This is a genomic window from uncultured Brachyspira sp. (assembly GCF_944393015.1).
Classification (GTDB): Bacteria; Spirochaetota; Brachyspiria; order Brachyspirales; family Brachyspiraceae; genus Brachyspira.
The window spans coordinates 1-52,911 of record NZ_CALXYQ010000019.1 but is presented as its reverse complement, the minus strand read 5'-3'; the positions used below and the strand labels follow the sequence as shown (position 1 = coordinate 52,911).

43 protein-coding genes, 1 tRNA gene and 1 other RNA gene are annotated in these 52,911 nt (G+C 26.0%); 25 read left to right on the top strand and 20 right to left on the bottom strand.

The window, feature by feature from the left end; all coding sequences use genetic code 11:
* Positions 1-873 (bottom strand): BspA family leucine-rich repeat surface protein (locus Q0K19_RS07980; RefSeq protein WP_297247022.1); only part of this gene is annotated, 873 nt, incomplete at its 3' end.
* A gap of 16 nt (positions 874-889) precedes the next feature.
* On the bottom strand, positions 890-2,287 hold the full coding sequence (locus tag Q0K19_RS07975; RefSeq protein ID WP_297247020.1) for an SMI1/KNR4 family protein: 1,398 nt from the start codon (positions 2,285-2,287) through the stop codon (positions 890-892).
* Positions 2,288-2,425: 138 nt separating this feature from the next.
* On the opposite strand from Q0K19_RS07975, the gene Q0K19_RS07970 reads away from it, so the two are divergent.
* Complete coding sequence (locus Q0K19_RS07970) at positions 2,426-3,349, top strand: Abi family protein (protein WP_297247018.1); 924 nt, start codon at positions 2,426-2,428, stop codon at positions 3,347-3,349.
* 5 nt (positions 3,350-3,354) lie between these two features.
* On the opposite strand, the gene mtaB is transcribed toward Q0K19_RS07970, so the two are convergent.
* Entirely contained in the window at positions 3,355-4,608 is a 1,254-nt protein-coding gene (mtaB, locus tag Q0K19_RS07965) for a tRNA (N(6)-L-threonylcarbamoyladenosine(37)-C(2))-methylthiotransferase MtaB (protein ID WP_297247016.1), read from the bottom strand.
* Between the two features lie 303 nt (positions 4,609-4,911).
* Here mtaB and ftsZ point away from each other — a divergent pair, with 303 nt between their 5' ends.
* From ftsZ to Q0K19_RS07945, 4 genes are read left to right on the top strand one after another with little or no spacing between them, the layout of a single operon-like run.
* Complete coding sequence (gene ftsZ / locus Q0K19_RS07960) at positions 4,912-6,915, top strand: cell division protein FtsZ (RefSeq protein ID WP_297247014.1); 2,004 nt, start codon at positions 4,912-4,914, stop codon at positions 6,913-6,915.
* 15 nt (positions 6,916-6,930) lie between these two features.
* A complete protein-coding gene (locus Q0K19_RS07955; protein ID WP_297247012.1) occupies positions 6,931-8,859 on the top strand; it encodes a hypothetical protein in 1,929 nt (642 codons plus the stop codon).
* Positions 8,860-8,878: 19 nt separating this feature from the next.
* On the top strand, positions 8,879-9,499 hold the full coding sequence (gene coaE / locus Q0K19_RS07950; RefSeq protein ID WP_297247010.1) for a dephospho-CoA kinase: 621 nt from the start codon (positions 8,879-8,881) through the stop codon (positions 9,497-9,499).
* A complete protein-coding gene (locus Q0K19_RS07945; RefSeq protein WP_297247008.1) occupies positions 9,450-10,268 on the top strand; it encodes an SPOR domain-containing protein in 819 nt (272 codons plus the stop codon). The genes coaE and Q0K19_RS07945 overlap by 50 nt, the downstream gene beginning before the upstream one ends.
* Before the next feature lie 66 nt (positions 10,269-10,334).
* Here the strand turns inward: Q0K19_RS07945 and Q0K19_RS07940 are convergent, their stop codons facing one another.
* Positions 10,335-11,405, bottom strand: a complete 1,071-nt coding sequence (locus tag Q0K19_RS07940) for a thiamine biosynthesis protein (protein ID WP_297247006.1) — start codon at positions 11,403-11,405, stop codon at positions 10,335-10,337.
* An 885-nt stretch (positions 11,406-12,290) separates the two neighbouring features.
* On the opposite strand from Q0K19_RS07940, the gene Q0K19_RS07935 reads away from it, so the two are divergent.
* Positions 12,291-13,586, top strand: a complete 1,296-nt coding sequence (locus Q0K19_RS07935; protein ID WP_297247004.1) for a hemolysin family protein — start codon at positions 12,291-12,293, stop codon at positions 13,584-13,586.
* A gap of 25 nt (positions 13,587-13,611) precedes the next feature.
* Here the strand turns inward: Q0K19_RS07935 and Q0K19_RS07930 are convergent.
* Positions 13,612-13,693, bottom strand: a tRNA-Leu gene (locus Q0K19_RS07930).
* A 134-nt stretch (positions 13,694-13,827) separates the two neighbouring features.
* Here Q0K19_RS07930 and Q0K19_RS07925 point away from each other — a divergent pair.
* The 3 genes from Q0K19_RS07925 (at position 13,828) to Q0K19_RS07915 (ending at position 16,930) form a co-directional block, all read left to right on the top strand.
* Complete coding sequence (locus tag Q0K19_RS07925) at positions 13,828-14,673, top strand: histidinol-phosphatase (protein WP_297247002.1); 846 nt, start codon at positions 13,828-13,830, stop codon at positions 14,671-14,673.
* A 173-nt stretch (positions 14,674-14,846) separates the two neighbouring features.
* On the top strand, positions 14,847-16,235 hold the full coding sequence (locus tag Q0K19_RS07920) for a sodium-dependent transporter (RefSeq protein ID WP_297247000.1): 1,389 nt from the start codon (positions 14,847-14,849) through the stop codon (positions 16,233-16,235).
* Positions 16,236-16,510: 275 nt separating this feature from the next.
* Positions 16,511-16,930: a PaaI family thioesterase gene (locus tag Q0K19_RS07915; protein ID WP_297246998.1), complete on the top strand. Its 420-nt coding sequence runs from the start codon at positions 16,511-16,513 to the stop codon at positions 16,928-16,930.
* A gap of 636 nt (positions 16,931-17,566) precedes the next feature.
* Here the strand turns inward: Q0K19_RS07915 and Q0K19_RS07910 are convergent.
* The 3 genes from Q0K19_RS07910 to Q0K19_RS07900 form a co-directional block, all read right to left on the bottom strand.
* Positions 17,567-18,607 (bottom strand): alpha/beta hydrolase, encoded by a 1,041-nt coding sequence (locus Q0K19_RS07910; protein ID WP_297246996.1) that lies wholly within the window; start codon positions 18,605-18,607, stop codon positions 17,567-17,569.
* An 847-nt stretch (positions 18,608-19,454) separates the two neighbouring features.
* The gene (locus tag Q0K19_RS07905; protein WP_297246994.1) at positions 19,455-22,883 is read right to left on the bottom strand and encodes a DUF4132 domain-containing protein; all 3,429 of its coding nucleotides are present in this window, start codon (positions 22,881-22,883) and stop codon (positions 19,455-19,457) included.
* A 1,535-nt stretch (positions 22,884-24,418) separates the two neighbouring features.
* Positions 24,419-25,504 (bottom strand): cell surface protein, encoded by a 1,086-nt coding sequence (locus tag Q0K19_RS07900; protein ID WP_297246991.1) that lies wholly within the window; start codon positions 25,502-25,504, stop codon positions 24,419-24,421.
* Between the two features lie 219 nt (positions 25,505-25,723).
* Between Q0K19_RS07900 and Q0K19_RS07895 the strand changes: the two genes are divergently transcribed.
* Positions 25,724-26,632, top strand: a complete 909-nt coding sequence (locus Q0K19_RS07895) for a hypothetical protein (RefSeq protein ID WP_297246989.1) — start codon at positions 25,724-25,726, stop codon at positions 26,630-26,632.
* A 100-nt stretch (positions 26,633-26,732) separates the two neighbouring features.
* Here the strand turns inward: Q0K19_RS07895 and csrA are convergent, their stop codons facing one another.
* From csrA to Q0K19_RS07880, 3 genes are all read right to left on the bottom strand, one after another.
* Positions 26,733-26,981, bottom strand: coding sequence for a carbon storage regulator CsrA (csrA, locus tag Q0K19_RS07890; RefSeq protein ID WP_008727916.1), 249 nt, complete (start codon positions 26,979-26,981; stop codon positions 26,733-26,735).
* A gap of 2 nt (positions 26,982-26,983) precedes the next feature.
* Positions 26,984-27,457: a flagellar assembly protein FliW gene (gene fliW, locus Q0K19_RS07885; protein WP_297246984.1), complete on the bottom strand. Its 474-nt coding sequence runs from the start codon at positions 27,455-27,457 to the stop codon at positions 26,984-26,986.
* A gap of 69 nt (positions 27,458-27,526) precedes the next feature.
* Positions 27,527-28,780, bottom strand: coding sequence for a flagellar hook-associated protein 3 (locus tag Q0K19_RS07880; RefSeq protein WP_297246982.1), 1,254 nt, complete (start codon positions 28,778-28,780; stop codon positions 27,527-27,529).
* Between the two features lie 429 nt (positions 28,781-29,209).
* Here Q0K19_RS07880 and Q0K19_RS07875 point away from each other — a divergent pair, with 429 nt between their 5' ends.
* Positions 29,210-29,551, top strand: a complete 342-nt coding sequence (locus Q0K19_RS07875; protein WP_297246981.1) for a DUF5674 family protein — start codon at positions 29,210-29,212, stop codon at positions 29,549-29,551.
* Positions 29,552-29,562: 11 nt separating this feature from the next.
* A complete protein-coding gene (locus Q0K19_RS07870; protein WP_297246979.1) occupies positions 29,563-29,898 on the top strand; it encodes a hypothetical protein in 336 nt (111 codons plus the stop codon).
* A 60-nt stretch (positions 29,899-29,958) separates the two neighbouring features.
* Here the strand turns inward: Q0K19_RS07870 and Q0K19_RS07865 are convergent, their stop codons facing one another.
* On the bottom strand, positions 29,959-30,795 hold the full coding sequence (locus tag Q0K19_RS07865) for a class I SAM-dependent methyltransferase (protein WP_297246976.1): 837 nt from the start codon (positions 30,793-30,795) through the stop codon (positions 29,959-29,961).
* Between the two features lie 252 nt (positions 30,796-31,047).
* Between Q0K19_RS07865 and Q0K19_RS07860 the strand changes: the two genes are divergently transcribed.
* The 3 genes from Q0K19_RS07860 (at position 31,048) to Q0K19_RS07850 (ending at position 34,136) form a co-directional block, all read left to right on the top strand.
* Positions 31,048-31,818: a hypothetical protein gene (locus tag Q0K19_RS07860; protein ID WP_297246974.1), complete on the top strand. Its 771-nt coding sequence runs from the start codon at positions 31,048-31,050 to the stop codon at positions 31,816-31,818.
* 103 nt (positions 31,819-31,921) lie between these two features.
* Positions 31,922-32,518, top strand: a complete 597-nt coding sequence (locus Q0K19_RS07855; RefSeq protein ID WP_297246972.1) for a phosphoglycerate mutase family protein — start codon at positions 31,922-31,924, stop codon at positions 32,516-32,518.
* Positions 32,519-32,585: 67 nt separating this feature from the next.
* On the top strand, positions 32,586-34,136 hold the full coding sequence (locus tag Q0K19_RS07850) for a hypothetical protein (protein ID WP_297246970.1): 1,551 nt from the start codon (positions 32,586-32,588) through the stop codon (positions 34,134-34,136).
* A 9-nt stretch (positions 34,137-34,145) separates the two neighbouring features.
* Here Q0K19_RS07850 and Q0K19_RS07845 read toward each other — a convergent pair whose 3' ends face one another.
* Positions 34,146-34,985, bottom strand: a complete 840-nt coding sequence (locus tag Q0K19_RS07845; RefSeq protein WP_297246968.1) for a glycosyltransferase — start codon at positions 34,983-34,985, stop codon at positions 34,146-34,148.
* Positions 34,986-35,056: 71 nt separating this feature from the next.
* Positions 35,057-35,397: RNase P RNA component class A (rnpB, locus tag Q0K19_RS07840), an RNA gene on the bottom strand.
* A 614-nt stretch (positions 35,398-36,011) separates the two neighbouring features.
* On the opposite strand from rnpB, the gene Q0K19_RS07835 reads away from it, so the two are divergent.
* A complete protein-coding gene (locus Q0K19_RS07835; protein ID WP_297246967.1) occupies positions 36,012-37,472 on the top strand; it encodes a PD-(D/E)XK nuclease family protein in 1,461 nt (486 codons plus the stop codon).
* 293 nt (positions 37,473-37,765) lie between these two features.
* Here Q0K19_RS07835 and Q0K19_RS07830 read toward each other — a convergent pair whose 3' ends face one another.
* Positions 37,766-38,533 carry a TSUP family transporter gene (locus Q0K19_RS07830; RefSeq protein ID WP_297246965.1) on the bottom strand — a complete coding sequence of 256 codons (768 nt, stop codon included), beginning with the start codon at positions 38,531-38,533 and terminating at the stop codon, positions 37,766-37,768.
* Positions 38,534-38,778: 245 nt separating this feature from the next.
* Between Q0K19_RS07830 and Q0K19_RS07825 the strand changes: the two genes are divergently transcribed.
* The 4 genes from Q0K19_RS07825 (at position 38,779) to Q0K19_RS07810 (ending at position 43,233) form a co-directional block, all read left to right on the top strand.
* On the top strand, positions 38,779-39,996 hold the full coding sequence (locus Q0K19_RS07825; RefSeq protein ID WP_297246963.1) for a DegT/DnrJ/EryC1/StrS aminotransferase family protein: 1,218 nt from the start codon (positions 38,779-38,781) through the stop codon (positions 39,994-39,996).
* A gap of 217 nt (positions 39,997-40,213) precedes the next feature.
* Positions 40,214-41,119, top strand: a complete 906-nt coding sequence (locus tag Q0K19_RS07820) for an Rpn family recombination-promoting nuclease/putative transposase (protein ID WP_297246961.1) — start codon at positions 40,214-40,216, stop codon at positions 41,117-41,119.
* A gap of 102 nt (positions 41,120-41,221) precedes the next feature.
* A complete protein-coding gene (locus Q0K19_RS07815) occupies positions 41,222-42,169 on the top strand; it encodes a glycoside hydrolase family 3 N-terminal domain-containing protein (protein ID WP_297246959.1) in 948 nt (315 codons plus the stop codon).
* Positions 42,133-43,233 carry a glycoside hydrolase family 3 N-terminal domain-containing protein gene (locus Q0K19_RS07810; RefSeq protein ID WP_297246958.1) on the top strand — a complete coding sequence of 367 codons (1,101 nt, stop codon included), beginning with the start codon at positions 42,133-42,135 and terminating at the stop codon, positions 43,231-43,233. Before Q0K19_RS07815 ends, Q0K19_RS07810 begins: the two co-directional genes overlap by 37 nt.
* 14 nt (positions 43,234-43,247) lie before the next feature.
* Here Q0K19_RS07810 and Q0K19_RS07805 read toward each other — a convergent pair whose 3' ends face one another.
* A complete protein-coding gene (locus Q0K19_RS07805) occupies positions 43,248-43,544 on the bottom strand; it encodes a helix-turn-helix domain-containing protein (RefSeq protein WP_297246955.1) in 297 nt (98 codons plus the stop codon).
* Positions 43,545-43,841: 297 nt separating this feature from the next.
* On the bottom strand, positions 43,842-44,486 hold the full coding sequence (locus Q0K19_RS07800; RefSeq protein ID WP_297246953.1) for a cyclodeaminase/cyclohydrolase family protein: 645 nt from the start codon (positions 44,484-44,486) through the stop codon (positions 43,842-43,844).
* Between the two features lie 145 nt (positions 44,487-44,631).
* Here Q0K19_RS07800 and Q0K19_RS07795 point away from each other — a divergent pair, with 145 nt between their 5' ends.
* The 5 genes from Q0K19_RS07795 (at position 44,632) to Q0K19_RS07775 (ending at position 48,825) form a co-directional block, all read left to right on the top strand.
* Positions 44,632-45,240 carry a hypothetical protein gene (locus tag Q0K19_RS07795; RefSeq protein WP_297246951.1) on the top strand — a complete coding sequence of 203 codons (609 nt, stop codon included), beginning with the start codon at positions 44,632-44,634 and terminating at the stop codon, positions 45,238-45,240.
* A 450-nt stretch (positions 45,241-45,690) separates the two neighbouring features.
* Positions 45,691-46,716, top strand: a complete 1,026-nt coding sequence (locus tag Q0K19_RS07790; protein ID WP_297246949.1) for a metal ABC transporter substrate-binding protein — start codon at positions 45,691-45,693, stop codon at positions 46,714-46,716.
* Complete coding sequence (locus Q0K19_RS07785; protein WP_297246947.1) at positions 46,716-47,408, top strand: metal ABC transporter ATP-binding protein; 693 nt, start codon at positions 46,716-46,718, stop codon at positions 47,406-47,408. Before Q0K19_RS07790 ends, Q0K19_RS07785 begins: the two co-directional genes overlap by 1 nt.
* Positions 47,405-48,232 (top strand): metal ABC transporter permease, encoded by an 828-nt coding sequence (locus Q0K19_RS07780; protein ID WP_297246946.1) that lies wholly within the window; start codon positions 47,405-47,407, stop codon positions 48,230-48,232. Before Q0K19_RS07785 ends, Q0K19_RS07780 begins: the two co-directional genes overlap by 4 nt.
* Before the next feature lie 17 nt (positions 48,233-48,249).
* A complete protein-coding gene (locus Q0K19_RS07775; protein ID WP_297246944.1) occupies positions 48,250-48,825 on the top strand; it encodes a hypothetical protein in 576 nt (191 codons plus the stop codon).
* A 96-nt stretch (positions 48,826-48,921) separates the two neighbouring features.
* Here Q0K19_RS07775 and Q0K19_RS07770 read toward each other — a convergent pair whose 3' ends face one another.
* The 3 genes from Q0K19_RS07770 to pyrB all read right to left on the bottom strand — a co-directional run bounded on the left by Q0K19_RS07770 (position 48,922) and on the right by pyrB (position 52,577).
* Positions 48,922-49,965, bottom strand: a complete 1,044-nt coding sequence (locus Q0K19_RS07770) for a DUF3089 domain-containing protein (RefSeq protein WP_297246942.1) — start codon at positions 49,963-49,965, stop codon at positions 48,922-48,924.
* A gap of 283 nt (positions 49,966-50,248) precedes the next feature.
* Positions 50,249-51,481 (bottom strand): dihydroorotase family protein, encoded by a 1,233-nt coding sequence (locus tag Q0K19_RS07765; protein ID WP_297246940.1) that lies wholly within the window; start codon positions 51,479-51,481, stop codon positions 50,249-50,251.
* Between the two features lie 16 nt (positions 51,482-51,497).
* Positions 51,498-52,577 (bottom strand): aspartate carbamoyltransferase, encoded by a 1,080-nt coding sequence (gene pyrB, locus Q0K19_RS07760; RefSeq protein ID WP_297246938.1) that lies wholly within the window; start codon positions 52,575-52,577, stop codon positions 51,498-51,500.
* Positions 52,578-52,911: the final 334 nt, after the last annotated feature.

The window sequence follows — 52,911 nt, the reverse complement described above, 5'->3', positions numbered from 1 at the left end:
ATTAAAACTTTCAATATAATTTGGTATTAATTCTTTTAATTCATTATAAAAATTATTTATTAAATATCTTTTAAGAAGATTGATTTTTTTATTTTTATTATTTTCTATAGTTTTGTATACTTCTTTGGCATTGTTTTTTATAAAATCATTTAAATTATTTTTTTCTTTTTTATCTAAAGTAAAAGCATATAAATAAGTTTTGAATTTAGGAGTTAATTCTAATGCGGAATCTTTATTAAAATTAGTCATATCCGAAAGATTATCAATATTCCAATCATCTAAATTTTGATTGAATGCATAAGCTAATGAAAACATGCCAGACATCCTTTTTACTTTTTTAGTATCCCAATTATTAAGAGGATGATTAAATTTATGAGCAGATGAAAACATATGATTCATACTTTCTACATTGCTTACATTCCAGTCATTTATATCTTGATTAAAGCTATTAGCATTATGAAACATATTGTCCATATTTTTAACTTTACTTACATTCCAATTATTGATAGGCTGATTAAAACTTTTAGCATTCATGAACATGCTATTCATATTTGTTACATTGCTTACATCCAAATCATTCAAAGGCTGATTAAATTTTTCAGCCGAGAAAAACATATTAGCCATATTTTTTACTTTAGATACATTCCATTTACTAATATCTTTATTGAAATTCCTATTAGCAGTAAACATACCAGACATATCTTCTACATTAGAAGTATCCCAATTTTCTATACCCTCATAATTATCTCTATTAAAAAACTCAAATAAGCCTGACATATCAGTTATTAGGCTGGTATCAATATTTCCCAAATAAATACTTTCATCTGTTACTAAATCTTTTAATTCTTTCCTGCTTGTAGGTTTATATTTCATATTTACTCCTATAATATTAATAATTAAATATTCTTTTTGAAGTGTTATTTATAAAATGTATTATAGATTCATCTTTTGGCTCATTGATTTTATAATATTCTAATAATTTTTGATATTCTGTTTTTATTGTGTTTGTTATTTCTTTTTTATATTTTTTATTATTTTTTAAAATATTTTCTAAATATGCAATTGTATTTCTTATTTGATGAGCATCTTTATTTGAACAGCTTTCTACAAATTCATTTATGTAAATATTGAATATATTATCATTTTCTAAAGTATTTATAGAGAGAATATATAATATAGTAGAGTTTCTATTATTAATAAATATATCAAATTCTTTAAAATCGATTAAATTATTTTTATAGAGATATAAAGCCATATCAATAAGAAGTCTGTAATTATTTGTTTTATTTTCTTCGTTAGTTAACTTTTTATAATATTCCAATGCTGATTTTATTTCATCTGTCCAATCAAAAATTTCTTTTTTAAAATTACCTACATACAAATCAGTGTCCGCATGAACTTTTAAATATAAAACTTTAACATAAGAATCTATAATATCTTTATTTTGAAATGCTTCTTTTATATTTTTTTCTATATTTTTATAATTATGATTTATTAATAAAACAGCAAATTTTAATTTATAATTTTCATCTTTTTCCAAATTGTATAAATCATATATTTCATTTAAATATTTTTCTTCTAATGATTTGTATTTATGCATCGTTGTTATAATACTTTGTTTATTTATAATATTATCTTCTTTTTTATTATTATTTAATATATCATAATAGTATTTAATTAAATCATCAATTTCAAATTTTAATCTTATCCCAAAAGAACCCATATTATAATCAAGAGAAGTTTCCAAAGCCCAATTTTCATAATAGTCAACAAAATTATCATAACAAGTTATAAAAGGCTCTTCATAGAACTCATCATCATAATAAACAACTTTTCCTCTATTTTCGCCTGTTACTATTAAACCTATAGATGAAGAACAGCCTAAAGTGCCAAATCTCAATATTCCGTAATATTCAAAGTCTATATCTTCTATATCGTTAGCATTTCCTTCATTTACCTTTTTTGAATATTCTATCATTAAATCAATTCTGTTATCATATTTCAAATAACCAAAATCCATATCTTCAAATTTATCCATACTGTAGCCATGACAAGCACCTCCATTTCCAACCTCTGTTATAAACCAAAAATAATCTTCAGGAAGTTTGAATTCATATTTATTTTCTAATTCTATAACTTTATTTTTATTTATAGGAGGATTTAATTTATATTTATGACTTTCTGATGCAAATTGTTTGAAGTTTTTATCTGTTTCTTTGCATTTATTTATGAGATTTAAAATATTTTGTTTTCTTTTATTATTAAGATCTTTATTTTTATTGCTCATTAATTAATTATACATTTTGAATACATAAAGTCAAATTATTAAATTACTTTATTTGACTTTATAATATATTTTGTTATAATGTATTTGATCGTACCGCAGGGCTTACCTTTGGTAGCTCACTCTGCGGGCTTTTTATTTATGAAAGATTATAATAAACCAGCTTTATCAATTAATGATCAAATAAAGTTACTTCAATCTAGAGGTTTAATAATAAAAGATATAAATTATGCTAAGACTGTTTTAGAAAAATTAAATTATTATAATTTTAGCGGATATACTTATATATTTGAAGATAAATCAAATAAAAGAACTCATAATTTTTCAAATAATACTACTTTTGAAGAGATATTTGAAGTTTTTAAATATGATGTACAAATAAGACAGCTTTTATTTTCTTGCATTTCTTATATAGAAATATTTATGAGAAATATTATATCTAGAAATTTTTTAGATGTATATAATAATGATCCATTTGCTAATTATAATTTAATGAAATATTATAATGTAAATAATGAAATAAATAAAGAAGTTGAACGTTCAAAAGAGATATTCATTAACCACTATAAAAATGAATATTTAAATTATCCTAAAATACCAATCTGGATAAGTGTAGAAATAATGAGTCTTGGTACATTATCAAAATTTTATTCTTCTTCTGAAAGAAAATTACAAACTTTAATAACTAATAATATGAATTTGTACCATTATAAATATTTAAAAAGTTGGTTATTTGCTATAACTGAAATAAGAAATAGATCTGTGCATCACTCAAGAATTCTATGCAGACAATTATTAAATCCTCCCATTATACCTAAAAATATTATACTTAATAGTAATTATGATTGGAAATTACTTTCAAATTCTCATTTATTCAATTTTATAGTAACATTGGAATACATTGTAAAAGTTTCTGATATTTATACAGAATTTACACTTCCTATTATACAAAGTATATATAATATGATTAATAATATATCAAATAATAAGATATTAAAGAATAAAGCATTAATAAGCGATATAGGTATAATAAATAATTGGAAAGGCAATTTATTTTTTTGTTAATATATTTACTCACAAAACATAATACCGCCTTCATATTTCAATGCCTTTGCTGATACAAGCTCCTTTTTGTTTAGGGCATTTTGACTATGAAGCTTGCATTTTAAATATTCAGCACTAGTTCCAATATAGTTGTTATCTTGTAAGGCTTTTTCTATTACCATTTTTAAATTTCTTCCTTCAGCATTTTTGTAATATGAATCTTTAAGTTTGTTATTTAAATCATTGAGTATTTTAGCTCTTTTTAATTTAGCTCTGTATCCCACTTGATTATCCATCTTTGATGAAGGAGTATTTTCTCTGTTAGAATATCTGAATATGTGAATCTTTATAAATTTTGACTTTTCGCATAAATCATAAGTATCATTAAAGTCATTATTATCTTCATGAGGAAAGCCAACCATTACATCACTGCTTATAGACATATTTGAATTAGTTTTATACAGTTTTTCTGTGATATTTAGATAATCTTCCCTTGTGTATCTTCTGTTCATAAGTTTTAATATTTTATTGCTTCCAGACTGTAAAGGTATATGAGCATGCGGACAAAGTATATCATCATTTTTAAATAGGCTTATAAGCTCATCATCAAAATAAATAGGCTCAATAGATGAAAGTCTTATTCTTATACCATATTTAGATGAATGTTCTAGTATATTTTGCAGTATTTTTCTGAAGTTTATTTCATTATTATAGTTGTATGAACCAAGATTTAAGCCTGTTAGAACAATTTCTTTATAGTTGTAATCATTAGCCATTTTTACAGCATCATATATTTTTGAAGGCTCAACACTTCTATGACTTCCGCGTACTCTTGATACTATACAATAAGTACAAAAAACATTGCATCCGTCCTGTATTTTTAAATAGGCTCTGCTCTGTTCCTGAGGAAAGAATATTGGATTGTCTATTTTATTGTTGGAATTATTATGTAAAGTATTGAATATTATTTCAGAGGCCTCTTCTTTCTTTTCATTTGGTATTAGTACAATATTATCTTTAAATATAGAAGAATCTTTATCTTTTTTTGAAACATAACATCCTATTAGAAATACTTTTTTATTTTCTATATCACCCAATTTTTCTAAATATGACATAAGTTTTTTATCACTGTCATTAGTAACAGTGCATGTATTTATAGCTATAGCCTCTGCATTGTCTAATTCAGTTATATTTGCACCTAAATTTTTTAATTCATAAGATATTTTCTCACTTTCATATTGATTGAGTCGGCATCCAAAAGTATGTATATGTATATTCATAAATATTCTCTTTGTATATTATTGTTGTTTTATTGTTATTATAAGTAATATTAGTTATCTATTAGTATATATTTAAAATAAGAATAATACAAACAATAAAAATCAATTAACATAATATTTTTTATAATTAAAAGTAAAAAAAATCCGATTAACATAATAACATATTTTTTTTATTTTTACTACTTGCAGAATTTGACAATTATGTTAATATAATTATGTTTATTGAAATATGTTTATTATAAATTTATTTTTAATTTAAAGAAATTTTTATTAAAAATTCTAAATATAGCAAGGGGAGCTGCAATGAATCCTAACTATCGCATACAATTGGCAGATAATATGAAAGGGAGCGAAAAAATGGCATTTAAGAATGATTCTTCATCATTGGATACAGTAATAAAAGTAATAGGAGTCGGAAACGGCGGATGTAATGCTGTAAACAGAATGATAGAAGAAGGTTTAAAAGATGTAGAGTTTATTGCCATGAATACAGATGCTCAGGCATTATCTCGTTCTAATGCTTCTACAAGAATAGTTTTGGGAGACAGAGTAACTCAAGGTTTGGGAGCAGGTACAGATCCAGATAAAGGTGCTGAAGCTGCTAGAGAAGATATTGCTAATATAGAGGAAGTTGTAAGCGGAGCTAATTTGGTATTTATTGCCAGCAGTTTCGGAGGCGGTACAGGAACAGGAGCAAGTCCGGTAGTTGCTGAAGCTGCTAAAAAGGCTGGAGCTTTAACTATAGGTGTTGTTACTAAACCTTTTGAATACGAAGGTAAATTAAAAATGAGCCGTGCTGAATCTGGTATAGATAAAATGCTTACAGTAGTGGACTCTCTTATCATAATACCTAATGAAAACCTTTATGATATGGTTGATATGGACGATTACAGCTATGAAGAAGCTTTATCTGTAGTAGATGATATACTTCGTCAGGGCGTGCAAGGTATATCTGATATAATCACTCAAACAGGATTCATCAATGTTGACTTTGCCGATGTTAAAACTATGATTTCTTTATCTAATGGAAGAGCTCATTTAGGTATAGGAGTAGGTAAAGGCGATGACAGACTTCAAAAGGCTATAACTAATGCATTTGAAAATCCTCTTTTAGATGTTTCTAGTATCAAAAATGCTAGAGGTATACTTGCTAATATAGTTTGTCCTAAAGATTTTGCTATGAAAGAGTATAGAGAAGCTAGTAAAATCATCAATAATTATGCTAATGATAATGCTAATATAAAAATAGGTGTTTGTCCTAAAGAAGATATTAAAGATGAAATCATCGTTACAATAGTTGCTACAGGATTTGATGCTAATTCAAAAAATGATTCTGAAAATAAAGATGTAGATTCACATGCAAATGATATAATAAATAAGTCTGTAACATCTAATAAAAAAGATGAAGTTATAAATAATAATACTAATATTTCTAATGATGCAGTTACTAATAAAAGAGCTGAAGCTGTTGTAGAAAGTAAGTCTGATAATAAAGTTGATGATAAAAAAGTTAATGATAAAGAAGAATTAAATAATAAACTAGAAATTAACAAAGTAGAAGTTAATAATAAATCAGAAGTTAACAAAGTAGAAATCAATGAAAAGATTATAGCTGAAAGTAAAACAGCATCAAAAAATATAGCTGAAAATATCATCGAAATAGATAATATAAATACAATAGTAAAAGAACCAGAAGAAGAAAAAGAAGTTGAACTTGAAACTGCACAGACTAAAACAGAAGTTGAAGCAGTTAATATAATAAATAATAAAGCAGCAGATAAAATAGTAGTAGAGGAAGAAAAACAAGAAATTAAAGAACAGGTATTAGTATCAAATAATAATGATATTCATGAAACTAAAGAATATAAATTTGAAAATAATATTAGAAATCTTAAAAAGCCTCTAATAACTAAAACAAATAGATTTAATAATATCAATGAAAATAATTTTATAGAAGAAGAAAGTAAAAGCAGTATTAGTAATGAGGAAAACTATAATAAAAATGATGATGTTATAGAAACATTTAATAGAACTATAGTTAATAATAATTCAGAATATGCTCATAGATATGAAACAAGAGAAAGAATATCAGAAGAGATGCGTTTTGAAGATGAAGAGAAGCATAATAATCCTCATTCAGATTATCATAAAAAACCATTTGATATAGTATCAGATGATTATATGGAAAAACATAATAAAATGGGTTCTAAAATGTCTATATTTGGTGAAACTTATACAGTTGATACTGATTTGGAAAAACCTGCTTTTTTGAGACGTCAAATACAGGCAAGAAATACTATGAGATAAGGTGTTATTTAAAATATGAAGAAAAATATTTTTAAAAAAAGATTATTATTAAGTCTTTTTATTTTTCAAATATTTACTTTTCATGCATTTGCTCAAAATACTGTAGAAGATGCTTTGAAATTGTATAATGAAAGAAATTATGAAAGTTCTATAAGAATATTAGAATCTCTTAATGTTAAGCCTAGTGATTTAGATTCATATCTTTTACTTATAGATAATTATATGAAGCTTGAGAACTTTGCTATGGTTGAAACTTTAATAGCTGATGCTGAGCGTTATCATTCAAGAAGTTATAAATTACTTGAAAGAAAATTAATGATGGAGCTTATGAATAATAGAAATTCAGAAGCTAGAATAACAGTTAATGATATAAAAAGATTAGATAGTAAAAATTATATAGCTAATTATAGTGAAGGTGTTTTAAGTGAAAGAGCCGGATACTATCAAACAGCTATGAATATGTATGAAAGAGCTAGGGTTATTGACAGAGTAAGACCTGAAGCTACTGTGGCTTTAGCATATTTGCATCTAGCTAGCGGCGATAATAAAATTGCTTTGAATTTATTCAATGAAAATATGACTAATAATCCTAGAATGGCTGAATCTTATTATCATTTAGCTAATTATTATTATTTAAATAAGGATTATAATAAATCTTTAAATGAAATCAATAATGCTTTATTCTATTATACAAATTATAATGATGCTAAAATATTAAAAGCTAATGTATTTATTTCTTTGGGCAGATATGATGAAGCGATAGCTATGTTAGAATATATGCCTGATACAGGATTCCAAAATAATTACAAATATTATTATATAGGTAATGTTTATGAGGGTGCTGATAATTATGTGCGTGCTAAAAATGCATATATAAATTATCTTAGAACTAAGCCTGATGATGAACTTGGAAGACTTGCTTATGAAAGAGTATTGCTTCATACAAATCCTACTCCTGATTATGAGAGAGACAGAGCTGCTTTATACTATGGAAATTTAGCTTCTTACTATACAAGACTTGCAGATAATATAAGAGCTCAGGCATATTTAAAACATATGTTAAAATTAAATCCGGCTAATACTTATGCTAGATTAATGCTTTCAGATGTTTACAGAAGAATGGGATTAGAAGAAAAATCTTTAGAAGAATTAGAAATAGCAAAAAATGTTAACCCTTCAGAAAAATCTATTATATACAAATATGATAGTTATAAAAGAAAATTAGATAAAAATATAGTTTCAAAATCTTGGGGAATAGAACAGTATAATATTGAAACTCCTGGATTTACAGTTGCTATAACAGATACTATTACAGCACAGAAGGATAGTCCTTTATTTTTGAATACATCTTTATATCAAACATTAGCTTATGTGCTTCCTCAATTCGGAAGATTTAAAGTATTAGAGATGTATACAAATTATTATGATACAATAGATTTATATAGAGAACTTAATAGCAGAAATGTTGATTATTTTTTAAGAGGTTCTGCTTTTCAGAATAATGATACTTTTACTATTATGCTTGATTTAGTAGATGTTAAGAGTGAAAAAGTTGTTACTAATTTTACTGTTATGACTAGAGGCAGAGAAAAGGTAATGGGTGCTGCTGTTATGGCAGGAAGAGTTGTAAACAATAGTATTCCTTTCTATTCAAAGGTTATAAAGATTCATAATGATAATATATACATAAATGCCGGAAGAATGCAGGGTGTAACTAATAATATGAATTTGATTCTTTATGATACTTCAGTTCCTAGAACTGATTTGTCTACTAGAGGTTATAATAGTGCTATAGGTATGATAAAGGTTATAACAGCAGATGAAAATGTTTCTTTGGCCAAACTTATAGACGGAAGGCTTTTAAATAAAGTTAATTTAAATCAAATAGTAATGCCTTATATAACAAATACAGTTCAAAGCACTAATACTAATGCTGTTAATTAATTTGAAATAGTTAAGAATTATGGAAAGAAATATTGTAGGAGTATACGGACTAATATGCTCCGGAAAAAGTTCATTTTCTAAAATGCTTGCTAAGGAAATGAATGCATTATATATTGATGCCGATTTGATAGGGCATAAGGCTTTGATTGAAAATAAAGATAATATAGTCAAAGAATTTTCATCATCTATATTAGATGAAAATAATAATATAGACAGAAAAAAACTAGGCGATATAGTATTTTGTAATGCCAAAAAATTAAAAAAACTTCAGGAACTTAATTATCCTTATATAGAAAATAAAGTAAAAGAAATGGTTGATAGTACAGATAAAGATGTTGTTATAGAGGCAGCTCTCATTATGAGAAGTAAAATACCTTCTATATGCAGCAGTTTGATATATGTTAATGCAAAAACTTCTGATATTATCAAAAGAATGAGAAAAACTAGAAATATTTCAGAAAGAGAAGCAAGAAAAAGATTAAAAATGCAAAGAGATGTTAAAAATAATAGATTTGATGCCGATATTCTAATAAACAACATGAAAGATTATAATAACTTAATTATGATCTCTAAAAAATTAGGAAGGTATTATGGAGTTAAATCAAAATCCAAATGTAGAAGAAAAAGGCGCTTCTATTAATCACAATATTGGCAGAAAAAAAACTCTTTATATAGTTAATTTTACCCCTATAAGATTATTGATATTTTCTATCAGTTCTGTTGCTTTAATTTTATTTATATTTGTATTAGGTTTTCATTTAGGCGGTTCAAAACCTGTTCATGCAAATAATACTGATGATTCTATTGCAGCTTTAATGAGAAATGCTCAGGACAGCGAAAATATGGCAGCAACAGAAGTAAGCACTGCAGATATGCCTAATAATGATATTACAGCATTAAGCGAATATGATGCTGCAGTTAATAATAATAGCATTATTAGAGAAGGCAATACTTCAGCAGACAGATACAATGAATATACTCAGAATTTGGCTTCAGAATTAGATGCTATCAATGAGAATATCAAAGAAAAAGATACAGCTGGATTAGCACCTAATACTACTTATACTCCGCCTCAGCAAATGGCTAGTATAGCACCTGTTAAGACAACAACTACTACTAAAAAGAGTACTGTTCCTTATACTAGAAGTTCTTCAGCAGATTCCATATACTTTATACAGGTTGCTGTAGGTTATGACAAAGACAATACTTATTCTGCTAGAGATAGTTTAAAAGCTAAATTCCCAAAAGCTTTTATAAAAGAAGAAACTATGTCTGACGGAAAAATGATGTATAAGTTAAAAGTAGGCAGATATGAAACTAGAGAAGAAGCTCAAAAGGCTTTAGCTGAAATAAAAAAGATTCCAGCATATAAAGATAGTTATATTTATTCCGATAAGAAAGTAAGTTAAATAAAAATATCCTAAAAGTTATAGTGATGCCCTTTTAAATGAAAATTTAGAAGGGTATTATTATTTTTAAACTATTTGTTCAAATTTTGTGTTTTTAGATTCTTTATTATTTATTTCTATTATCTCGCTTTTATATTCTTTATTATCAGAATCATTATAATATGATGCGGTTATTGATAGAGTGTCCTTTTCTTCTTTTGAAAAATATCCCATTATCATAGCAGATTTATATACTATATCCTTATCAATATTTTCAGCATTATCATCATATATTTCTAAATAGCCAAAAGGTCCTCTATTATAATTAGGTCTTAATACTATGCAGTTTATTCTTTTTCTTTTCTCCAAAGCATCATTTTCTTTTTCATTTCTTCCAAGTAAAAGCTTAACATTTTTATTCATTCTTATATGTCTGCCTATAGCCAAATACTGCATAAGCTCTATATTAAGTATGTCTTTTCCATTATTAGAAACTAAATCATTATATCTTCTGGCATATCCTTTATCTACTATAGCACATCCTGCACCGGCTGGAATAGGGTAGTTTGTTATTCCGAACTCTTCAGCTAATTTCATTTGTACATTTCTGCTTCTTCCGTATATATCATAAAGATTTTCTCTGTTTATTAATCCTTCTTCTTCAGCTTTTGTTATAGGCAGAAGTTTTGCGGATAATGGTCTTAATAATCTTCCTTCAAGTCCGCTTTCTTTTATAGCATTGATTAAGTCCTGTGATTTCTGACTCATAGGTCTTTGTCCTTTAACTTCTCCTGTAGCTATAAAATCGTATCCTTCCTCTTCCATTATTTTTTTAGCAGTTTTAAGCATTAATATATGACAGTCCAAACATGGATTAATTGCACTTCCGTATCCGTATTTAGGATTTAAAAACATATCTAAATAAACATCTTTTAATGATACAAATCTTATTGGTATATTAAGAAAATCAGCAGCCTTTTTGGCAGGATCTTCACTATATATTTCAAGTAATTCTTCTTTTATAACAGCATATTCCAATCCTGTAACAAATCTTAAAGCAAGAACATCAATATTTTCTCTTTTTAGTATAGCTCCTACAAGCATACTGTCTAATCCGCCGGATAATAGTAAAATAGCTTTTGCTTTTTTATCGCTCATCAAATTTTCCTTTTATTATGGATTCAATTTTTATAATATACTGAAAATTTTTAAGTTTGTCAACCGCGAGCTGCGGCACCTTCCCGCACGGTATTGCTTACTCTTATCAAACGTCCGCTATACGTGCGGCTTATTACTTGTTATTGTATAAAATTAACAATTTATATTACAGATAAAACATATTTTACTACTATGTCTTAATATTTTATAAATTATAATTACATTCAAAAATAATCAAAAATTTACAAAATGTAGTTGTTTAGGTATATACTAAAAATTTTAGAGTTTGTCATTTTTTTAGTCAACTTTTTCCCGCCGCATACTCTCTACGGACTTCGTCAAAGTTGCTGCCGCAGGCACGCTTCGCGAAAACGCAATTGCTAGAACTTTATATTAAAAACATGCCTATTAAATATAGGATATAGCCTAAAAATGCAGTCTTTTTGGTTCTCGCCGCAGGCGGGCTTCGCCTGTGCCAACAAAAGAACTGGGGTTGTGGGGGCTAGTCCCCACAAATAATAAAACTAAGAAAATAATTTTTGACAAAATATAATTGTTTAGGTATATAAATAGATCTAAAATATATTTTATCAACTTTTCCCTCCGCGAAAGTGCAAATACTATAATATATGAATTACGAAATAAATAAAAAAATGACTATATTATAATACTATATAGTAAAATTTTATTTACAAATACTTGAAGTTTTATATAAATTATATTATAATAAATATCACAAAAATTAATTATTATTAAGGATAATACTTTCAGTACTTACTCTTTTTATACAAATATTTTAATACTTCCCTCTGTAAAATCGTATTATTTTCTTTTTCAATTTTTTAAATCTAATAAATATTTTTTTATTTTTAAGGATAAATCAAAATGGATATAATTATAATAATAGTGTTAATACTTTTAAATGGTATTTTTGCCATGTCGGAAATTGCAGTAATTTCTGCTAGAAAGTCTTCACTTATGAAAGACAGCAAAGAAGGAAATAAAGGGGCAAAGACTGCATTAGCTTTAGCAGATAATCCTGATAAATTTTTATCTACAATACAAATAGGTATAACTTTAATAGGTATATTGACTGGTATTTACTCAGGTGATACAGTTGCCAAAGAAGTTTCAAATTTACTTGTAAAAATAAATGTACCATTATCTTATGCTTCTTTAATAGCTCAGGTATTAGTTGTGGCATTAGTAACATATCTTACATTGATATTTGGAGAACTTGTACCAAAAAGAATAGGTATGGTAATGCCTGAAAGAATAGCAAAAGTTGTTTCTGCTCCAATGACAATACTTGCAAAGATAGGTGCTCCTTTTGTGTGGATATTATCTAATAGTGCATTATTAGTTTCAAGAGTTTTAGGAATAAAAGATGATAAAAGTCCTGTTACTGAAGAAGAAATAAAATCTATGATAGAAGAGGGCAGACAAGGCGGGGAAGTTAAGGAGATAGAACAGGATATTATAGAGAGGGCTTTCTTTTTGGGGGACAGAAAAATAGAATCTATAATGACTCATAGAAATGATATAGTATTTTTAGATATTAATATGAGTAATGATGAGATAAAAAAGATAGTATCAAAACATTCTTTTTCTGCTTATCCTGTTGTTGATAAAAATTTGGATAATGTTATTGGTGTTGTGAGGGTAACTGATATATTTGATAAATTAAATACTTCAAAGGCTAAAATAGAAAAGTTTGTTAAAAAAGCTAATTACTTTCATAACAATATGGAAGTTTATTTGGTGCTTGAAGAGATGAAAAAGAATAATACTAAAATAGGGCTTGTATCAGATGAGTTTGGTAATATAGACGGAATGATTACTCAAAGCGATATATTTGAGGCTTTAGTTGGTTCTGTAGCGGAAGGAAAAGATAGTAAGGATATTAGAAAGAGAAAGAGTGGAGGTTGGTTTGTGGATGGTCAGTGTCCTATATATGATTTCTTAGAGTATTTTGAAATAGAAGATGAAAATGCTTCTAATAATTATAATACTATAAGCGGTTTAATTTTAGAATTACTTCAGCATGTGCCTAGTGAAGGTGAGTCTTTAGAATGGAAAAATTTAAATTTAGAAATTGTTGATATGGACGGAGCTAGAATAGATAAAGTTATAGTAAACAAAATAGAAAAGACTGATAAAAATAATTCAGATAATGAATAGTATTATAATATATTAGAAAAGGATTTGCTCGAGACTGGACTTGAACCAGCACGGTGTTACCCGACAGCACCTCAAGCTGTTGTGTCTACCTATTCCACCACCCGAGCTTAGATATTAATGAAGACAATTATATATTAAATTATTATTTTGTCAAATATTATTATTTTCAATTTTGTATTTAAAAAATATTTTTTAATATATATTTATATAATTGTTTATTTTATGATATAAGGAAATATAAATGAAATATATATCGAATCTGCATACACATACTACATACTGCGATGGCAAAAATACAGTAGAAGAAAATATTCAATATGCTATAGATAAAGAATTAATAAGTTTAGGTTTTTCAGGGCATTCTCATTTTTATATAGATGATACATCTATGTCAGAAGAGAATACTATTAAATATTTAGAGAATATAAAAAAAGCAAAATATATTTATAAAGATAAGATACAGGTTTATTTAGGAATAGAAGGAGATTATTATTCAAATTTAAATAAAGATACTGATAAAGAAATGGGACTTGATTATAGAATAGGTTCTGTACATTATATTGATGATGATCATAATTCTTACTTTCCTATAGATATGTCTAGAGAAAGTTTTAATGAAACGATAAGACATTTTTGTAATATTAAAGAAGTTATTTTTAGATATTATGATAATGTTATAAAAATGATAGAAACTCAAAAACCTGATATTATAGGTCATTTGGATTTGGTGAGAAAATATAATTTGAATAAAGAATATTTTACTGAAGAGGAAGATTGGTATACAAAAAAGGTAGATGAAGTTATAGATGTTATTGAGAAAAATGGAGGTATAGTTGAAGTAAATACTAAACTTATGAACAAAAATAATTTGAATGCTCATTACCCTAATAAAAAAACTATAAAAAAATTATTAGAAAAAAATATTCCTATCACTATAAATTCAGATGCTCATCAATGTAATAATATAGATAATTGTTATTTGGAAACTATTGATGAATTAAAGAAGCTTGGTGTTGAATCTGTAAAAATGTTAATAGATAATGAGTTTAAAGATGTTGATATAAATAAATTAGGATTCAATGTGTAAATAAGATGTTATATTTATTTGAATTTTATAATACATATATTTTGCTGATTATATTTTAATATGAAAAGATAAAAAAATTAATAAAAAATTAATATTTTAATTATTACTTCTTGAAGTAATTTATAAATTTTGTATAATATTAAGGCTAATAAAACTTTATGGAGTGATTCTATATGAATAATGAAAAAAGAGAGAGGTTATCTAGCAGAATTGGTTTTATTCTTGTATCAGCAGGATGTGCTATAGGTCTAGGTAATATATGGCGATTTCCTTACATAACAGGAAAATATGGAGGGGCTCTTTTCGTAATTATATATTTAATATTTTTAGCTCTTATAGGGCTTCCAATACTTATAATGGAATTCAGTATAGGAAGAGCCGGACAAAAAGATATTGCAGGTTCATATAAGGTTATAGAAAGAGAAGGTACTAAATGGCATTTAATAGGTTATGTTCAAATGCTTGGCTGTTTAATACTTATGATGTTTTATACTAGTGTTACAGGCTGGACTATAACATATTCATATTATATGGCAACAGGTGCTACTTTAGGACTTACACCTGACGGAATAGCTGATTTTTTTGGAAAAATGCTTTCTAATCCTCCTATAATGCTTTTAAGTTTATTTATTGCTGTATTTTTGGGAACATTAATATGCTTTAAAGGGCTTCAGAAAGGTGTTGAAAGAGCATCTAAAATTATGATGTCTTCATTGTTTGTTATAGTGGTAATATTAATAATTAGATCTATTACTTTGGACGGCGCTGTAGAGGGACTAAAATTTTATTTGCTTCCTGATGTATCTAAAATGTTTCAAGGCGGAATAGGCGGAGTTTTTGAAGTTATGTATGCTGCTTTAGGACAGGCATTTTTTACATTAGGAATTGGTGTTGGAAGTATGACTATATTTGGAAGCTATATAGGAAAGGAAAAATCTTTAACTAATGAATCTATAATAATAGTAATATTAGATACTTTAATAGCTTTTCTTGCTGGGCTTGTTATATTTCCTGCTTGTTTTGCATTTGGGGTTAATCCTGGAGAGGGGGCCGGTTTAGCATTTGTAACATTGCCTAATATATTTAATTCTATGCCTATGCCTAGAGTATGGGGAACATTGTTCTTCTTGTTTTTATCTATGGCTGCATTAACTACTGTTGTTGCTGTTTTTGAAAATTTAATAGCTTTTACTATGTCTCAATTTGATATGCCTAGGAATAAAGCTTCTATATTAGTGGGAATAGTTGTATTTATATGTTCTCTTCCTACGGCTTTGGGATTTAATGTATTATCATTCATACAGCCTATGGGAGAAAATACTAGTTTCTTAGATTTATTTGATTTTATAATAAGCTATAATTTAGTTGAGCTTGGAGGTATATATATAATAATATTCTGCGTATCTAAATATGGATGGGGATGGGATAATTTTATTAAGGAAGTAGATTCTGGGTCTGGAATAAAATTTCCTAAATTCTCAAGAATATATATAACTTATTTTCTTCCTATAATATTATTTGCTATATTTATTATTAATTACATATATAAATTTTTCCTGTAAAATATTAGATTAGATTTCATAGCCAAGTATTTTTATACTTGGCTTTTTTATAAAAAGTTTATTATATTATAATTGTATGCAATTGTTTTTATAATTTTTTATTACAGGTATTTGTTATTTTATATATAAAATTTGACTTTAAATTTAAATAATGGTAATAATAGATTAAGCAAATTATAATTGTATTTTATGCTATCTTGTACTATGAAATCTATTACTTTATAAGATAAATGATTGTTTGAAATTATTATGAATTTATATAGAGGAGTATTAATATGTTGGAAAAAGAAGTTTATGAAAGGATAAAAAAGAGATTTGATTCTCAAGATTTTTTATCTTTTGTTGGAATGAAACTAGAGCATGTAGATAAAGGTAAGGCTGTAATATCATGTGAAAATAAGAAAGAGTTTTCCCAATATTTAGGATATATGCATGGCGGTATGGTTGCTGCTATTGCAGATACTGCCGGAGGACATGCAGCTGGTACTATGCTTAAAGAAGGCTATAAAACAGTAACTTCTGAATTGAAGATACATTTCTTGAAGCCGGTTGTTTCAAAAAAGGTAATAGCTACAGGAGAGGTTTTAAGTGCTGGTAAAAGATTAATTATAGTGGAAACTACTGTAAGAGATGAAGAGGACAATATGCTTGCCAAGATGATAGCCACTATGTTTGTAATAGAGCCTTCAGAGTAATTGTATAAATTAGGGTAGGGATAGTTAAAAAGATTTTAAAATTTATTTTCACTTCCCGCCCATTATACTTTATTAATTTCATTTGCAATTTTAACTTTTCTTTTTTTATTTGCTTAAACCGAATTTAAAAGCACCCACCCTAGTTTTAATTAGATTTAAAATCTATATACCGCACGGTGACAAGATTTTTAAATATAATAAAAATTGTATTATTAATAGATTTATATATTTAGTTTGATTTAGCGTGCGTTGTATGCATTCTAAATTTTAAAAAATCTTGGGTGGGCAGCTAAAATAACAGTAGAAGTAGAAAAGAAAAATAATATAGAAATGAGAGAAAAAAACTAAAAGCCTAAAGGGCGGGCAAATGTAATTAAATTTTAAAACTTTGATTATACACATCACCAATTATTCTTTATTAATTTAATTTGTAATTTTAGCTTTTATTTCTTTTTTTGCTTAAAGAGAATTTAAAATCACCTGCTATAGCGTTATTTAAATTTTTAGATTATAAAGCCGCATGATAAATAAAAAACTAGTTAATAATATAAATTCAATTATTAACTAGTATAATATTTTATAATTAAAAAAATAAAATTTTAAAGTTATTATATATATTTATGCTTTTTAAATTTGTTAATTTTTATTCGTTAAATTTTGATTAAAGAAATCAGCTAATTTATCAAAAGGTATTAAATCAGTTCTATCATAAAGATCAACATGATTAGCATTAGGTATTATTATTAATTCTTTAGGTTCTTTTGCTTTTTCGTATGCATCTTCACTAAAATATCTTGAATGAGCTTTTTCTCCTGCTATAAAAAGTATAGGTCTCGGTGATATAAAATCAATCTGCTCCAAAGGATAATAATTCATCAAACTTACAGTACTTATAATAGACATTGTAGTTGTTGCACGAGGGTGAAAGCCTCTCTCTGTACGGTAATAGCTATAGAACTCTTTTACTATATCTGGTGAGTTTTCATCTATAGTTTCAGGCGTTCCTATTTGGTATTTTTTCTCACCTCCTTCATATTCATTCCATCTTTGCATAGAAATATCATCAATCATTTTCTTTCTATCTTCATAAGATACAGAATCATATAATCCCTGACGGGCTACTCTTCCCATATCATACATACTTGCAGTTGCTATAGCTTTTATTCTTGTATCAATTTGTGCAGCACTCAAAACAAAACTTCCGCTTCCGCATATTCCTATAGCCCCTATTTCATTTCTATCAACATAATTAAGCGTTCCAAGAAAATCAACAGCCGCACTAAAATCTTCAGCAAATGCCTCAGGGGAAGCAGTATAATGAGGAGAACCTCCGCTTTCTCCATTATAAGAAGGATCAAATGCTATTGTAACAAATCCTCTTTCTGCCATAGATTGAGCATATACTCCTGCTGCCTGCTCTTTTACTGCTCCGTAAGGTCCGCCTATAACTAATGCTTTGTATTTTTGATTGGTATTAATATCTTTAGGTGTATACAAATCAGCAACTATATTTATTCCTAATCTATTATAGAATGAGACTTTTTTTACTGTTACTTTATCGCTTTTTTTAAATGTTTTATCCCATTTCAATGTATTATTCTGTGCCATAATTGTACTTATAGGAAAAAGCATATATACTGACATTAATACAGCTCTTTTTAAAAAAGTTTTTATCATTAGCATGTCCTCCGTTTTATTATAATTATTCTTATTATAATAAAATATTTATATATATCAAATATTTATTATTTATAACAAACTATACTTTTTAGGTATAGTATAAAAAATGAGATCAAACACCTGTTTTAACTAGATTTAAAATTTACATACCGCACGGTGAGCTGATTTTTTAATATAATAAACGTTGTATTATTAATTTATTTTATTATTTAGTTTGATTTAACGTGCGTTGTAGGCATTCTAAATTTAAAAAAATCTTGGGTGGGCAGCTAGAATATACTAAAAATTTTTAAGTTTATCAATTTTTTATTGTTCTTTTTCCCGCCGCAAAAAGAACCAAAAAGTGCAAGTTGAAAATTAGTATTAAATCATACTAATTTTGTTTTACATGTAAGATAAAATATTGAATTTAATCTAAAATATAGCCTTTTTGCTTCTTTGTGGCAACAAAAGAAGTGGGGTCTGGGGCAAAGCCCCAGATATAAAAACAAAAATATAAATTTATTTTTGACAAAATGTATTTGTTTAGGTATAACATCAGAAATAAAAAAGAAAAATAATATAGAAATGCGAGAAAAGATTGAAAGTCTAAAGGGTGGGCAAGTGTAATTAAATTTTAAAACTTAATTACATACCCCGCCCATTATTCTTTATTAATTTTATTTGCAATTTTAATTTTTTCTTTCTTATCTGCTTAAACAGAATTTAAAAACACCCGCCCTAATGTTATTTAAATTTTTAGAGAATAAACCGCACGATAAATAAAAAACTAGTTAATAACACTAACTGCATTATTAACTAGTTTAAATTTTTTTAATCTATTTACCGTGCGTTATGATAAAATTTAATCTCCAAAAACACTTTTCACTATACTATAAATTGAACAAGCAAATCTCTTATTAACTTTTAAAGGATTAATCAAAGTTTCAATGCCGTCATTTATCTCGCAAAACTCTATATCTCCAAACTCAATATCTTCATTAGCGTCCATTCCAAAGTACATATAATCAAATGATATATGAACAGCAATATTGAGATAAGTATCTTTTAATATGTACTCGCAGAAAGTTCCTCCGTCCATAGCTTCTCCTCTAGCCATATCATACTTAGTGGCTAATGACATCAATACACCAGCCTTTATTGTTTTAGAGTCAAGAGAATGAATTTTATCTTCTTTTATGTCTTCTTCTTTAATCTCTTCATATTTGAAATCAAGCTGTTCTATAGGCTGTGATATCTCATAATCTGATAATTGAGTTTTCCATTTGGCTATAGTATCAGCATCTAATTCTGAAGGGTGAACCAAAGTTATTAAACTGTTCTCCGGTAAACTGTACTCTTCTTCATCAACTGTATTGAAAGTGCCGTCTTCCATATATCTAAAGCTCTGTATTAAATTGTTGTTCTCATCATAAGCACCCCAAATAAGTTTCAAAGCAAATATGTTCATTATTGGGTTCTCAACGAATACAGTTTTGAAATTATTGTAAGTCCATTTTCTGCCGTTTAATAAAACTTTTTGAAGTCTTATTTTTTGGTTTTGTATCAAAGTTTTTATTTCTTTCTTGAGAGTAGTGCATTCTTTCTTAGCTCTGTCAGCTTCTACTTTGTCATCTTTGCTGTTTGGTGCTGGAAGTGATTTTATTATCTTTTGTTTTTCATTATCTGTAATTGTAAGTTCAAGATTATTGTCTATTGATAATGTGAATGTTCTTCTTGCTTCTCCGCCGTAATTTAGAACTCTTTCACCTTTTTGACTGAATCCGAAATTAGGTATTATTCTGTCTGAAAGTTCATCAGCTGTCATATCAAGCATATAAGCAGCGTTCTCCATAGTTTCTATTGCCACTTCTTTTATTTTTGCTGTAGGTGATTTTCTTGTAAGTCCGTCTACTAGTATTAATGCATAGTTCTTTCCGTTTAATGCCATACATTTTACAATAAATGCTGCCATAACAGTACGTGAACCTTTAGCAAATTCTTTTATAAGAGGATAAACTTTATCTATTTTCAAATCATCAGAATATATTAAATAAGGTATTAAAATATTCTTTTTTGTAGCTTCATAATTAGAATCTTTCCAATGAATATATAGCATTTCCAAAGCATTAGTAAATGAAGTAGTATCAAGAATTTCAGCAAGCATGTCGCAGTCTTTTAATCTTGATGGCTCTACTAAATTCATATATTCCATAATGATATATTTAAATATTCTCTCATCAGCTAATGTTCCATTATTGTATAAAACTTTTGTCAAATGAACATCGTCTAAGAACTTTATATTTTTTTCATAGTTTGTATTGTAGTAAGTGTCAATAAACTCCAAAGCCTCATCAATACTTTTAAAATAGTCGCCGTATTTTTTAAGATTCCAATTCTTAATAATATTTTTTAATGCTCCTTTAAGTTCTGATGATCTCGCTTTCTCTGACATCTTCTCAACATAAGGTCTTGTAATAGCTTCATTATCAGAAATAACTTTAATACAATGTCTTTTTACTTCGGCTCTCTTTGTATTTTCAAGAACTGTATAAACTAAATGATAATCATTATAATGACATTTATTATACAAAGTCTTTAATATATCTAATGCTGTATTTTTATTTAATGCTATATTATCTTTTATAAACTTATCATCATTTAATATATTTAATACTTCATCAAAATAGCTTTTAAATAATTCATCTTTTACACTATTTATAATAACATTATTATTTTCATCTATGCATCTAAGTTCTTTATATAGAGTAGGAAGATATTTTCCGCCATAGTCATAATAATAATTTGAAAAATCTCCTGCATAATCAAAATAATATGATAATAAAATTTCTTTTAATGTAATATTTAATTCTTTATTATTTAATAAACTATCAATAACTTCTTTTAAAGTTTTAGTTCCTATAGATGCCTGCACTTCTATATATCTTCTTATACCTAATTGAACAGGCAGATATTTAAAAATATCAAGAGCAAACTTTTTATAGTTTTTCATTTCAGGAATGTCATAATTAAATAAAGAGTATAAATAATAAAGTTCTATATCAAGTCTAACTCCAGGAGCTATATCCATTCTGCTGTATAAACGGTATGTATTTTTTTTGTCTGTATAATAATTTATAAGCTCATCAAAGAGTTTATTTTTATCTTTATCAAATATTTCTTCTATTTTTTCTGTAGAGGTGAAAACAGGTCTTGTATTATATCCTTCCGAATTATCTTCTGTAAATTTATTAGTTATAGTTTGTAATACAGTTAAAGATATTTTTAAATTATTTGCATCTATTTTATTATCATTATGTTCTAGTAAAACGCCGCTAAGCACTATAAATATTCTTTTGTTTCTATTATTATTTAGGTTATTTCCTACTAAATGATAAATTTTATAAAAATCTTCTTTATGATTTAAATATAAATCTCTTGCTCCATAAATAAACTCATAATGATAATAATCTTCAAAATGTTTTGCTATAAATCCGAAATCATTCGGATAATTTATTGCATTAAAAAATTTATCTTTAACTTTATAAGGATTTGTATAATCTAGTAATCTTAAATACTTTCCAAGTTCAATATTCATATCAATAATATATTCTTTATTATTATTAAGCACTTCTATAAATTTATTTTTTACAACTTCATTTTGATCTAAAATAGCAGCGATTACATTCAAAGTATCATAAAGATTAGGAAGAACATCGAATGATTTTATAGCTGCATTTATATATTTCTCATCGCATTCTTTATTATTTTTTATAACAGAACATATTGCAATCAATGGTATTACAGCATCTCTGTCCATTTTTTTTAATATTTTTTTATTATCATTGTTATTAATAATATTAATATATTTATCTGTGTATTCTTCAAACTCTTTACTGAAGTATTTATTAAAATCTTGAAAAACTGTATATATTAAAGTTTCACCATTTAAAGTTCTTGCATGATCTTTATATCTCTCATATCCATAAACAAGATATCTGAGTGACTTTTCAAAATCTCTATTGACTATATAATCAAAAATAACATATCTAGTTCCGCCTTCTCCTTCCTTATCTCTTCCGTAAATGAGTATCTTCATAAAATGTTCATATCTTTTCTTTAATGCCTCATCTTCTATAGAAAAATAATCTTTAAAAAATTCATCTCCTCCATGAAAATAATCATAAGGATACTTTGCTATTTTGCTGAAATCATTTGTAGCTTCGCATTTCTTTATGTCATCTTTTATATAAGATTTAGCATAGTATAATTCAAGTTTTTTTTCTAAATCCATAAATTCACCTCTTATCATTAATCTATATTAATGTATAGTATATATATTTTTTATTTATTGTCAACTTCTTTAAGTTCTATTTACCCAACATAGCCCCATCGCACGCAGTATAAATCATAAATGTAATTATATTATCATACAATTTATATCATAAATGATAATGCATTTACCGTGCGTTGAATAAAGTTTTTAAAGTTAATAATTTCTTGGGTGGGTGCTGTAATTTCTAATAAAGCATCAAAACAATTTAAATTATAATTACAGAACAAAGCAACAAGGTTTAAAGGGCGGGGAATATAAATAAAACTTTAAAGTTTAATTACATATTCCCACCCTCTTGCTTTATTATTCCATTTTAAATTTTAGTTTTTACTTCTTTACTGCCTCAATTAAAAAAGCATGCCCACCCAAAATGTTTTTAAAGTTATTAGTTTATTTACCGCACGAAAAAATAAAACAAGAAATAAAGAATAATAAAAAATCAAATATTAATCATAAAATAGAATTGACTAACCGTGCGTTAAAAAATACAAAAAATAAAATTATAATAAAAAAACCTATGCAATAAATGCATAGGCTTAGTGGGAAAAAATAAAGCTTATTCTTCTACATTTTCTATTATGTCGTTATATTCGCTGATTAATAAATTATATTCTTCATCATCTAATAAAATACAATCATTATTCAAACTGTTTAATAATCTGCTCATGTAAATCTCCTTCTTTCATTCATAAATAAACCTTAATTTTTTATGTGATACATTGAATTTATATTGTAGTTTATAATCACGATTTGTACTAATAATATAATAAATTAATATGGAAAGGCAATAACTTTTTTATTTGTGTTTTTAATGAATCTTTACCATAGATAATAAAAAAGCCTATACAGTTATGGCATAGGCTTAAGGAGAAACAAATAATATCGTTCATTCTTCATATTTCCTCATTATTTCGTAATATTCACTTATTAATAGCCTATAATCTTCATCATTAAGAAAAGTACATTCATTATTTAAGATATTAAATAATTTAGTCATAATATACCTCCTTTTTTTCATTCATAAATAAACCTTAATTTTTATGTGATATATTAATCTTATATTGTAATTAATTATCACAACCATCTATTAATAATATAACAATTTGTATGATAAAAGCAAGAAATTTTTTTTAATAATTTTTCTATATTTAGAATTATTGATTAAATTGAAAATTATTTATAAGTATCTAATTTTAGTTAAAACAAAAAATAAGAAAATATAATTCCGTACTATAATTATATTGAAGTAATATCAAAATTAAATCTTTATTAATATAGAAAGCAAGTTCAATAGTTTTAGATATTTAGAAATAATTCATTTACTTTAATAGAGTACTATCTATAATAGTTAAAAGTGGGGGAGAATAGCAATAATAAAAAAATTAAGTAAACTTACTTAAATAAAATACCAACAAAGTTTTTTATGATGCATATAAAAAAGCAATGCATTTTGTTATGCATTGCTTTATATATTTTTTAATTATTATAGTCTATTAGTATCGCCAAATTCCCCAAATATCTATTCCGCCGCCGAATGCATTATATATATTAAAGTCAGCACTTTTTTTCATTATTCCCTGACCTTCGGCATATCCGGTCAAACCAAAAGTGAAATTTTCTACTAAAGTAATTCGAGCTTCTCCCTCAACTCCATAATGCAAATTATATTCACCATCTACTTTATATATTTTACCCTCAAACATAAGTCTAGGCATTACATAGGTATATATTGCTCCTAATTTAGCCTCGAATTTTGCCGGTAATAATACATAGAAATACATACTGTCAGTAGATCTTCCTCCGTCATCATCATAAAGATAATTAAGTACAGCATCTTCAGCATATCCAGCATCTATAGTAGCCCATCTTGCTCCTATACCATAATAGAATGCTAATTTTACAGGAAGACTTATTTGTACAGGATAATTATCAAATCTTGTAAGCATTATGCTTCCATATAGAGAGCCTCCTAATACCATAGGAGCTATTTTTGTTCCGCCTACATCATTTGTAACACTTGAAAGCTGTATGCCATAATGAAGCGACATTGTAAATTCATCTAATAATCCGCCTCTGAACATAAATGAAAATTTAGGTGTTGTACTTATTGATAATTTTCCGCCATAATAATTTTGATCAGCAATAGAAAATGATATAGGCAAAGTAAATCTATATTTTTCTGAAGCAAAACCAAAAGAAAATGAATGGCTATGAGCAATAGGAGCATTTTTATCACTAAGATCATTATATAAACTGAATTGATATCCAAATCCAAATATACCGTAACTTAATCCTACGAAACCTTTAGGCAAAAATGCTAATATTCTTTTTCCATCTTTATTTGTATAAGTATTATCTACTATATGCGATAAATCTAATATTGATACTCCTAATTTGAAAGGCGTATTATGATTCATAAGCGGAGCAAAATCGTATATTGTACTTACTCTATCAGATCCGAATCTTGTTGATGTTACACCTTCTATTAAATTATGTAAATTATCTTTATCTACTATATCATCTATAGCAAAAGCAAAAGAATTTAATATTAACAGCATCAGGAATATTATTTTTTTCATTTTTTCTCCACTTGTCTTATATTATATTACAAAACAGATTTTATTTAATAATGTAAATATTGTAAACGTAATTATATATTTTATATAATTTAATTGCTATACTAGTTTATAGCAGAAATACTATTTTTTCAAGTGCATATTTTATACATATTTTTTACATCGTTCAAAAAGTAAATTAAAAGGTGCTTTCTTCCGATAAATTCACATACGGAATTAAAAATGATAAAAGATTTTTTTTATTTTATAGTTATTATACTATCTAAAACTATAATAGATTTATTTAGATCATTCGGAAGCATTATAATATTCGGATTTATTTTATATGTTTTATCATCTATTACTAGAAGAATATTTGCTAAAACATTAGGCTCTAAAACAGAAGTGTATATTACAGGCTGGATAGGTACTCCAATACATGAACTATCACATGCCTTATTTTGTTTATTATTTAAACATAAAATTAATGATATAAAATTATTCAATACAAAATCTGATACTATAGGTTATGTTCTTCATAGCTATGATTCAAGAAGTTGGTATCAGCAAATGGGCAATTTTTTTATAGGGGTAGGTCCGATTATTATTGGAACTTTAATCGTTTATTTATTATTTATATTACTAGCTCCTGAATTAAAGAATAATGTATTTGAAATACCTGTCATTAAATATAAACAAGTATTTAATTCAGATATACTTTCAATATTCTACTATACAATATCAAATATATTTGTATATACCTATAATATATTTATAAATATCATAAAAAATGTAATAGAGTATTCTTCTTTTAAAAATATTACTTTTTGGATATTTTTGTATTTGTCAATATCAATAGCTTCTCATATGGAGTTAAGTCCTGCTGATATTTCACATGCTTCAAAAGGTATTATAGTTATATTTGCTTTATCATTAATATTAAATACATTATTTATTATAATGAAAGTGTTTTTTAAATTGGATATTCCTATTTTTATAAATCAGTTTTTTAATAGAATTCTAGAAACATATAATATGCTTTTAATATTTTCGGCTATAATATCATTATTCAATTTTCTAATATCATATATAATTTTAACTCCTATTAATTTAATAAAAAATAGAAGTTTAATTAATCCATTTACAAGCTAATTAGTAAGCTTTATATAATTATTATTATTTTGATTTCAAAACATAAATATAAATTAATATTAGATTTTAGAATAGTTTTAAGAAAAAATAAGATTGTTTATTATTGTTTTTTACCAAATTTATTTTTTACAAAATTACTTAAAATATTCAATTTATCAGCAGTAGCCTCTTTTGATGCCTCTAAGTTTTGGCTTTCTATTTCTTCATAAACTTCTTTTCTGAATATTTTTACATTTTTAGGAGCATTAATACCTAGCTTTATTTGATCGCCTCGTATATCTACGAGCATTATTTCTATATTATCTCCTATTACTATGCTTTGATTGATTTTTCTAGAAAGTACAAGCATTATTATGAACTCCTTTCTTCTGTATTGGTATTGCCAGAATTATTATCTTCTAAAAGAATGGAATGTCTAGTTGTGTATTTATCACCTGAAACGGTACATTGTTTAGCTTTATGATTTTTGATATTAAAAACTACAGGAGCTACTAAATTAGCACTCATAGATTTAAAATCACTATTTGGAATGCTGACAATAGTAAGAAGGTATAAATCTTCATTATTCTCTATACCTAAATATTTTATATCATCATCATACACATCAGGCTCATAATTTTTGAATATTAAAAATGGATCTATAAGTATAAAGCATACATTTTTATCATCTTTAGACTGAAGTATTTTAAAAGTTCCTTCCTCGTCCATATTGACAAGATAAAATTCATCATAAGCCTCAAATGCTAATATAGTACCATTTAAGTGATATAATGAATCATCTGAAACTTCTATTTTTCCTAGTATCCTAGATTCTATTTCCGGCATATAATTATTTCCTTTTATACATTAATAATATTTTATATTGTCAGCATTTTATTTTTTATCTTATTTATATTATCTTAAATAATCCATAAGAGTTCTGCCTAATAATCTTCCTGCTGTTTGTAATGAAGCATTATGAGCATATTGCCACATATTGAAATTAACAATTTCTTCAGCATAGTCAATATTTTCATTTTTAGCTAAAGCTTCTTCAATAGCTAATTTCTGATCTTCAAAGCTAGCATAACCCATATCAAGTCTTGTAACTTTAGAAGAGGCATTAGCCTGAACAGTAGCAACATTATCCAAAGAACTATCTATATAACCTAAAGCCTCGCCGCCTATAGCTCTTACATCATCATTAAGCATAGCATCTCTTAAATAAATAAGAGTTTCAAATACGCTTTTTCCTGTAACTAAAGCACTAGGCTCATAGTTATTTTCTGGATTATTAGCGGCACCTTCTCTTATTAAACCTATATCTTGTAAAACTGTACCGCCTGCCAAATCTTGTAAAAGTATTTTATGAGGAGAACCTGTTTTTAATTGTATAACTTTTTCTCCGCCTCTTAAATCTCCTATACTTGCACTTACATTACCATTAGCATCATTTATTCTCTGAACTATAGCTTCAATATTATCGCCTTGTTTAATATTTACAACCATATCATCTATCATAATGTCCTGATCTTCAGCAGCAACATAAGTTGAAGCATCTTTTGTAGATATTATTTCCATATCAGTACCCCAGAAAGCATAATTACCCGGAGTAGCTACATTGATAACTTGTCCGTTTTCTACTTCTCTGTTTTGAGCATTTCCATCGCCTTCATACATAACAGATTTTACTATAGAACGGCCTGCTTTTTCATCATATCCGTAAAATGCTCTGAAAGGTGCTGTTTTTATACTTGTTCCTGAGAATATATACTCGCCTTTGCTTTGAGTTTTTGATATATCATATATTCTCTCTATCATTTCTTCTACTTCCATAGCCATTTTTGCTCTGTCATCTGCTCCGTAAGTGCTGTTTGCACCTTGAACTGCTAAATCTCTTGCTCTATTTAAAGCCTGAGTGATAGCTGACATAGAATCATGTGCTACGCTTAATTTTTCTTTACCATCAACTATATTGCTTTGATATCTGTCTACTGAAGACATTCTAGTTCTATAATATATAGAATTAATAGTTGAAGTAACATTCTGGTGAGGGTACTGCACCCTTTGACCAGTAGATAATCTAGTTTGAGAAGCTTCCATCTCATTATAGTTTCTTTTTATTGTACTAACTGTTCTATTAAATTGGGCTTGTTCAGTAACTCTCATTTTTTATCTCCTGTTTTAATATAGAAATGATTATTATATCGTTTGCATTTTCGTAATAATCTAAAATTCTTTTATTATTTTTTTATTACTATTATTAATAAAAATTGTTCGCCAAAAAAGTATAGCAAATAAATTTGCTATACGCTCACAATTTTTATTATTGCTAGCTATAAACTCGCTTTTAATAAGCTGACAACTTCCTTTGTCAGTTATCAGCTGCTCGTTTATAGCTTTAAAATTAGCATTAATTATATCATTTAAATTTTTATTATTTTTATAACAATAATAAAAACTATTCTTATTATCGGAATATAAATTATAAAAAACATTCATACATACATATATATGATATTAAATTTACTTTATAAAAAAATTACATTTCCGTTAATATTATGTTAATTAAATATGTTTATGGAGTATTAATATTATATGATAATTATAAAAGAAAGCATTGAAGTTTCAGAAATTAAGAATATGCTTGGAAATTTTTTTACTGATATGGTTAAAGGTGTTGTTGATATAGAAAAAAATGAATTAGCTTTAGATGCAGAGCTTCATAGTGATTTGGAATCTTTGCTAATAGAAAATGGTTCTTTACAAAAGGATTTATGGGGGATTAATATTTATCCTGAATTAGATGATGAAGATTTTATAGAATTTGATTCTTTAATTAATATAAGACCTTCTGATAATAATAGAAGCAGATATGTTGAAGATGAGAATATTAGAAATAAAATAATAGAAATATTAAATAATTTAATAATTAAGTAATAGGTATATTTATGAGTTATATGCATAAAGATTCAGCAAATGGAAAATGGAATACTTTGAGTCTTGCCGAACAGATGGCTAATATTGGAAGTGAAGTTTACAGAGCAATAAAATTTAAAAATAAAAATAATTTTGAATATTCTAAAAATGCTGCGTACAGAGCTTTAGAGCTTATTGACTTGACTATATTATCCCAATACAAAAAACATAGTATAAAAGAGTTTACAAGACTTAGAGAAGTTTTATGTGATTATTTGCTTGGAGATAATGAATATAATACAGATGAAAGTATTATGAAATATTTTGACAGTTTTGCTTATATATTGGCAAAAAGAAAAGGAAAATAGAATTTAATAGTTTTATTTTTTATATAATATTTTAAAAATTTATTTTAGTTTTGCTATTAATCATTCTTTAGTTTTGCCTATTATAGCCTGCTGACATATATCATTATATCTAGTGTCTCTTTTTCTTTTTTCTATTATTACTATACCATCATAATAATGAATAGAGTAGGTGCTGTCTGTAAAAGCATTTGGGTATAAATCATCTTCTTCTGTAGCCCAATAGGCATTAAGTGAGTCTATTAAATTTTTTGTGTATTCTATATATGAATTAGGATTTTTATAACCGCCTCCGAAATTAGGCCAATATGAAGTATAAACATCTTCGCATAAATAAATTCCATCATCTTTTACATGTTCATACATCTCTTCAAAAGTAGTTATTTGCTGATTCATTCTATGTCCGCCGTCATCTATTAATATATCTAGTTTTGGAATTTGGCTTTTTACTTCTTTTAAAAATTCTCTGTCATCTTGAGAGCCTATGAATATTTTTATATTATCCTGTTCAAATTGTTTGCATTTTGGATTTCTATCTATTGCATATATGTTGACATTAGCTTTAGGATTATTGTTTCTAAAATATTCTCTCCACATCTTTACAGCACCACCGCTTCCCACACCAATTTCCATCATATTAATATCTTTACCTCTATATTTAGAGAAATGTCTTTCATATATATCAAAAAAAGGCAGATGTTTGAAAATAGCTTCTCCTTTATTATTCAAAAAGTAATTATGCAAATAATATTTAGATTGATCTTCATTTTTATTTATGAGTATATCTTTTATTATTTCCAATTTTTTTTTATCTTCTTCGCTGTCGCTTTTTACAAGTAAAAGATTTTTATGTTTTTTCACTCTTAATTTTTTTATTTCAGACTTTTTACCTTTTTTCATTTATTTTCCTTATCATTCTATAGAATTAATATTATGTTAATTCTTTATACTATAAAATTTTAAATTGTCAAGAATATAAAATATTATTAAAACTGAACATCTTTGCAGTTTGTTTTTTTATTAAAATTGTTCTATATATGTATCAATATTTCATATTTAGTATATGTAAAATAATAATTTTTGTATTGTAAAATATATTTAAAATGTTAAAGTTTAAATATACGTATAAATTATTAAGGAGTATGAAAACTTATGAGAAAAATAATACTATCTATTATAATGTTTACTGCTATTGCATCTACATCATTTGCAGTTAATGGCGGTTTTGAGTTTATATTAAATGTGCCTATCGGAATGAGTATTGGTATTTATGATTATGATTTAACTGATAGAGCTGAAGATGCTGATGTTTGGCTTAATGGTAAAATACGGGATACGGTAGGAAAAAATAGCGGAGTTGGTTTTGATATAGGTATAACTGCTCAGCTTGGTTATATGTTTAAGTTTACTGATAATTTGGGATTAAGCGTTCTTGGTGAAATAGGCTATAGTCATGATACTTATTCTTATATTAGTAAACTTGATAAAAATATTTCATATACATATTCTTTTGAGAGCATACAGTTAGGAATACTCCCTAAATTTAACTTTTTTAATTTTTCTGTAGGAATTGGAGGAGGTATTAAATTTCCTATGGCTGGAAATTATCATTCAAAAATTGGCTCAATTAGTACTGACACAAAAATAGATTCAGATTATATGAAAAGAAATTTTAAAACATCTGTTATTCCTTATATCAAATTTACTTTTGATTATTCTATTTTCTTTATAGAAAAAATGGCATTTAATATAGGTTTATATCTTGGATATGATTTCGGAGTAGAGCCTAGTTTATATTCAGTTAATACAGGACTTCCAAATTGGAATTTAGGTAATAATGCTCTAGTAGTTGACGAAGTTAATTACTCTAGTTTTGATATAGGTTTACAATTAGGATTTAAATTCGGACCAAGAACGAAATAAAACAAAATATTATAATTTATTGAATAATAAAAAGAAATAGTTTATCTTTAATACAGATGACTATTTCTTTTTTATTTTTTAGTGTTTAGAGAAGGTTTAAATTATGAATAATGATATTAATAAAATTATAGAAATTTCTAATAATAATCAGAAAAAAGCATTTAGTATTATAAAAGAGCTTGATATTGAAAATGCTTTTAAAAGTATTGGAGCAAGAATTAATTTAGTAGGCTCTTTGAAAATGGGACTATTAATGAAAAATAGAGATATTGATTTTCATGTTTATACTCCTGAATTAAATATAGAAAAAAGTTTTTCGGCAATATCAAAAATAGCTTCAAATAAAAAAATAGAAAAAATTACTTATTCAAATTTGATAGACACAGATGAACATTGTATAGAGTGGCATTTATTTTATAAAGATAATAATGATAATGAAGTTTGGCAGATTGATATTATTCATATATTAGAAGGTTCTTATTATGACGGATATTTTGAAAAAGTTGCTGATGATATAATAAATATGCTTACAGAAGAAAAAAGAAATATTATATTAAAATTAAAATATGAAACTCCTGATGATATAAAAATAATGGGTATAGAATATTATAAAGCTGTTTTGAAACATAATATTACAAACTATAAAGACTTTATCAAATGGAGAGATAAACAATTATTTAATGGTGTAATAGAATTTTAATGCTTGTATTGTAAAAATATGATTATATGATATTATAATTCATAATTTTTTTAGGATAATTTCAATTATGAATAATGGCAAAACAACACTTTATATTTCTATATTTTTATTAATAATATCTATTTCTTTAACTATATTCACAAGAATCTATTCTTTTCCAAAAGCGGGTACAGATTTTATAGATTTTCTTACACATTTTTATGATATGAAACGATATTATGACAATAATTCTATGCCGGCAGTAGGTGCTAGATTTCAAATGGGACCGCTTACCGAAGAAGTAGCACCGCGTGTTCCTGGAGGATTTTTTTATTTGCATTATTTAACTTGCTATAAATTAGCTAATGAGAATATAGAATTAGCAAGAGTATTTAATTTTATTACAATGTTTTTTCCATCTTTAATATTTTTATTATGGGTTTATAAAAGATTTGGTATATCTATAATGTCAATATTATCTGTATTAACATTGTTTAATATATATTTTGTATATACAAATAATATATTTTATAATCCGAATATTACTCTTTCATTATCTTTTCTTCTCATACCGTTACTTGGTGAATATATTATAGGAGATAAACCGTATATTCCGGCTATGATGTTTTTTCCTTTATTAGCACTAATGGGGCAGGCACATTTTGCGGTTTATTATGGTATTGTTCCTACAATAATAGTTTATCTTATTATAAGATATAAGTACACTATTAAAAATATTAAAGCACTTGCCATAGGTGTATTTTTAGCATTTTTAAGCTATTTACCTTATTTAGTATCTGAAATAAAAAATGGTTTTTATAATACAAATAAAATGCTTACTTTTTCTGCTAACAGTGATTTAAGACGGGTATTTCCTTTTCCTCAGGTTCATTCTTTGTTAATGTTTCCTACAAATGAATTTTCTGTTATGTATTCAGCAAATAATTTTGCAAAAATAATGAATTTTTATTTAAATAATAATCCTTTTTTTGTATTTACTTTAGCTGTACTTATAATATCTATATTAGTAATATTTACTGCCTTTCTTTATTCTGTAATAACTTTTTTTAAATATAAAAGGTATAAATATGATATAGAAACCAATGATAAAATATTGATTTTAACAAAAGAATTAATGCTTATATTTTTATTATATTTTCCAGTAACTATAGTTGTAACATTTTTAGGTAGAGGTATAGCAGGTCAGTTTAGATATCATTTTGGTGCTTTTGCTTTATCTTTTGTACCTATGCTATATTTATTATATAATTTAAAAATTAATTTAAAATATAAATATATAAATTATCTTTCTATATTTTATATATTTAGTGCTGTAGCTATGACTTTTAATATAGTAATATTTTATAAAAATTATCAGGAACCATATAGATGGAAAAGTTATATTGAAACAGTTCAGAATATAGCTAATGATGCTGGTGGCAAAGAATTTATTATAGAAAATGGTTCACCTTATTTTAGTCAAATGGGATTTGTTTATAATAAAAAAGGTTATTGGAATGAAGTTACAAATAATGCTAATATTGTTTATCATTTAGAAAGTTCTCAAAATAATACAAATATTATTAATTTGCCTATAATATCAAGTAATAATATTTATATTGTTTATAAAAAAGAATAAAAAATAAATTTATTGATTTTTATCCTTATAAACATTTTCTTTCTTTGATATATTAAATTTTGAAAGTATATAAACAACACCTATTAAAAATCTTAAGAAGTACATTGATATTGAGTATATAGGATGCTGTAATAATTTTTTCCATTTTCCTTTTTCTATATATACACCTATATAACGATAAAACATACCAAATTGTTTTTTAGTTGTTGCATCATGCCCCCATTTTTTGAAATAGTTATCAAAGTTTGAAGCATAATAACTTTTCTTTACTATATATTGTTTTAAAGTATGATTTTCATGATGATATAATGGCGATTTTATTATATCTGCTTTTCCTATTTCTTTTATTCTTCTGTCTATATCCCAATCTTCTGTACCATTTAAATTTAAATCAAAACCGCCTATTTTTATAAATGCTTCTTTTCTGAAGAATCTAACAGCATCTATGACTGTGGCATCATAAAAAGAACGTTCAAAACTTCTTACTCTGTTAAAAAAACTGTCTCCGTAAATTTTTTCTGGTATATAAATAGCCTGAACATCTTTATTATTTTCAAAAATTTCCAAGCATTCTGTTATAACATTTTCTGATAGAGTCATGTCAACATCTAAAAATCCTATTATTTCGCCGCTTGACATTTCTGCTCCATAATTTCTTTGTGCAGAACGTTCAGGGCCTTTAATAAAAGTTTTTGCTCCCAATTCTTTAGCTATTTCTACAGTTCTGTCAGTTGAGTTATTATCTACTAATATTATTTCTGTATCTTTATAATTAGAATTATTTACTGCATTGATGCAATCAGCAATGAAATTTTCTGAATTTTTTGTAGTTATAATTATACTTACCATTTATTTACCAATTTTTATTTATGATTAATAAATAATATATTCATAATAAAAAAATAACAATATGATTATAAAAAATAAGCGGAGCTATAAGCCGTATTCTGTCATTTAAGGTAAACATTTATCTGTGCATTATATCACTACAATGCTTTAGCGAGCCACCTGAAACATAGGAAAAGGGCAATCCGTTTCTATTTGCTCTTGCCTCTCATGGGGTTTACACTGCCATTCATGTTGCCATAAATGCGGTATGCTCTTACCATGCCTTTTCACCCTTACCAAATTGGCGGTATATTTTCTGCTGCACTTTCCATAGACTTTCGTCTTCAAGCCGTTAGCTTGCATGAAGCCCTTTAGAGGTACGGACTTTCCTCAGTATTAGTTGCTTAAATACCGCGTTTACCCGCTCCGCATAGTCAATTACTTTATTATGAAAACTACAAAATGTCAATCATTATTTTTATTTAATTAACAAATTCAATACCGCACGGTAAATATACTAAGAATTTTTAAGTTTGTCAATTTTTTATTGTTCTTTTTCCCTCCGCATACGCTCTGCAAACTTCGTAAAATAACCTTATATCCTCGATAAACTTGGATACGCTTCGCGAAAGTGCAAGTAAAATATAAAAGTTTGAAATGTACTAAATGTGGTATAATATAAATTAATTAAAAATGCAGTTCTTTTGGTTCTTTTATACCAATAAAAGAACTGGGGGTGTGGGGGCAAAGCCCCACAAACAATAAAATTGAAAAAACTAAAATTGATAAGATATAGTTGTAATAACAAATATAAATTAAGTTATAATACACAATATTATTAATATTAAAAATATTTTATTAATCGCGCGTTTAGTTAATTATAAATCTAATCAAAACTTGGGCGGGCATGCTTTTTTATTTGAAGCAGTAAGGAAATAAAGATTAAAATTTAAAACAAAATAATAAAGATAGAGGGCGGGGTGTGTAAATAATTTTTTTAATATTAAATTAATTGATTTTTTTATTCTTGTTTATTATACTCAATATATGAATACAGAAAATATTGAATACACATTATTAACCTTAATAAATGAATTCAAAAAAGATGAAGAAGAAAAATATAATGCAGTAGAAAATACTATAAAATCTATACATAAATCATTTTTATATGAAGAAGAATTAAAAACAAATAGATTAAATGAAATCTTCACTAAAATTAAAATAATAATAAAAGAAGTAAAAGAGGAAATGAAAAAATTTCCTCCTCAGTTTTGTATATTTGATGTAATAAATTTACAAAGACATGAGAATTATAATAGTAATTTACTTGCCAAGTTTCTTCAAATAAATATAAAGTATGGAGAAAATACTGAATTAAGTTTTGTTAAAGATTTTCTAATTTATTTAAATGATAAATTTAAATGGGATTATTATGGGTTTAAGAGTATTGAAGAATTAGAAAAAATAAATCATTCGGATATAAGAATAAAAAGAGAGGAATATGCCGATGGCAGAAGAATAGATTTATTTATTGAATACAATATAGAAAATAGTGAAAATAAATTTGCTATTATTATAGAAAATAAAATATATGCTTCAGATCAGCCTAATCAATTAAATGATTATTATGACTATACTAATAATAAAAAAAATTATGGAAAAAATATATATATTATTTATTTAACGCCTAATGGAAGAGAACCTAGTGAAAATAGTTTGTCTTCAGATATAAGAAATAAACTTAAAGATAAATTCCAAAAATTACAGCATAGCGATATAGCTTTATGGCTTGAGAATATTTTAGAAAATAAAAAATATTCTTTTCTTCATGATTCAAATATTTTATTTAAAGATAATGATAATAAATATATAAAAGATTATAGGCTTTTGAAATCTGCTATGATACAGACTATACATAATGCCAATATGATAAGTAATAATACAAAGGAGCTTGATATGACAAAAGCAAAAATACAAAAACTATTGGAAGACAATATTTTTCAAGATATACAAACAGTAGAGGACGCAGAAGAATATAAAAAGATATTTAATAGTGTTATAGATATTATTAATAAAAAAATAGAAGTAATATCTATGGTCAATAAATTAAATAAATATTGGCAATTTACTCAAGAAATAGAAACTTATTTAAAAAATAATAAAATGAATGAATATAGTATATTACCGTATGATAAATTTGAGCGTCTTTTCAAAAATAATGATTATGTTCCACATATTAAGATGTGTGTATCAGATGATTTATATATTTTAATGGAATCTAATAATTGTGAAAATTATATTGGTTTTGGTATAGTAGATAAATCTGATAAAATGAAAAGTAAAATTAAAAACTCAAATTTTGACATAAAAAGTATATTTAATAAAATAGAAGAATGGAATGATTCTCATTGGATTTATTGGGCTTATATAGATACAGAAAAAGACAGCCCAGAGGAAATTGCTGAAGCTATGATGAAGCTTTATAATCTTTTGAAAGAGAATTTATGATTATTTGATATATACTGAAAATTTTTAACTTTGTTAAAATTAGTTTTTATATTGTTATTATTTTCGGGGACTAGTCCCCGAACCCCTACTTCTTTTGGTGACCCAAAGAAGCAAAAGGACTACGTTTTTTACTAAAATTTAAGGTATTAAACTACTTTTAATATATATTTTTAAAATATAATGCTGTAGTATATGCGTTTTTTGCAACTTTTTTGAGCGACAAAAAAGTTGATAATATATTTACAAAATATAAAAATTGACAAAATATAGTTGTTTAGGTATATACTATATTATCATCTTATTATATCTATTAATATTTTCAATGTAGTTAGTAAGGAAATACTTACAAATATTGGTTTTATAACTTTTATTCCTTTCTTTATAGCGAACTTAGCACCAAAGTATGTTGATGTCATTATAAAAGGTATAACGAATACACCAGACATATAGTTAACTTTTCCCTCTATAGCAAATATTATTAATGAACATAAATTACTTGTAAGATTCAAAGCCTTAACATTACCAGAGGCAAGAAGAAAATCCATTTTATAATAAAGCACAAAGAACATTATTAAAAAACTTCCTGTACCAGGTCCGAATACTGCATCATAAAAACCTAGAAGGAAAGCAAAAAACATTCCTATTACATAGTTTTTAGTTTTAAGATTATTTTCATCGAATTGATTTTCTGTACCGAAAGTTTTTGAAAATAAAGTATAAATACCAACTGCTAAAATAAGTATCATTATCAAAAGCTGCAATACTTTTGCATCTATGAGTACAATAACCTGAACACCTACAATAGAGCCTAATATTGTCATTGGTATCAAAAACTTTATTAGTTTGGTTGTAAGTTTTCCATTTTTGAAGAATGTGAAAGCAGAAACTACAGCTCCTGATGTAGAAGTAAATTTATTTGTAGCTAAAGCAGTATGAGGTGGAATACCAGCTATTAAATATGCAGGCAAACTTATAAGTCCGCCGCCTCCTGCAGCAGCATCAACAAAACCTGCTATTGAACAGCCTATTATTATAATTATCAAATTTTCTATACCCAACATAATATCAGAATCACTATTTTTATTATAAAGTCATTATAAAAATTGAAGGCATCTGGAAGTTTATTTAACATAGCTTTAAAAGCAATTTTTATTAGCAATAGATATTATATCCTTGATGATTTTTTGTCAAATAATTTATATGAATTTTTATTGATTTATTTTTTATATATTATATAGTAATTATTTAGTAAACATAATTTTTAAATATGTAAACTAAACATAATATTGTATGTAAGGGATAAACTATGAATAAGAAAATACCTTTTTCACCTCCGGATATAACAGACAGTGAAATAGAGGCCGTAGTTAATGTATTAAAATCAGGCTGGATTACAACAGGACCAGTAAATAGAGAATTTGAAGAAGAACTTTGTAAATATATAGATGTAAAAAGAGTAAAATTATTTTCAAGTGCTACTTCAGCTATGGAATTGGCATTAAAAATATTCGGAGTAGGCGAGGGTGATGAAGTAATAGTACCTGCTTATACTTATGCTTCTACTGCTAATGTTGTAGTTCATTTGGGTGCTAGAGTTGTATTCATAGATGCCAAAGAAGATGATTTTAATATAGATTCAGAAAGACTTGAAAAAGCTATTACTGGTAAAACTAAAGCTATTATTGCAGTAGACATTGGAGGAAAGCCTTGCGATTATGATGCTATTATAAAGATTTTAGAGAGTAAAAAAGAATTATTTAATGCATCAGAAAATAAATATCAAAAAGAATTAAAAAGACCATTATTTTTACTTGATGCAGCTCATTCAATAGGTGCAATTTATAAAGGAAAAAGAACTGGATCTCAAGCTGATATGTCTTCTTTCTCTTTTCATGCAGTAAAAAATATAACAACTTCAGAGGGCGGAGCATTGTCTTTTAATGATATAGGAAGTATAAATGCTGATGATATATATAAAGAACTTTCTGTATTATCTTTACATGGACAAAATAAAAGTGCTTTCGATAAAAACAGAGGCGGAAAAGGAGCTTGGAGATATAATATAGAATTGCCTGGATATAAATGCAATATGAGCGATTTGCATGCTGCTATTGGTTTATCGCAGTTAAAGAGATATGATTCAATGCTTAATCACAGAAAAAAAATAGTAGATATATATAATTATATTTTGGGTAAAAATAAAAGAATACATTTGCCTAATTTCAAAGATGATTACAGTGAATCTTCATATCATTTATATTTAATAAGAATACAGGATTTTGAAGAAGTAGACAGAGATTTATTTATAGATAAAATGTCAGAATTAGGTATAACATTAAATGTTCATTATTTGCCTTTGCCTGCACATAAGGCTTATATAGATTTAGGTTACAAAATGGATGATTATAAAAATGCATTTAATTTATATAAAAATCAAATAACATTGCCTTTATACAGTACATTAAAAGAAGAAGATGCTGAGTATATTGCACTTAACATAATTAAGTATTTGAATGAATTTTGATATATGATAAAAGTTTTATAAACTATAATTAATTTATAAAATAAAAGGGCTTTAGTTAATTAAAAAACTAGAGCCTTTTATTTGTTATGAACTTTTTCTATATCAAAATCAATTAAAATTTAATATTATTTCTAATCAATTGTTATTTAACTTACATATAAAAGTAAGAAAATAATTAAAACTTTACTTTTATAATTATTTTTTGTATAATAATGTTATGAAAGATTTAGATAAATTAAAACAAATATTAAATGAACCTGTTACAATTGAAAATTTAAATAGAATCAATGATTATTTTGTACACTATTTATTTTCGCATGTTGGTAATGAAAATATAGCTTTAAATTTTATTAATGCTGTATTTAAAGATTTAAATTTTGAAACTTTTCAAAAAATAGAAATACTTAATCCATTTAACATATCAGAAAATTATGGTGAAAAAGAAAGTATTGTTGATATAAAAGCTACTACAGAAGCAGGAATAACAGTTTTAATAGAAATACAATCCAGAGGAAATGAAGATTTTATAAAAAGAGCTTTATATTATTGGGCTTATAATTATAGTTCTAGTTTAAATAGAGGTTCTTTTTATGATGAATTAAAGCCAACTGTAAGTATCAATATTACAAACTTTATACTAACAGATGAGGATAAGGTTCATAGCTGTTATATATTAAAAGAATTAAATAATAATAAGATTCTAACAGATCATTGCCAATTACATTTTGTTGAGCTTCCTAAATTCAATTTTAACGATATTAATAAAATAGAAAATATTGATAATATACATAGAGAATTCATTTCTTGGGTTAAATTTTTTAAGGGGGAAGATATGTCTATTTTAATGAAAGAAAATACTATATTTGAAGAAGTAGAAAAGAAATGCCGTACTTTTGTTAATGACAGTCCTGTAATGGATAAATATAAAAAACGAGAAGTGGATACATATTTCTTTAATAAGAGTATGGAGTTAGATATAAAGAAGGCTAAAGAAGAAGGTATTAAAGAAGGTATTAAAGAAAATCAAATATTAGTAGCTAAAAATCTCAAAAAATCTGGTTTAGATATAAAGTTCATAAGTGAAAATACAGGATTGAGTATAGAAGAAATAGAAAAATTATAATAGAAAACTTGTGAGTGTGTATTAATTAATTTTTTCTAAATATAAACTACTAACAAATTTATTATAAAAAATAAATATTCTTGAAAGTTGTTATAAATAATAGTGCTGTATATTATCATAATTACTATAATGCTATTTTCCTTATTAGTTTTTTTATTTATCACTCATTTTAATAATGAGGAAAAAACATATTTAAATAATATTGATAATGATAAAGAAATATTAACTTTTATATCTGTAAAGAATTATGATAATGAATTAATTAACATAATAAATACAACTAAAATATCAGGCATTATAATAAATATTGATAATTTAGATATTGATACAGTTTCTAATATTATAAAAACTATTAAAAGAAATATTAATAGAAAAATATTCATAGCATTAGATCAGGATTATAGATCCACTTATAGTATAGCATATCATCAGAAGTTTAAAGTTTATCCTAGTTATATAGGGGAGAGAGAAAGCGAAGAATATGCTTATAAAATAGCATATCAAAGAGCATTAAAGTTAAAGTCTTTAGGTATTAATATGATTTTATCTCCTATATGCAATACCTATTGTAATGAAAAATCACATTTAAAAGAGAATATATTTACAAATGATAAAATACTTGCTTCAAGACTTATATATCAAACTGTAAAAGCACAAAAAGATGCAGGAATTATAACTGCATTAAAATATTTTCCAAAATACTATGATGATGAGTTATATATAGATGAAAAAATAGATAATGTAGAAAGCGTATTGGATAATAGAGAAACATTCTTAGCAGGAATAAAGGCCAATGCTGATATTATAGTGATGTCGCATATAAAAAATACTGATAAATACAGAGATTTTCTTATTAACAATATGAAGTTTAAAGGCATTATAATGACTGATTATATTAATGACGATAAAAATATAATTGGTTATGGAATAAATGTTTTTTCCTATAATTATTATAGAAATAAAAATATAAAAAATATGATAAAAAATAATATAAAAGAAACGGATCTAGAAGTATGTTCAAAAGTCTTAAATTTAATAAAAAAGTTGTGAAAACAGTATTGTATTTATTTTTGATATTATTGTTTATATATGCATGCAAAACCGCTTCAAACGCAATTGGAGATCGCATGTATATATCTGAATTGAAAAAAAATTATCCTGATTTATCTGATTATATAGATAAAGCGGCAGAAATGAGTGATAAAGAGCGAAAAGGTTTGCTTTTAATGGTAGGTATAAAAGATAAGGTGCTTTCTGAAGAAACTATTAAAACTCTTAAAGATAATCATATAATGGGAGTAATACTATTTGATTATAACATCACAGATGAAAAACAATTAAAGAAGTTAACATCAGATTTAAGAAAATATGTTAACCCAAATATGTTAATTTCTATAGATCAGGAAGGCGGAGAGGTTAATCGCATTAATTTTGATAAGCTAAAAAATATATCTCCAAAGAATATAGGAGATTCAAACAGTTCAGAATATGCATATAAAATAGCTTATCAAAAATCTAAGTTCTTATTAGATTTAGGTATTAATATGATATTAGGACCTTTATGCGATATTCCTAATGATACAAATTCTTATCTATATAATAGAAGTTTTTCAACAAATGTTAATATAGTTGCGGAAATGGTTTCAAATACAGTGAAAGCCCAAAGAGATGCAGGAATAATAAGTGTATTAAAACATTTTCCAGGGCATGGAGATACTGCTGTAAACTCTCATAATGATTTTCCAAGCATTAATAAAACTACAAATGAATTATTATCAAATGAGTTTATTCCTTTTAAAAGCGGTATAGATGCAGGAGCAGAAATGGTTTTAGTTGCTCATATAAAAAATAAATATATAGACAATAAAAATACGGCTAGTATGTCAAAAAAATATGCTGATATATTAGAAAAAGATTTAGGCTTTAATGGTGTAGTTATTACAGATGATTTGGCTATGACAGGAAGCATTGATAAAGGTATTAATTTTGGTATTAATTTGATAAGTAATGTATATGAAAATGTAGAGTATATGTTTGAAGATATAGATGCTGATATCATTTCATGTGCGAGATTATTAAAGATAATTTCCGAAAATACTAAATCCCGCACATAGAAATATCATTAATTTCAATTGGCTTGTTTCTTTTTCCTATTACTGTTAGGATTTCTCTTATATGTTAGAGTTTCATCTAATCCTGATTTAACATATTCATTAATAATGTTTACTACAGTGTGGTAAGTAACATTATATTGTTTTGCTATATCAGTATGAGTAAGTCCTGTGTTTTTCTTTTCATCTAATGCCAAAATGATATTTGCTCTAGAAATGAGTCTTTTTGATTTTCCTTCCTTTTTAATAAATTCTTTGATTTTTTCTTTCTCCTCTTCATTTAAGGATATCATGTGTTTAGTTGTTATACTCATTCGAACCTCCTATTAAAAGAATACATATAACTAACATTAAGGATAGAGAGATTTTTAAGAATAAAATATATTTGTTAAATATCAAAAAATAATTTAGGTAAATTATGTCAAAATATATAGATAATCTAATATATTTTTATTCCAAAATATTTTATAAACCCTTATTGTATGATAAAGATTATCATAATATGAATAAAATATCAATATAAAAAAATAAAATTAGAATTTTGTATAAAAAGTCTTATATTTATAACATAATTTTATACAAAAAGAAACATAATAAATATTATTATATTATTATATTCTAAATAATAATATTTCTTTTTCTATGTTATAAAAATTATTTTCTATAGTATTGATATATTCTTTTGTATTTATTTTTATGTTATTTAAAAATGTATTATCATCTATAAGAGGTATATTTATATTGATATTAAGTACAGAGCCTTTAGCACATGCAAATGCTAATACATAAGCTGAAGCAATATCTGTAACAACATTGCTATTTCCGTATTTAATTACTATTTCAAAAAACGGCATTAATTCATAACAAGATTTTAAAGCACTGAAAGGAATATCTATAGCTTTTTTTGCAGCATCAGATATAGCAGTTTTTCTTTTTGCTTTTTCTTCTTCTGTATTTTTAGGGAGTTTCATAGCTTCCATAAATGCATTAAAACTTTCTGCATCTTTATCTACTATCTCCATTAATCTGCTTTTTATATTTCTTATATTTTCTATAGCATTATTAAAATTATCTTGTTCCTCTTGACTTAATTCCAAAAACTTTTTTTTATTAACTGTAAGATGTCCAACCATACCAGCTAATGCACAAGCCAAACTTCCTACAGCTCCCATAACACTTCCGCCTCCTGGAGCAGGAAGAGAACTATCAACATCATTGATATAATCTGCTAATTTTTTATCGATTAATTTTGACATATATAATAACTCCGACAATATTTGTATATTATTTTACCTGATTTTAATATATCATAAAATAAATATCAATAGTAAAAATATAATATTGTATTGTTATTTGTTATTTTTATGGTATTATATATGAAGTAAAATTAAGGATTTTTTTATGAAAAATATTATACTTTCTATATTTCTTTGTCTATTTTTTGTAAGCTGTTTGGATTATACTCAGTATGTAACTGTAGATGAAAATAAAAATGTAACAGTTGTGGCAATAGTTACAGTGTCTAAATCTTTAATAGAATTAGCAGCCTATTCAGAAGGTTATGAAGAAGGAGTTCCTGATTATTATTATGAAGATATATTAAGAGATATGGAAAGTGAAGCTAGAGATTCTTATCCTAGAAATTTTAAATTTAAGCATATAAATAATGATAATGAAATAGGTCTTTATGTAAATGGTGTTTTAAAAGAAAAGGATATAACAGAAGATGATAATTCATTATTGCCTGTAAGAAATGGAAATAAATTTTTATTTACTCCTTTTAAAGATTCTGAAAATACATCTGAATATAAAGAATATGAATCTATGTATAGTTCTATGAAAATGAAATTAATAGTTTCAAAATCTTATATACCGACTGTAAGTTCATGCTATCTTTCTTCTTATGATGATGTAAAGGATGTTAATGTTTATGATTTAAGAGATGCATTTTTAATAGAAATTCCTATATTTTCAGGTATGAATAACCCTGTTTTATATATTGAATTATAATAAAAAATATTATTATATGTATTTCATATTGAACAATAAAAATAAATATTCATAATTGACAATTATTTATTATAAATTATAATAGCAATGTTATGAGATTAGTATTAATATTACTTGTTTTTATCCTATCTGTATATGTTTTTCCAGCATTTTATGTAATTCATCATTCGCATCATCATGTACATCATTTAAGCGAAGATTGTGAAACTTGTATGGAAATATTTTCTATGGTGAAAGCGGTAAGTAAGATAATAAAATTTTATAATATATATAATTCTGTGATAATATATTTATCTATTTCATGTATATTTTTTGTCAAAATAAGAAAGTATATATTTTCTTTAAATAATAACCCCACAAGCCTGAAGGTGAAGCTGATCAATTGATTTAAGATCTTTTATATTTTAATGATTTAATTTGTTATATAATTTTAATATAAAGGATTTTTTAATGCAAAAAAAGATATTAATGTTTTTAACTTTATTATTTTCAATTATTATTGTTTCATGTAATAATGCTAATAAAAGCAGTAATGAAAATAATAAAGAAGTTGATAATAGTAAATTAAAAGTAGTAACTACAATATTTCCAATATATGATTTTACAAGAAATATAGCTGTAGATAATGTAAATCTTCAAATGATAATAAAACCGGGTATAGAGATTCATTCATTTAATACTACACCCGCCGATGTAATAGATATACAAAATGCTGATGTATTTATTTATATAGGCGGTGAAAGTGAGGCTTGGGCTGAAAAAATTATATCTTCTATGAATACTATGGATACTAACGGCAAAAAGATAATCAGACTGATAGATTATGTAAAAGCATTAGATGAAGAGATTGTAGAAGGTATGGAGCATGACACAGATCATAATCATGAAGAAGAAGCAAATCATGAAGAGCATGAAAATCATATTGAAGAAAGCCATACTCATGAAGGTGTTTATGATGAACATATATGGACTTCTCCAAAAAATGCTCAATTAATGGTTACAGCAATATGTAATGCATTATCAGAAATTGATGTTAATAATGCTGATATATATAAAACAAATACTGATAAATATAATCAGGAATTAACAGTTTTAGATGAAGAAATAAGAAATACAGTGAATACATCTAAAAGAAAAAATATAGTATTTGGAGATAGATTTCCATTCAGATATTTAGCAGAGGAATACGGATTGGAATATAGAGCGCCTTTTACAGGATGCAGCAGTCAGGTTGATGCAAGCCCAAAAACTATTGCCTATTTGATGAATTATATTAAAGACAATAAAATACCTTATCTATACTATATAGAATTGAGTAATGAAAAAATAGCAAATACTTTGATAGAACAAACAGGGGCAGAAAAATTAAAGCTTCATTCAGGACAAAATGTAAGCAAAGAGGAATTTAATTCAGGCGTTACATATTTATCTATTATGAGGGATAATTTAGAGAGTTTGAAAAAGGGTTTAAATTGATGTTGAATATAAAAGATTTATCGGTATTTTATGACAGCAATGAGGTATTATCTAATATCAATTTTTCTCTAAATAAAGGAGATTATCTTTCTATAATAGGGGAGAATGGCTCTGGTAAAACCACTTTAATAAAAACAATACTAGGATTAATAAAACCTAAGAAAGGAAGTATATCTTTTAACAGTATAAAGAAAAATGAAATAGGGTATTTGCCTCAGCAGGGAATAGTGCAGAAATCATTTCCAGCAAGCGTATTTGAAGTTGTTATTTCAGGAAGATTGAATAAGAAAAAGTTTCTTCCGTTTTACACTTCTAAAGATAAAAAAATCACTTTAGATAATTTAAAAAAACTTAATATAGAAAATTTAAAAAATAAGTCATATAAAGATTTATCAGGAGGACAGCAGCAGAGAGTAGCATTAGCAAGAGCATTATGTTCTACTAAAGAATTACTTATACTTGATGAGCCTTCTACAGGACTTGATCCAATAGCTACAGCTGATTTATATAATTTAATAAAAAAATTAAATGATGAAGTAACTATTATAATGGTTTCGCATGATATAGCGAATGCAGTTAAATACTCTAATAAAATACTTCATATAAATAAAAATATTCTTTTTTTCGGAAGTACAGAGGATTATACAAAAACCGATATATACAGAAAAATATCAGGGGAGGATATGAAATGATTGCTTTGATTCAGGAACTTTTTTCATATACCTTCATTGTAAGGGCGGTTATAGTCGGCATATTAGTATCATTATGTGCTGCACTTTTAGGTGTTAATTTGGTTTTAAAAAGATATTCTATGATTGGTATTGGGCTTTCTAATGTAGGATTTGGAGCATTATCTCTTTCTTTAATGTTTGGATTTTCTACTCTTCAGCTTTCAATACCTATAGTTGCCATTGCTTCAATACTGCTTTTAAGATTAAGTGAAAACAGTAAAATAAAAGGAGATGCTGCTATTGCTTTGATTTCAAGTGTATCTTTAGCGGTTGGTATCATAGCTATCACTGTAAAGACTGGTATAAATACAGATGTATGTAATTATATGTTTGGAAGTATACTTGCTATGAGCAAAAGTGATGTTTATATAAGTATTGCTGTAAGTATTGTAGTTATAGTACTTTATGTTCTTTTCTATAATAAAATATTTTTAGTAACATTCGATGAGAATTTCGCACGTGCTGTTGGAATAAATGCTGAATTTTATAATATGCTTATATCTATACTAACATCTTTGATTATAGTATTAGGTATGAGAATGATGGGAGCTATGCTTATATCAAGTTTGATAATATTCCCGGCACTTACCTCTATGCGTGTATTTAATACTTTTAAGAGCGTGGTAATTTCATCGGCTATATTATCTGTATTATGCTTTTTTATAGGTATAATAGTTTCTTTTCAGCTTGAATATCCTACAGGAGCATGCATTGTTATGGTAAATTTAGCTATGCTTTTAATTTTTTCTATTGTAGGAAGGTTTATAAAATTAGGGGCAAAATAAAAGGAGGAACATTGTATATGAAAAAAGTATTATTTTTATTTGCTGTATTATTGGCATTTTCTTCTTGTTCAAAAAAAGAATACAATGACGGTTGGTTTGATATAGAAAAAAATTATGTGGATATACCTCAAAAAAAATATGATTATAGCAGCGTAGGAAGTAAATCTGATAATAATTCTCAAAATAATAATGAGCTTAAACAGGATAAAATAGATACATCAAAACTTGATATGAATAATGTAATAGAGATAAAAGAGAGAATGTTTATAAATCAATGCAATGATGTTTATTTGAATCCTGATGATTACAGAGGAAAGATAATAAAATTGCAGGGAATATATGACGGATTTACTGATAAAGAAACAGGTGAGAAACTTAATTTTGTATTCAGATACGGACCAGGATGCTGCGGATATGATGGTGTTGCTGGTTTTGAATTCGATTATAAAGGTAATATACCTAATCCTCAGGATTGGATAGAAGTTGTGGGTGTTGTAGAGATATTAGAGATAGATAATTATGAAACTGTAAAGCTTAATGCTATAAGTTTGAATGTTTTAGATAAAAGAGGCAAAGAATTTGTTGCTAATTAACTTTTGATAATTTCGTATATTTATATTTTATAAACCATGTTGCGGGCAGGATAATAAGGGATATATTATCCTGTCCATTTTTTATTCATTTATAAATTATTTCCAAAAAGCTCCAACTCTTTTTCTTACATTTTCTTTTAAATCATAATAATAAAGAGCGATGTCATAAACATGGTAAACACCTTTTTCAAAAACTCCGCCGCCTCTCACATAAAAATCATCAGGATTTATAGTGCTGCATCTTATAACACCTCTTGCCTTATCAACTTTAGCATCGGCTATCTTTGAAGGTTTTCCTGCATTTGTAACTATATTAGCTTTAGGGTTTCCGTAATTATGTGATATATTAGCACCTAAACTCTGTTCTTTAGTAGCCAAAGTTTCATCTAATGTCCAAGATATAGGGTTTATAGAAATAGCTCCTTCAAGAAGTGCAGGGTTATATCCGTAAAAATCTGGTGATTCTGTATTATAAGAAATTATCACTCCTGTATCATATTCGCCGTTTGCAAATCTCAAATGAGGATTTTCATCTAAATCTTTTTGAGTAACTGAATATCCGAATATATAAGCTGCTACCATTCTGTTTTTTAAATTTTCATTTGTTTTGAAATAGTCTATTAATATTTCTTTTATCATCATAGCACCCTGAGAATGTCCTGCTAATATGAATGGTTTTCCATTATTATAATTTTTAATATAATAATCGAATGCTGCTATTGCATCTTCTTTAGGTGAAGAATAAAAATATTTATTTTGTTCTTCTTTGCTTATATTATTATTTGTATTCATTAAGTATAAAGCATCAGCTTGTCTGTAAAATGGAGCATATACATTGCCAACTTCTTCAAATATTCCTGTTTGTTCAAGCATTGAATTTGTAACTGTACTTCTCATTGGCTCATAGTCTATTGGGCATACTATACTGTCATTGCTATTTGCTCTTGTCCAAGTTGTAGGGTATAGATAAAATACATCTACTTCATTTGATGTTGAAGGGATACTAAGCCAATTATTTTTGTCTGAATAATCTGTAATAGTTGTTTTTTCTGCGTTGTTATTTGCAGAACAGTTTAGAATTATAATACTTGATAAAATAGTAATAAAGATTTTAATTTTTATCATTTGAATTCCTCTCATTATTTTTTTAATAGAATAGATATTATAATGTATAAAAATTAAAATCAATAACAAATTATTATTATTGCTATACTTGCTTTCGTCTATAATAAACTAGTGACTAAAGTTACTAGCTGTTTCGGATCGTTTTTTAATTAATTATTTACAATTTTATTTATTATATATGTGCTTTTGCAACTTTGACAAAGTCCATAAAAAGTTGATATATTTTATTATTAATTATTGCTATACTCGCGACTGTAATAATCTAGTGACTTTAGTTACTATCTGGATTCGGCTTGTTTTAATTACTATAAGTTATTTCTTTTCCTATAAAATTATCAGTGAATTTGCCATTATTATATACTATATTTCCTCGTACTATAGTAGTTAAAACTTTTCCTCCTCTTTTGAAACCTATATAAGGAGACCAACCTGCTTTAGTGATTATATCTTTTTCTTCTATTTCTGAATGGTCATTTAAATCTATTATTACCAAATCGGCATCATAATTTTCTTTTAATAAGCCTTTATCTTTCATAGAGAAAATTTCAGCAGATTTTTCACTCATAATTTTTGTAAGTAATTTTAAATCTATAGTATTGTCATTAACTTTTTTGAGCATCAACTCAAGAGAATGTTCAACAGAAGGTACTCCGAATGTAAGTTTTTCTAATTTCTCGCTTATCAAATGAGGAGCATGATCCGTTCCTATGGTATCTATAGTGCCGTCTAATATTGCATCCCATAATGCTTTATTATCTGATTTTTCTCTTAATTCAGGCTTCATTCTAAGGAGCATTTTATTTCTATCATTTTTATTTACATCTTCAGTATTTAAAAATAAATGATGTGGAGTAGCTTCTCCGTAAATTATCATTCCGGAGTCTTTTGCTTTTCTTAGTGAATCAATCTCGCTTTCAAGTGATAAATGGCATAAATATAATGGAGTATTAGTATTTTTTGCTATTTTTATCGCCTTATCAACCATTTTATCTTCGGCATGAACAGTAACTATTTTTGAAACTTCAAATAATTTTTCTAATACTTTATCATCTTCTACAAGCATATTTCCTGTAGAAGCATTAAAGAAAATTTTTGTAGATGCTGCATCATTGATAATATTTTTTATATCATCACTATTATCTGCTTTGCTTCCTCCGAAATGAAAGCCGTAATCTACATAAGATTTTCCAATCATCATAGATTTTTTTGAGATTAGATTTTCTTTTGAAATAGTGTTCGGTACAGTATTAGGCATATCCAAAAATACTGTAACACCTCCTCTGGCACAGGCTTTGCTTCCGGAATTAAAATCTTCTTTATGAGTAAGTCCGGGATCTCTCATATGTGTATGAGGGTCTATTATTCCTGCAAGCACATAATTATAATTAGCATCTAATATATCATCTGTTTTTTTATCAGATAAATATTTTTCAAAATTATTATCATAATCTATATTTTTTATTTTTTCATTTTCTATTATTATAGAAACTATTTTTTCATTATTTGGAATTTTAGCATTTTTTATTATCATAATTTACCTAAATGATTTATTTTCCTATTTCTCTGTTGCAGTAATAACAGAAATCTCCATAACCTTTTTTCACAACTCTATTTTTTGTTTCTTCAAAATGTGTAACGCATTTATTATTAGGACAAACTATTTCTTTATTTTCTACAACTTCATAATTCATTTCTTTTCTTTTTACTTTAGATTTTATAGCATCTGTAGCCAAAGCCATCATAGCCATTCTTGTAGGAACGCCGTTTCTAGCCTGTATAAAATATTTAGCGTATTTTGTATCATCTAAATCTATATTAATTTCATCAACTCTTGGAAGAGGGTGAAGTATTATCATATCATCTTTACATTTTCCAACAATACTCTCTTTTGATATTCTGAATGCATGTTTAACTTCTTCATATTCATTTATATCATCAAATCTTTCTTTTTGTACCCTAGTCATATATAGACAGTCTATTTCTTTTAATACTTCTTCATAATTGCTAAGTTTTTTGTATTTTATATTTGCATTATCTAATTCTTTTAATATATAATCAGGTATTTGTATAACATCAGGAGATATAAAATAGAACTCACCATTAAACATCATTAAACCATCAACTAAAGAGTGAACAGTTCTTCCGTATCTTGTGTCCCCTACAAAAGCAAGTTTTTTATTTTCTATAGTTCCTAATTCTTCTCTTAATGTGTATAAATCCAATAAAGTTTGACTAGGGTGTTCGTTAGCACCGTCTCCGGCATTTATAATAGGACAGTTTGTAACTTCTTCAGCAAATTTAGCAGCTCCGTCAATACTATGCCTCATAACTATAATATCAGAATAGGCAGAAACCATGATTATAGTATCTCTTAAAGATTCTCCTTTTTTTATCGAACTTTGATCTGGGTTATCAAATCCTAACTCTTTGCATCCCAATCTGTAAGCAGCTGATGTGAATGATAATCTTGTCCTTGTAGAAGGCTCGAAGAATATGCTTGTCATTATCATTCCGTCCATTAATTTTCTTCTTTCTCTACTATCAGTGTTATCCAACTCCTTAGCTACATCTAATACTTCAATAACTTCCTCTTTTGATAACTCTTTGATAGATATAAAGTTCCTCATTATTTCTCCCTTAAAAAATAGTTAATTGTTTTTATTGAAAATTGGCATAAAAAAAAGGAATAAAATTGTTAAAGATAACAACTTTATTCCCTTTTAAAAAATTCCAACTTAGTAAATTTAAATAAATAGAATAGGTTTGCAAATAAAAAAATATCTTGGATTTAAGAAATATGTTTTTCATTTTTTATCCTGTTCTTTATAAATTGGAAGGATTGTATCATGTATATTAAAAAAAGCAAGTATAAATTTATCATTTATATGTTTAAGAGCCCCAGATATTGCACACTTTTAGTTTAAAAAAAGTAGGTATCCCTTATAATTTAAATTGCTAGAA

Coding starts and splice junctions, on each gene's coding strand:
- Q0K19_RS07845 (WP_297246968.1), bottom strand. CDS start 34,985: ATGGTAAGTATAATTATAACTACAAAAAATTCAGAAAATTTCATTGCT.
- Q0K19_RS07810 (WP_297246958.1), top strand. CDS start 42,133: ATGTTCAAAAGTCTTAAATTTAATAAAAAAGTTGTGAAAACAGTATTG.
- Q0K19_RS07830 (WP_297246965.1), bottom strand. CDS start 38,533: ATGTTGGGTATAGAAAATTTGATAATTATAATAATAGGCTGTTCAATA.
- Q0K19_RS07835 (WP_297246967.1), top strand. CDS start 36,012: ATGAATACAGAAAATATTGAATACACATTATTAACCTTAATAAATGAA.
- mtaB (WP_297247016.1), bottom strand. CDS start 4,608: ATGAATATACATATACATACTTTTGGATGCCGACTCAATCAATATGAA.
- Q0K19_RS07785 (WP_297246947.1), top strand. CDS start 46,716: ATGTTGAATATAAAAGATTTATCGGTATTTTATGACAGCAATGAGGTA.
- Q0K19_RS07955 (WP_297247012.1), top strand. CDS start 6,931: ATGAAGAAAAATATTTTTAAAAAAAGATTATTATTAAGTCTTTTTATT.
- Q0K19_RS07795 (WP_297246951.1), top strand. CDS start 44,632: ATGAAAAATATTATACTTTCTATATTTCTTTGTCTATTTTTTGTAAGC.
- Q0K19_RS07975 (WP_297247020.1), bottom strand. CDS start 2,287: ATGAGCAATAAAAATAAAGATCTTAATAATAAAAGAAAACAAAATATT.
- Q0K19_RS07920 (WP_297247000.1), top strand. CDS start 14,847: ATGAATAATGAAAAAAGAGAGAGGTTATCTAGCAGAATTGGTTTTATT.
- ftsZ (WP_297247014.1), top strand. CDS start 4,912: ATGAATCCTAACTATCGCATACAATTGGCAGATAATATGAAAGGGAGC.
- coaE (WP_297247010.1), top strand. CDS start 8,879: ATGGAAAGAAATATTGTAGGAGTATACGGACTAATATGCTCCGGAAAA.
- Q0K19_RS07805 (WP_297246955.1), bottom strand. CDS start 43,544: ATGAGTATAACAACTAAACACATGATATCCTTAAATGAAGAGGAGAAA.
- fliW (WP_297246984.1), bottom strand. CDS start 27,457: ATGCCGGAAATAGAATCTAGGATACTAGGAAAAATAGAAGTTTCAGAT.
- Q0K19_RS07770 (WP_297246942.1), bottom strand. CDS start 49,965: ATGAGAGGAATTCAAATGATAAAAATTAAAATCTTTATTACTATTTTA.
- Q0K19_RS07945 (WP_297247008.1), top strand. CDS start 9,450: ATGGAGTTAAATCAAAATCCAAATGTAGAAGAAAAAGGCGCTTCTATT.
- Q0K19_RS07850 (WP_297246970.1), top strand. CDS start 32,586: ATGAATAATGGCAAAACAACACTTTATATTTCTATATTTTTATTAATA.
- pyrB (WP_297246938.1), bottom strand. CDS start 52,577: ATGAGGAACTTTATATCTATCAAAGAGTTATCAAAAGAGGAAGTTATT.
- Q0K19_RS07780 (WP_297246946.1), top strand. CDS start 47,405: ATGATTGCTTTGATTCAGGAACTTTTTTCATATACCTTCATTGTAAGG.
- Q0K19_RS07860 (WP_297246974.1), top strand. CDS start 31,048: ATGAGAAAAATAATACTATCTATTATAATGTTTACTGCTATTGCATCT.
- Q0K19_RS07915 (WP_297246998.1), top strand. CDS start 16,511: ATGTTGGAAAAAGAAGTTTATGAAAGGATAAAAAAGAGATTTGATTCT.
- Q0K19_RS07825 (WP_297246963.1), top strand. CDS start 38,779: ATGAATAAGAAAATACCTTTTTCACCTCCGGATATAACAGACAGTGAA.
- Q0K19_RS07880 (WP_297246982.1), bottom strand. CDS start 28,780: ATGAGAGTTACTGAACAAGCCCAATTTAATAGAACAGTTAGTACAATA.
- Q0K19_RS07790 (WP_297246949.1), top strand. CDS start 45,691: ATGCAAAAAAAGATATTAATGTTTTTAACTTTATTATTTTCAATTATT.
- Q0K19_RS07935 (WP_297247004.1), top strand. CDS start 12,291: ATGGATATAATTATAATAATAGTGTTAATACTTTTAAATGGTATTTTT.
- Q0K19_RS07895 (WP_297246989.1), top strand. CDS start 25,724: ATGATAAAAGATTTTTTTTATTTTATAGTTATTATACTATCTAAAACT.
- Q0K19_RS07875 (WP_297246981.1), top strand. CDS start 29,210: ATGATAATTATAAAAGAAAGCATTGAAGTTTCAGAAATTAAGAATATG.
- csrA (WP_008727916.1), bottom strand. CDS start 26,981: ATGCTTGTACTTTCTAGAAAAATCAATCAAAGCATAGTAATAGGAGAT.
- Q0K19_RS07970 (WP_297247018.1), top strand. CDS start 2,426: ATGAAAGATTATAATAAACCAGCTTTATCAATTAATGATCAAATAAAG.
- Q0K19_RS07820 (WP_297246961.1), top strand. CDS start 40,214: ATGAAAGATTTAGATAAATTAAAACAAATATTAAATGAACCTGTTACA.
- Q0K19_RS07910 (WP_297246996.1), bottom strand. CDS start 18,607: ATGATAAAAACTTTTTTAAAAAGAGCTGTATTAATGTCAGTATATATG.
- Q0K19_RS07775 (WP_297246944.1), top strand. CDS start 48,250: ATGAAAAAAGTATTATTTTTATTTGCTGTATTATTGGCATTTTCTTCT.
- Q0K19_RS07900 (WP_297246991.1), bottom strand. CDS start 25,504: ATGAAAAAAATAATATTCCTGATGCTGTTAATATTAAATTCTTTTGCT.
- Q0K19_RS07865 (WP_297246976.1), bottom strand. CDS start 30,795: ATGAAAAAAGGTAAAAAGTCTGAAATAAAAAAATTAAGAGTGAAAAAA.
- Q0K19_RS07905 (WP_297246994.1), bottom strand. CDS start 22,883: ATGGATTTAGAAAAAAAACTTGAATTATACTATGCTAAATCTTATATA.
- Q0K19_RS07940 (WP_297247006.1), bottom strand. CDS start 11,405: ATGAGCGATAAAAAAGCAAAAGCTATTTTACTATTATCCGGCGGATTA.
- Q0K19_RS07855 (WP_297246972.1), top strand. CDS start 31,922: ATGAATAATGATATTAATAAAATTATAGAAATTTCTAATAATAATCAG.
- Q0K19_RS07870 (WP_297246979.1), top strand. CDS start 29,563: ATGAGTTATATGCATAAAGATTCAGCAAATGGAAAATGGAATACTTTG.
- Q0K19_RS07800 (WP_297246953.1), bottom strand. CDS start 44,486: ATGTCAAAATTAATCGATAAAAAATTAGCAGATTATATCAATGATGTT.
- Q0K19_RS07925 (WP_297247002.1), top strand. CDS start 13,828: ATGAAATATATATCGAATCTGCATACACATACTACATACTGCGATGGC.
- Q0K19_RS07765 (WP_297246940.1), bottom strand. CDS start 51,481: ATGATAATAAAAAATGCTAAAATTCCAAATAATGAAAAAATAGTTTCT.